50 protein-coding genes (2 of these 50 only partly in view) are annotated in these 57,671 nt (G+C 69.6%); 24 read left to right on the top strand and 26 right to left on the bottom strand.

What is annotated here, in order from left to right; genetic code table 11:
* From K340_RS32625 to map, 3 genes are all read right to left on the bottom strand, one after another.
* A protein-coding gene (locus tag K340_RS32625; protein ID WP_051267430.1) for an MMPL family transporter crosses the window boundary here: on the bottom strand, positions 1–906 show its start. The gene continues 1,218 nt to the left of window position 1, outside the view; the window shows 906 of its 2,124 coding nt (coding positions 1–906); its start codon is at positions 904–906; the stop codon falls past the left edge of the window.
* Positions 907–1,196: 290 nt separating this feature from the next.
* The gene (locus tag K340_RS0122890) at positions 1,197–1,817 is read right to left on the bottom strand and encodes an L-threonylcarbamoyladenylate synthase (RefSeq protein ID WP_029138405.1); all 621 of its coding nucleotides are present in this window, start codon (positions 1,815–1,817) and stop codon (positions 1,197–1,199) included.
* Positions 1,818–1,881: 64 nt separating this feature from the next.
* A complete protein-coding gene (gene map / locus K340_RS0122885) occupies positions 1,882–2,664 on the bottom strand; it encodes a type I methionyl aminopeptidase (RefSeq protein WP_029138404.1) in 783 nt (260 codons plus the stop codon).
* A gap of 63 nt (positions 2,665–2,727) precedes the next feature.
* Here map and K340_RS0122880 point away from each other — a divergent pair, with 63 nt between their 5' ends.
* A complete protein-coding gene (locus K340_RS0122880) occupies positions 2,728–2,988 on the top strand; it encodes a helix-turn-helix domain-containing protein (RefSeq protein WP_029138403.1) in 261 nt (86 codons plus the stop codon).
* A gap of 332 nt (positions 2,989–3,320) precedes the next feature.
* Here K340_RS0122880 and K340_RS32620 read toward each other — a convergent pair whose 3' ends face one another.
* Complete coding sequence (locus K340_RS32620) at positions 3,321–4,706, bottom strand: NAD(P)/FAD-dependent oxidoreductase (protein ID WP_051267288.1); 1,386 nt, start codon at positions 4,704–4,706, stop codon at positions 3,321–3,323.
* Between the two features lie 242 nt (positions 4,707–4,948).
* On the opposite strand from K340_RS32620, the gene K340_RS32615 reads away from it, so the two are divergent.
* Both K340_RS32615 and K340_RS0122865 read left to right on the top strand, forming a co-directional pair.
* The gene (locus K340_RS32615; RefSeq protein WP_051267286.1) at positions 4,949–6,289 is read left to right on the top strand and encodes a sensor histidine kinase; all 1,341 of its coding nucleotides are present in this window, start codon (positions 4,949–4,951) and stop codon (positions 6,287–6,289) included.
* The gene (locus tag K340_RS0122865) at positions 6,286–6,957 is read left to right on the top strand and encodes a response regulator transcription factor (protein ID WP_029138402.1); all 672 of its coding nucleotides are present in this window, start codon (positions 6,286–6,288) and stop codon (positions 6,955–6,957) included. Before K340_RS32615 ends, K340_RS0122865 begins: the two co-directional genes overlap by 4 nt.
* Positions 6,958–7,223: 266 nt before the next feature.
* On the opposite strand, the gene K340_RS34720 is transcribed toward K340_RS0122865, so the two are convergent.
* Both K340_RS34720 and K340_RS32605 read right to left on the bottom strand, forming a co-directional pair.
* The gene (locus K340_RS34720; RefSeq protein WP_029138401.1) at positions 7,224–8,411 is read right to left on the bottom strand and encodes a CU044_5270 family protein; all 1,188 of its coding nucleotides are present in this window, start codon (positions 8,409–8,411) and stop codon (positions 7,224–7,226) included.
* On the bottom strand, positions 8,404–9,066 hold the full coding sequence (locus K340_RS32605) for an RNA polymerase sigma factor (RefSeq protein ID WP_084614855.1): 663 nt from the start codon (positions 9,064–9,066) through the stop codon (positions 8,404–8,406). Before K340_RS32605 ends, K340_RS34720 begins: the two co-directional genes overlap by 8 nt.
* A 279-nt stretch (positions 9,067–9,345) precedes the next feature.
* Between K340_RS32605 and K340_RS0122850 the strand changes: the two genes are divergently transcribed.
* Positions 9,346–10,353 (top strand): acetylxylan esterase, encoded by a 1,008-nt coding sequence (locus tag K340_RS0122850; RefSeq protein WP_051267283.1) that lies wholly within the window; start codon positions 9,346–9,348, stop codon positions 10,351–10,353.
* Positions 10,354–10,357: 4 nt separating this feature from the next.
* Here K340_RS0122850 and K340_RS32600 read toward each other — a convergent pair whose 3' ends face one another.
* The 6 genes from K340_RS32600 to pdxR all read right to left on the bottom strand — a co-directional run bounded on the left by K340_RS32600 (position 10,358) and on the right by pdxR (position 20,193).
* Positions 10,358–11,830: a flavin-containing monooxygenase gene (locus K340_RS32600; protein ID WP_051267281.1), complete on the bottom strand. Its 1,473-nt coding sequence runs from the start codon at positions 11,828–11,830 to the stop codon at positions 10,358–10,360.
* Between the two features lie 24 nt (positions 11,831–11,854).
* Positions 11,855–12,562 carry an MgtC/SapB family protein gene (locus K340_RS0122840; RefSeq protein ID WP_029138399.1) on the bottom strand — a complete coding sequence of 236 codons (708 nt, stop codon included), beginning with the start codon at positions 12,560–12,562 and terminating at the stop codon, positions 11,855–11,857.
* A gap of 71 nt (positions 12,563–12,633) precedes the next feature.
* On the bottom strand, positions 12,634–16,209 hold the full coding sequence (locus K340_RS0122835; RefSeq protein WP_161632166.1) for an MBG domain-containing protein: 3,576 nt from the start codon (positions 16,207–16,209) through the stop codon (positions 12,634–12,636).
* Positions 16,210–16,262: 53 nt separating this feature from the next.
* Entirely contained in the window at positions 16,263–16,862 is a 600-nt protein-coding gene (locus K340_RS0122830) for a LuxR C-terminal-related transcriptional regulator (protein ID WP_245599686.1), read from the bottom strand.
* A gap of 38 nt (positions 16,863–16,900) precedes the next feature.
* Positions 16,901–18,670, bottom strand: coding sequence for a sensor histidine kinase (locus K340_RS32595; protein WP_084614791.1), 1,770 nt, complete (start codon positions 18,668–18,670; stop codon positions 16,901–16,903).
* A gap of 140 nt (positions 18,671–18,810) precedes the next feature.
* Positions 18,811–20,193, bottom strand: coding sequence for a MocR-like pyridoxine biosynthesis transcription factor PdxR (gene pdxR, locus K340_RS32590; RefSeq protein ID WP_037366459.1), 1,383 nt, complete (start codon positions 20,191–20,193; stop codon positions 18,811–18,813).
* 67 nt (positions 20,194–20,260) lie between these two features.
* Between pdxR and K340_RS0122815 the strand changes: the two genes are divergently transcribed.
* Positions 20,261–21,196: a DMT family transporter gene (locus K340_RS0122815; RefSeq protein WP_037366174.1), complete on the top strand. Its 936-nt coding sequence runs from the start codon at positions 20,261–20,263 to the stop codon at positions 21,194–21,196.
* Here K340_RS0122815 and K340_RS0122810 read toward each other — a convergent pair.
* Positions 21,186–22,628 (bottom strand): MDR family MFS transporter, encoded by a 1,443-nt coding sequence (locus K340_RS0122810; protein WP_029138395.1) that lies wholly within the window; start codon positions 22,626–22,628, stop codon positions 21,186–21,188. The genes K340_RS0122815 and K340_RS0122810 overlap by 11 nt on opposite strands.
* Before the next feature lie 91 nt (positions 22,629–22,719).
* On the opposite strand from K340_RS0122810, the gene K340_RS0122805 reads away from it, so the two are divergent.
* On the top strand, positions 22,720–23,373 hold the full coding sequence (locus K340_RS0122805) for a YdeI/OmpD-associated family protein (protein WP_037366458.1): 654 nt from the start codon (positions 22,720–22,722) through the stop codon (positions 23,371–23,373).
* 6 nt (positions 23,374–23,379) lie between these two features.
* Here the strand turns inward: K340_RS0122805 and K340_RS0122800 are convergent, their stop codons facing one another.
* The 5 genes from K340_RS0122800 to K340_RS0122780 all read right to left on the bottom strand — a co-directional run bounded on the left by K340_RS0122800 (position 23,380) and on the right by K340_RS0122780 (position 27,810).
* Complete coding sequence (locus tag K340_RS0122800; RefSeq protein ID WP_051267275.1) at positions 23,380–23,970, bottom strand: HEAT repeat domain-containing protein; 591 nt, start codon at positions 23,968–23,970, stop codon at positions 23,380–23,382.
* 49 nt (positions 23,971–24,019) lie between these two features.
* A complete protein-coding gene (locus K340_RS0122795; RefSeq protein WP_029138392.1) occupies positions 24,020–24,394 on the bottom strand; it encodes a VOC family protein in 375 nt (124 codons plus the stop codon).
* Positions 24,395–24,490: 96 nt separating this feature from the next.
* A complete protein-coding gene (locus tag K340_RS0122790; RefSeq protein WP_029138391.1) occupies positions 24,491–25,273 on the bottom strand; it encodes an alpha/beta fold hydrolase in 783 nt (260 codons plus the stop codon).
* 169 nt (positions 25,274–25,442) lie between these two features.
* Positions 25,443–27,032, bottom strand: a complete 1,590-nt coding sequence (locus K340_RS0122785; RefSeq protein WP_029138390.1) for a DEAD/DEAH box helicase — start codon at positions 27,030–27,032, stop codon at positions 25,443–25,445.
* Positions 27,033–27,231: 199 nt separating this feature from the next.
* A complete protein-coding gene (locus K340_RS0122780; RefSeq protein WP_029138389.1) occupies positions 27,232–27,810 on the bottom strand; it encodes a helix-turn-helix domain-containing protein in 579 nt (192 codons plus the stop codon).
* Between the two features lie 154 nt (positions 27,811–27,964).
* Here K340_RS0122780 and K340_RS32585 point away from each other — a divergent pair, with 154 nt between their 5' ends.
* The 6 genes from K340_RS32585 to K340_RS32580 are packed head-to-tail and all read left to right on the top strand — an operon-like array spanning position 27,965 to position 34,739.
* Positions 27,965–28,771 (top strand): GNAT family N-acetyltransferase, encoded by an 807-nt coding sequence (locus K340_RS32585; RefSeq protein WP_051267273.1) that lies wholly within the window; start codon positions 27,965–27,967, stop codon positions 28,769–28,771.
* A complete protein-coding gene (locus K340_RS36800) occupies positions 28,771–29,658 on the top strand; it encodes a MurR/RpiR family transcriptional regulator (RefSeq protein ID WP_084614788.1) in 888 nt (295 codons plus the stop codon). Before K340_RS32585 ends, K340_RS36800 begins: the two co-directional genes overlap by 1 nt.
* A 2-nt stretch (positions 29,659–29,660) precedes the next feature.
* On the top strand, positions 29,661–30,779 hold the full coding sequence (gene menC / locus K340_RS0122765; RefSeq protein ID WP_029138387.1) for an o-succinylbenzoate synthase: 1,119 nt from the start codon (positions 29,661–29,663) through the stop codon (positions 30,777–30,779).
* Positions 30,776–32,383 (top strand): N-acyl-D-amino-acid deacylase family protein, encoded by a 1,608-nt coding sequence (locus K340_RS0122760; RefSeq protein WP_029138386.1) that lies wholly within the window; start codon positions 30,776–30,778, stop codon positions 32,381–32,383. The genes menC and K340_RS0122760 overlap by 4 nt, the downstream gene beginning before the upstream one ends.
* A 59-nt stretch (positions 32,384–32,442) precedes the next feature.
* The gene (locus K340_RS0122755; protein ID WP_051267271.1) at positions 32,443–33,852 is read left to right on the top strand and encodes an SLC13 family permease; all 1,410 of its coding nucleotides are present in this window, start codon (positions 32,443–32,445) and stop codon (positions 33,850–33,852) included.
* Positions 33,849–34,739, top strand: coding sequence for a serine hydrolase (locus tag K340_RS32580; RefSeq protein WP_051267269.1), 891 nt, complete (start codon positions 33,849–33,851; stop codon positions 34,737–34,739). The genes K340_RS0122755 and K340_RS32580 overlap by 4 nt, the downstream gene beginning before the upstream one ends.
* Here the strand turns inward: K340_RS32580 and K340_RS0122745 are convergent.
* From K340_RS0122745 to K340_RS32565, 6 genes are all read right to left on the bottom strand, one after another.
* Positions 34,646–35,929 (bottom strand): CaiB/BaiF CoA transferase family protein, encoded by a 1,284-nt coding sequence (locus K340_RS0122745; RefSeq protein ID WP_051267266.1) that lies wholly within the window; start codon positions 35,927–35,929, stop codon positions 34,646–34,648. The genes K340_RS32580 and K340_RS0122745 overlap by 94 nt on opposite strands.
* Before the next feature lie 94 nt (positions 35,930–36,023).
* Complete coding sequence (locus tag K340_RS32575) at positions 36,024–36,731, bottom strand: hypothetical protein (RefSeq protein ID WP_037366452.1); 708 nt, start codon at positions 36,729–36,731, stop codon at positions 36,024–36,026.
* A 6-nt stretch (positions 36,732–36,737) separates the two neighbouring features.
* A complete protein-coding gene (locus K340_RS0122735; RefSeq protein ID WP_029138383.1) occupies positions 36,738–37,805 on the bottom strand; it encodes an ABC transporter substrate-binding protein in 1,068 nt (355 codons plus the stop codon).
* A 79-nt stretch (positions 37,806–37,884) separates the two neighbouring features.
* Positions 37,885–38,748, bottom strand: a complete 864-nt coding sequence (locus tag K340_RS0122730) for an ABC transporter permease (RefSeq protein WP_051267265.1) — start codon at positions 38,746–38,748, stop codon at positions 37,885–37,887.
* Positions 38,749–38,761: 13 nt separating this feature from the next.
* On the bottom strand, positions 38,762–39,643 hold the full coding sequence (locus K340_RS32570) for an ABC transporter ATP-binding protein (protein WP_084614787.1): 882 nt from the start codon (positions 39,641–39,643) through the stop codon (positions 38,762–38,764).
* Positions 39,643–41,829 (bottom strand): acetate--CoA ligase family protein, encoded by a 2,187-nt coding sequence (locus K340_RS32565; protein WP_154674430.1) that lies wholly within the window; start codon positions 41,827–41,829, stop codon positions 39,643–39,645. Before K340_RS32565 ends, K340_RS32570 begins: the two co-directional genes overlap by 1 nt.
* Positions 41,830–41,937: 108 nt before the next feature.
* Here K340_RS32565 and K340_RS34715 point away from each other — a divergent pair, with 108 nt between their 5' ends.
* From K340_RS34715 to K340_RS32555, 5 genes are all read left to right on the top strand, one after another.
* Entirely contained in the window at positions 41,938–42,552 is a 615-nt protein-coding gene (locus K340_RS34715) for a TetR/AcrR family transcriptional regulator (RefSeq protein ID WP_051267262.1), read from the top strand.
* Entirely contained in the window at positions 42,549–43,394 is an 846-nt protein-coding gene (locus K340_RS0122710) for an SDR family NAD(P)-dependent oxidoreductase (RefSeq protein WP_029138381.1), read from the top strand. Before K340_RS34715 ends, K340_RS0122710 begins: the two co-directional genes overlap by 4 nt.
* Positions 43,391–45,445, top strand: a complete 2,055-nt coding sequence (locus tag K340_RS0122705; RefSeq protein WP_029138380.1) for a hydantoinase/oxoprolinase family protein — start codon at positions 43,391–43,393, stop codon at positions 45,443–45,445. Before K340_RS0122710 ends, K340_RS0122705 begins: the two co-directional genes overlap by 4 nt.
* Positions 45,442–47,589 carry a hydantoinase B/oxoprolinase family protein gene (locus K340_RS0122700; RefSeq protein WP_029138379.1) on the top strand — a complete coding sequence of 716 codons (2,148 nt, stop codon included), beginning with the start codon at positions 45,442–45,444 and terminating at the stop codon, positions 47,587–47,589. Before K340_RS0122705 ends, K340_RS0122700 begins: the two co-directional genes overlap by 4 nt.
* 153 nt (positions 47,590–47,742) lie before the next feature.
* On the top strand, positions 47,743–48,291 hold the full coding sequence (locus K340_RS32555; protein WP_211229590.1) for a hypothetical protein: 549 nt from the start codon (positions 47,743–47,745) through the stop codon (positions 48,289–48,291).
* On the opposite strand, the gene K340_RS0122690 is transcribed toward K340_RS32555, so the two are convergent.
* Both K340_RS0122690 and K340_RS0122685 read right to left on the bottom strand, forming a co-directional pair.
* Positions 48,255–49,301, bottom strand: coding sequence for an ABC transporter ATP-binding protein (locus K340_RS0122690; RefSeq protein WP_051267260.1), 1,047 nt, complete (start codon positions 49,299–49,301; stop codon positions 48,255–48,257). The genes K340_RS32555 and K340_RS0122690 overlap by 37 nt on opposite strands.
* Positions 49,285–50,301 carry an ABC transporter ATP-binding protein gene (locus K340_RS0122685; protein WP_211229589.1) on the bottom strand — a complete coding sequence of 339 codons (1,017 nt, stop codon included), beginning with the start codon at positions 50,299–50,301 and terminating at the stop codon, positions 49,285–49,287. The genes K340_RS0122690 and K340_RS0122685 overlap by 17 nt, the downstream gene beginning before the upstream one ends.
* Before the next feature lie 191 nt (positions 50,302–50,492).
* Here K340_RS0122685 and K340_RS0122680 point away from each other — a divergent pair, with 191 nt between their 5' ends.
* The 7 genes in view from K340_RS0122680 to K340_RS0122650 are tightly spaced (at most 50 nt apart) and all read left to right on the top strand, a layout consistent with a single transcriptional unit that may run on beyond the window.
* The gene (locus K340_RS0122680; RefSeq protein WP_029138376.1) at positions 50,493–51,701 is read left to right on the top strand and encodes a dipeptidase; all 1,209 of its coding nucleotides are present in this window, start codon (positions 50,493–50,495) and stop codon (positions 51,699–51,701) included.
* Positions 51,701–53,377, top strand: a complete 1,677-nt coding sequence (locus K340_RS32550; RefSeq protein WP_084614854.1) for an ABC transporter substrate-binding protein — start codon at positions 51,701–51,703, stop codon at positions 53,375–53,377. The genes K340_RS0122680 and K340_RS32550 overlap by 1 nt, the downstream gene beginning before the upstream one ends.
* A gap of 16 nt (positions 53,378–53,393) precedes the next feature.
* On the top strand, positions 53,394–54,356 hold the full coding sequence (locus K340_RS0122670; RefSeq protein ID WP_037366171.1) for an ABC transporter permease: 963 nt from the start codon (positions 53,394–53,396) through the stop codon (positions 54,354–54,356).
* Positions 54,353–55,309 (top strand): ABC transporter permease, encoded by a 957-nt coding sequence (locus K340_RS32545; RefSeq protein ID WP_051267258.1) that lies wholly within the window; start codon positions 54,353–54,355, stop codon positions 55,307–55,309. Before K340_RS0122670 ends, K340_RS32545 begins: the two co-directional genes overlap by 4 nt.
* A complete protein-coding gene (locus K340_RS0122660; RefSeq protein ID WP_051267256.1) occupies positions 55,306–56,490 on the top strand; it encodes a M24 family metallopeptidase in 1,185 nt (394 codons plus the stop codon). The genes K340_RS32545 and K340_RS0122660 overlap by 4 nt, the downstream gene beginning before the upstream one ends.
* A 50-nt stretch (positions 56,491–56,540) precedes the next feature.
* A complete protein-coding gene (locus K340_RS0122655; RefSeq protein WP_029138373.1) occupies positions 56,541–57,401 on the top strand; it encodes an alpha/beta fold hydrolase in 861 nt (286 codons plus the stop codon).
* Positions 57,398–57,671: the 5' portion of an Lrp/AsnC family transcriptional regulator gene (locus tag K340_RS0122650; protein WP_211229588.1), read on the top strand. Its footprint extends 722 nt past the window's final position; 274 of the gene's 996 nt are visible here — the first part of the coding sequence; its start codon is at positions 57,398–57,400; its stop codon lies off the right edge, out of view. Before K340_RS0122655 ends, K340_RS0122650 begins: the two co-directional genes overlap by 4 nt.

Raw genomic sequence — 57,671 nt, 5'->3', positions numbered from 1 at the left:
GAGCCCGCGCGTACTGGGCATGGTGGCGAACACCAGGGACAACAGCGCCAGCACGACCGTCAGGTTGCTGGCGACGATGGCCGGGGCGGTCCGCCGGACCGCGACCAGCAGCGCCGCGCGGTGATTCTCGCTGCGCCGCAACTCTTCTCGATAACGCGAGATCAGCAGCAGCGCATAGTTGGTGCCGGCTCCGAACACCAGCACGCTGACGATGCCCGAGTCGAACTGCAGGTTCCAGAGCTGTCCGGCTCGCGCGGTCAGCAGGTTCGCCAGCTGATCGGCAATGCCCACCACCAGCAGCGGCACCAGCCACAGGATCGGCGAGCGGTAGGTCAGCAGCAACAGCAGCGCGACGATGGCGATCGTCACCAACAGCAGGGTGAGGTTGGCGCCGGAGAACGCGCCGGCGATGTCCGCACCGAACGCCGGACCGCCGGTGATCTGCACCGTCAGCCCCTGCGGAGCAAGCCTTTCCGCGGCCGCCCGCATGGCGTCGATCTGGTCGGACAGGGCGGAATTCCCGATGCTGGTGTCGACTCCGACGCTGATCACCGCGGCCTTGCCGTCCTCGCTCACCACCGGCGCACCGGCCGGGTGTCCGGCCAACTCGGCCAACTCGGCCCCGATCGTCGCCGCAGCGTGCCGGTCCGCCGGAGTCAGTACCTCGCCGGTGTCACCGTGGCTGACGACTGCCAGCACCGGCGAGATCGCACTGTCCGGGAACTGCTGCAGCGCTTGCTCGACGGCGGCGGACTCACTGCCGGTGGGTAGCGAGTTGACCGCCCCGGGTGGATCGCTCTTGGCCAGTCCGCCCAGCACGCCCAGCACCACCAGCAGTCCGATCGCCAGCGTCACCCAGGCGCCCTTGCGGCTCACCAACGCTGCCGAGAATCGTTGCCACACCATCGGAATCGCCATCCCTCGTCGTCATCCGAGCCCTCCGGCGGACCCTGACACCAACGCTATGGATGCAGACAGCGCGTTCCATCGCGCGCAGGATGGACCCTCGATCAACCTTTCGATGGATGCGCCGCCCGTGCCCGCCATCCCCGTTTGCGACGTCTCGGTGCCGCCCGGGCCTGTCAACGCCCCGTTTCCGCGCCCTTGGCGACGTCTCGGTGTCCTCCGGGCGTTCCGAAGGCCCACCAGGCGCGGTCGGACGACGCCCGCAGGACGGGGCGCCTGCCCCGCCCGAGCTACTCGAACGGCGTGGGATCCCCGGCACCGACCCGGACCACCACTGGTGTCCCGTCCGAGTAGTCGATCACCGTGGTCGGCTCGAGGCCACAGTCGCCGGCGTCGATCACCGCGTCCAACTCGTGGTCGAGCTCTTCCTTGATCTCCCAGCCGTTGCTGGGCGGATCCTGCTGGCCCGGCAGCAGCAACGTACTGGTCAGCATCGGCTCCCCCAGCTCGGCCAGCAACGCCTGCACCACCGGGTGGCTGGGGATCCGGGCGCCGACGGTGCGCTTCTTCGGGTGCAGCATCTTGCGCGGCACTTCGCCGGTGGCCGGCAGGATGAAGGTGTACCTGCCGGGGGTCGCCGCCCGCACGGCCCGGAACACCGCGTTGTCCAGGTGCACGAACTGCCCGAGTTGGGCGAAGTCCTTGCACATCAAGGTGAAGTGGTGCTTGTCGTCGAGGTGCCGGATTCGGACGATCCGCTCCTTGGCCTCGGCGTTGCCCAGCTGCGCGCCGAGCGCGTAGCAGGAGTCGGTCGGGTAGGCGATCAGGCCGCCGCCGCGGATGATGTCCGCCGCCTGCCGGATCGACCGCGACTGGGGGTTCACTGGATGCACATCGAAGTAGCGGGCCATGGATCCAGGTTAGTGCTCGTTGCCCGCAGGTCCGCCGCGCCGCCCCGCCCCGCGAGACCGCGGCTTACTCGACGGTCAGGATCCGCGGGCCGGTCGGGGTGATCGCCACGGTGTGCTCGACGTGAGTGGCCATCGAGCCGTCCGCCGTGCGCACGCCCCAACCGTCGTCCAGGTGGACGTACCCGTCCTTCCCGCCGGCCAGCAGCATCGGTTCCAGCGCCAGCACCAGACCGACGTCGAACTTCATCCCGCGATGCGGACGACCCTCGTTGGGCACATGCGGGTCGCCGTGCATCTCCCGACCGATGCCGTGCCCGCCGTGGTCGGCCAGCAGCCCGTAGCCGCCGGCCCTGGCGACGGCCCCGATCGCCGCCGACACGTCACCCAACTGATTGCCGCGATGCATCTGCTCGATCCCGGCGGCCAGCGCCCGCTCGGTAGTCTCGATCTGGGCCAGCAGCTTCGGGTCCGGATCGTCGCCCAGCACGAACGAGATGGCCGCGTCGGCCGCCCAGCCGTCGAGGCTGCAGGCGATGTCCACCGACACCAGATCTCCTGGCTGCAGCCTCCGGTCGCTGGGGATCACGTGCACCACCTCGTCGTTGACGCTGATGCAGGTCACCGCCGGATACGCCGTCGGCGCCCACACCGGGTGGTACCCGATGTAACAGGAGGTCGCGTGCTGGTCGGCGATCACCTGCTGTGCCACCGCATCGATGTCCAGCGGGGTGACTCCGCCGGCCAACCCGTCGACGGCGGCCGTCCGGGAGGCCGCGAGCACCCGCGCGACCACGGCGCCGGCCGCCGCCATCGCATCGATCTCGCCCGGGGTGCGTAGTTCTACCATTGTTGCTCCTACAAAGTCCTGGTCCACGTGCGGTATTTCAATAACGGTATTACTATACCCATCATGGTCCGATTGCCACTCACTGCCCAGCAGCGCGCGTACGGCCTCCGGCTGGGCCGGACGCTGCGCGCCGCCCGCGCCGACCGCTCGCTCACCGACGTCGCCGCCAGCGCCGGCATCTCCGCCGAGACCCTGCGCAAGATCGAGACCGGCCGGATTGCCACCCCGTCATTCCCGATGATCGCCGCCGTTGCCGACGTCCTGGACCTCTCGCTGGACGAACTGGCCGCCGGTACATCCGGCAAGGGCGCCCGCACCGCCTGAGATTGCGCCGCGGTTCGGCATGTATCCGGCGCCGACCGCGACGCCTCTCCCTGGCAGGAACCACAGATCCTCCCGGCTCGAGAACCGAGCAGCTGCAAGGGTTCGACCGGGTCCGTCGGCGCCGGGGTGCGGCCGCCGCGGACTCCGCGCCCGCGAATCCTGCCCAGCGAGGCGCCCCATCGCCCTCGCCGGCGGACCGGGGCGGGGGCCGACGCCCGGCCCTCGTCCCCGGCCCGGCACCGTGCCGGGTCCGCCCCAGGTTCGCCGGATTCGATCTCGCGGAGGCATCCCGGAGGCATCCCGGCGCCATGTCCGGCCGGCCGTTCGCGGCCTCAGGCAACCCGCTCCCCGCGCTGATCCCGTTCGCGTTCGGCGGCCAGATACGGTGGGACAACGGCAATCGGCAACGGCGTCAGGTCACGCCCGCCCAACAGCGCGGCCGCCCAACCGGCGGCCACCCGTACCCGCCGGCCCCACGTCGGCACCATCAGCAGGTGGTAGCACCTGTGCAGCAGCCAGGCAGCCGGCCCGCGCAGCGACACACCGTAGATCTTGGCCACCCCGCGATGCAGTCCCAGGCTGGCAACCGACCCCGCATCCCGATGCCGATAGTCCCCCAGCGACTTACCCCGCAGACCCGCGATCAGGTTGCGGGCCAGCATCTTCGCCTGCCGCACGGCGTGTTGTGCTGTCGGTCCACACAGCGGTACCGCGGCCATCGCCTTGTCCCGCCGGAGTCTGTCCCCGGCCACCAGGTCGGGCACCGCGGCACCGTCACCGGCCGACCAGAGTCGGTCGTCGCCCTGCACCCGCAACGTCGGATCACACTGCAGCCGGCCGCGAGCGTCGACCGGTAGGCCGAGCCCGGCCAGCAACGGATTGGCCCGGACGCCCGCCGTCCAGACAACGGTGTCGGCGTGGAACTGCTGACCGCCGGCCAGCGTCACCAGATCGCCGTCCAGCGCGGCGATCTGGCTGTTCAGCCGCACCGAGATGCCGGACTTCGTCAGCCGGCGCCGGGCATAGGCACCGAGGTTGCCGGGCAGCTCCGGCATGATCTCGTCACTCGCCTCGATCAGCTCCCACCGCAGGTACCGCGGCTTCAGGTTGGGATAGCGCCGGATGGCGGCCATCGCCATGCTCTGGAGCTCGCCGATTGCCTCCACCCCCGAATATCCACCGCCGATCACCACGAAGGTCAACGCCCGCCGGAATGTCGGCCAGTCGTCGGTGTTCGCGGCCAGCGCGATCCGCCGCAGCACCCGGTCGCGCAGGTAGGCGGCGTCAGCCACGGTGCCGAAACCGACCGCGCCGGCCGCGAGCCCGGGAATCGGCCGGGTTCGCGGCACGGCACCGGGAGCGAGCACCAGCTGGTCGTAGTCCTCGGCGTAGTCGGTGCCGTCCGGCAGCCGCACGTGCACCTTGCGGTAGGTCCGGTCGATCGAGGTCACCAGCCCGGTCACCACGGTGGCCTTCTTCAGCACCTGGCGCAGCGGGATCACCAGATGCCGCGGTTCCACCAGCCCGCCGGCCGCTTCCGGCAGGAACGGTTGATACGTCATCACGCCGGTGCCGTCGATCAGGACCACGTCGGCCTCACCGGCCCGCAGCCCGCGCGCCAACCTGCGGGCCACCGTGTAGCCGACGAAGCCACCGCCGACGATCACGATCCGGGGGCGTGGATGCACGGTCGCTACGCTCGTCGCGTGTTGGGTCATGTCCGTCCTCACTGTGTCGATCCGAGTTGTGTTGAACCGACATGTGTCGGTCCGGCGGTCGTTCCGCCGCCCCACACGGTCGTCCGCTTCCCGCGGCCGTACATCGGTCGCGGGCCGCGACCGCGTCAGCCCAGCGGATGACGTTCCCGGCCGGGGCCGGGCACCTTTCGACCCCCGCGGATGACGGCGGCAATATCCGGGGATGACGGCGCCCGCACCCGCGCCCCCTTAAGGTCGGTGGCGTGCAGACAACGGCCGGCCGGGCGCAGCGGGTGGACGCCTGGTCGCGCGAGCGGCCGCTGCTGGTCGACGCCGTCACCGCGCTGCTGCTGGCCGCAACCGCCGGAACCGCGTCGGTGCTCACCGTTCTCGCCGATCCCCCGGCGGTCGGCTACCTGGTCATCACCCTCGCCGCGTTCGCCGTGGTGCACGTCGCGGTGGCGTTCCGGCGGGTCCGGCCGGCCCTGGCATTCGTCCTGGCGGCCATCGGCGAGGCGGCCCTGGCCGTGGTGCCGCTGCTGTCGGTGGCCACCGGCGCGCCGTATCCGGTCACCCTGTTGCCCACCGGGATCGCCTATCTGGTCTGTGCCTACTCGGTCAGCGCCTGGGGACGGCCGCCGTGGCCGCGGATCTCGCTGGTCGTCGGGATGGTCGGCGCGCTCGCCGTCACCGCGAGATACGTCACGGCACCGCAGTTCGCACCGTCCGCGCCCGGCGGTCAGGTCGGCGGCACGTTGTTCGTCGGAGCCGCCCTGGGCGCGGTGGTGACTGCGGCCTGGGGTCTCGGGGTGGTCCGGCGCTGGCGATCGGAGCAGGTGGCCGAACTGGCTCGGCGGGCGCAACGGGCGGAGACCGACCGGCAGACGCAGCTGCGGCAGGCGGCCGCCGCCGAGCGGGCCAGGATCGCCAGGGAGATGCACGACGTGGTGGCGCATTCGCTCTCGGTGATGGTCCGGCAGGCCGAGGGTGGTCGGTACGTCGCGGCCGGCGACCCGGAGCAGACCCAGCAGGTAATGCGGACGATCGCCGACACCGGGCGGGAGGCGTTGCGCGACATGCGTTCTCTGCTCGGCGTGCTTCGGGACGACGCCGGTCCGGACGCCGGGTCCGGACCGATCGGCGCCGGGTCCGGTCGGCCAGGGGACGACCCGCCGCAGCCCACCCTGAACGACCTTCGGCAGCTGCTGGAACGGGTCAGCACATCCGGCCTGCCGGTCGAACTGGTGATCACCGGAACCCCGCGGCCACTGGACCGGGCCGGGCAGCTGGCCGGTTATCGACTGGTGCAGGAGGCGCTGACCAACGTGGTCAAACACGCCGGCGCCGGCGCCCGGGCGACGGTACAGATCGACTGGGGGAGAGCGGATCTGACGGTGACCGTGCTGGACACCGGCCAACCGCCGCCGCCCACCGTCGGGTCCGACGGGCGCGGTCGCGGCCAGATCGGGATGGCCGAACGGCTCGCGCTGTTGGGCGGCACCCTGCACACCGGGCCGATGACCGACGGCGGCTACCGGGTGGTCGGCCGCATCCCGGTGACCGGATCGGCTTCGGCGAGCGGAAGAGGAGCGGACCAACGGTGACCGATCAGACAGCGATCCGGGTGGTACTGGTCGACGACCAGGAGCTGGTCCGCACCGGGCTGGCGATGGTGGTCGACAGCCAGGCCGACATGCGGGTGGTCGGACAGGCAGGCAACGGGCGGGCTGCATTGGAGTTGTTGGCCGCCACCGGCTGTGACGTGGTGCTGATGGACGTCCGAATGCCGCTGATGGACGGCGTGGCAGCCACCGAGGAGTTGCTCACCCGTCGCCCGAATCCGCCGAAGGTAGTGGTACTGACCACCTTCGACCTGGACCAGCACGCCTTCGCCGCGCTGCGCGCCGGCGCCAGCGGGTTCCTGCTCAAGGACGCTCCGGCCGAGGACGTGCTGAACGCGATCCGGGCCGTGCATTCCGGCGACGCGGTGATCGCACCGTCCACCACCCGCAGGTTGCTCGAGCACGTGGTACCCGATCTGTCGGAGCCGGACGAGGACGACCTGGGCGAGCTCACCGACCGGGAGCGCGAGGTGATGCTGCTGATCGCCCGAGGCCTGAGCAACGCCGAGATCGGCGCGCAGTTGTTCCTGGCCGAGCCGACGGTCAAGACCCATGTCGGCCGGCTGCTGGCCAAACTCGGCCTGCGGGATCGGGTTCAGGTGGTGATTCGCGCCTACGAGACCGGCCTGGTCCGGCGCGGCCGGGGCTGACCTCGCCGGCGTGGTTGTCCCGTCACAGGCGTAGCGGGGTTGTCCCGGCCACGGCGTAGCGGGGTTGTCCCGGCAGGCGTAGCGGGGTTGTCCCGGCCACGGCGTAGCGGGGTTGTCCCGGCCACGGCGTAGCGGGGTTGTCCCGGCCACGGCGTAGCGGGGTTGTCCCGGCCCGCCCAGGAACGCGACGATGGGCCCGGCGGATACTCCACCGGGCCCATCGCCCTTTGCATCCGCCCGAGATTCCCCGGGACGGCTGGTTCTCACTACTTCTTCGGCGCCTCGCCCAGTTTGTCGACGACCGCGGTGTGTACTGCGGTGTAGCCGAGCGTGGTCCCGGCCGGCATGCCGTCGGTGTCGCCGGTCAGTACGTCACGCTCGCCGATGAACGCGCCGGACTTCGGGTCGATGATCGTCTCGCTGCGTCTGATTCCGTCCTCTATCGCGAACGCCACCCCGACCTGGCCGTCCAGATTCGCCGAGCCGTCGACGATCTCGATCCCGGGGATCTTCGCCATCGCCCGGTACAGGGCAGCCCGCAGGTCGGCCGGCAGCGGGCCGTTGCGTAGCGCATCGGTGGCGTAGACCAGCATCTCGGCGTCGTCGTTCACCCCGCGACCCTTCGCTGCTGCGGCCAATACGGTGTACAACGCACCCGGATCCCGCGGCAACGCCGCGATCCAGGGCTTGGTCGGCCCCTGCCAATTGCCTTCGCCGGTACACACATCCTGGAAATAGCTCTGACAGCTGCCCCGGTAGTCCGGTTCCGTCGATGGACCGTCCTGGTCGGCCAGGCCGGCCTTCTTCGCCTCCGCCTCGGTGCCGAGAATCCACTTCTTCTCGCCGGTGTTCGTCCGGCGCTCCAGCCAGGTGTCCGACCAATTCGCGGGGACCCATCGTTGGGTTCTGGAATGGGTCAAGGCGGCGAAGTTTGTCTGAACAGACTGGCCGTCGGCCATGGCGGTCATTGCCATGTACCAGGCGTCGGTCTCGAAGTATTGGTACTGACCGGGTTTCAACGCCTCGTCCTTGGCGTTGATGGTCGTCGCTTCCGCGGCCTGGTTCAACGCGGCAGCGGCCGCGGCCGACGGCGGGGTCGATCCGCCCCAGTGCACCGTTGGCAGGATGAGCGCGCCGGCCACCACCGCGGCCACCGCCGCGGCCAGGCCTGCCCGCCGACCCCAGCGCACCCGCCGCGGCCGGACCCCGGCCCCTTCGTCATCCCCTGCAGTCCTCGCCCCCGCGGGCGCCGATTCGGCCGCACCGGTCCGGCCATCGTCGGTCACCGGACGCGGAGACTCGGCGCCGATGTGCCCCATCATGATGGCCCTCGCCCCGGCCAGCGCGCGCTCGCTCGGCTCGTCCACCCGGTACAGGTCGGCGAGGGCCGCGTCCAGCTGTGCGTCCGTCCACCCATCGGGCGACCCGCCGGCCGGTGGGTTCTGCTCAGACATCGTCGGTCCTCTTTCGTGCGGTGGATGGAAACGGGATGACGGCATGGTCGGCGCCCGGGGATCCGACGTCGGCATCGGCCGCCGCGGCCCGCAAGGTGGACCTGATCCGGTGCAGCCGGGATCGCACGGTGCCGGCCGGAATCCCTAGCGCGTCGGCAATCTCGGTCGGTTCCAGCTGGGCCCACGCCTGCAGCAGCAGCACGTCACGGTCCGCATCGGACAGTGAACGCAACGCACCGGCCAACCGCTGAACCGCGTCGGCGGCCGTCACCTTCTCCACTGCACGGTCTTCGGGGCCGCTGATCGAGGCGAGCTGTCCGGCCAGCCGCACGGTGGCGGCATGGTGCCGGATCTCGGACCGCTGGTGGTGCCGCAGTTCGTTGGTGGCGATGCCGAACAGCCAGCTGCGGGCGGTGCCGCGCTGCGGATCGTAGGTCTCGCGCCGGCGCAGCGCGGTGACGAAGGCGTCCGCCACCAGGTCGTCGGCCAGGCTGGCACCGACCCTGGCGGCGAGATACCGATACAGCTCCCGGGCATGCCGCCCGAACAGATCGCCGAACACCTCGGCCGGGTCGTCACCGCTGAGATCGGGGCGGTCCCCGACCACCGCCCCGACCTCCGGCCCCGCCCCGACCTCCGGCCCCACGCCGGCCATCGCACGGGCCGCGCCAGACGCGCCGTCCAGCAGACCCCGAGCTTCGTCGGCCGGGAACCTCCCCACGGGCATCGTCACACCCCTTCTTGCCCGCAGCCACCGCCGGCGTTCGGGGACGGGCCGAACGGGATGGCCGTACCCGCGTCGAGCAGCTGACTGTGACAGGTTGGTCTGGCCGCGCATGGAGGTGCCGGGACCAGGGGCATGACACATGCTGGCACGGTTCGCTGCACCCACGCCCCCGCAGTCGTTCGCCGCCCAGCCCTAGACTCAACCATCGTGATCATCCGAAGGACCGGTGCGCGGATCGCACCGGCGCTCCCGACGGTTCCGTTCGACTCCACGTACGGCTACCGCCTCGACGATCTGCTGAACACCTGTGGCCCCCCGGACACCGAGCCGCCCGATCTCGACCTGTTCTGGGCCGGCATCCGGGCCGAGACGCTCGCGGTCGATCCGCGGCCGGAGATCGGCCGCTGGGAGCCGGTCGGCCCGGACGGCCACTCCATGGCGCCGATCCGGGTCAGCGGGCTGGACCAGGTGCGGCTGGCCGGCTGGCTGGTGCGCTCCCCCGGCAGCCTGCGGCGCGCTCTGGTGATCGGGCACGGCTACGGTGGGCGCGCCGAGCCGCAGCTGCGGCTGCCGGAGGGGTGTCTGTCGATCCAGCTGTCCGCCCGCGGCCTGATCGGCAGCGAACATCCGGGCATCGGCGACAGCTCGCAGACCCATGTGTTGTCCGGGATCGGGTCCGTCCGGAGCTACTCGCACACCGGTTCGACGGCGGATCAGTGGACCGCGACGACGGTGCTCGCCGATCTCGCCGGCGACGTGCCGATCGGTTACGAGGGCGGGAGTTTCGGCGGCGGCATCGGCGTGCTGGCGGCCGCCTACGAGGACCGGTTCGACGCCATCGCGGTGGAAGTGCCGAGCTTCGGCAACCACCGGTTGCGGCTGACGCTGCCCGGCACCGGCTCCGGCGAGCAGGTCAGGCTGTATGCGGCCGATCACCCCGAGGTGATCGAGGTGCTGCGGTACGTCGATGCGGCCACCGCTGCCACTCGGGTGCGGGTGCCGGTGCTCTGCATCGCGGCGCTGGCGGACCCGGCCGTGCCGCCGCCGGGGCAGTTCGCGGTCGCGAACTCGTTCGCAGGTGCCACCTGGTTACACGTCCTGCCGGCCGGTCACGCCGAGTGGGACGGCGAGCCGCGGGCCCAGGCCGATTCGGACCGCCGGATCAGCGAGTTCTGGGCAGATCCGTCGGCCGCGGTCCGGTCCCGGTCCGACTGAACCGCTATACCGCCTGCGCCGCAGCGCTTCCCGCCCGCTGGGCTCCGCGCCGGCGCTCCCTGGCCAGGTCCCACAGGTACGGATCGAAGTCCACCTCCATGGTGTGCCGGGGCGAGGGGTAAAAACGTCGCTTCTGACGTTCGTGGTCGGCAGCCAGTTGGCTCCGGACGTCGGCGATCGGTGGCAGCCGGTAGCGCCCGGTGATCAGCTCGGCGATCCAGGTCGACTGCGCCTCGGCCAGCGGCATCACCGCGCCCAGCGGCTGCAGCAGCCCGATGAAGTAGAGCCCGGGCAACTCCGGGTGCACCACCCGTTTCCACAGCGGCAGGTCGTTGTCCCGCGCCGACACCAGGGCCGGATCCAGGAACGGGAAGTCCACCCGGTAGCCGGTGCACCAGACGATCAGATCGACCGGCGCATCGGTGCCGTCGACGAACACCACTCGGTCGCCGGCCAGCTCCCGGATGCCGGGTCGCGGGCGGATCGCCCCGGCCCGCAGCCGCTCGACGAACCGGTCCGACTGCACCGGGTGGCTCTGTCCGGGCCGGTGGTCCGGTCGCGGAAGTCCGTAGTTCTCGGCCCTGGCGGACACCGCACTGCCGAACTCGATGCTGGCCCGGCGCAGCCACCACGGCGCCCAGCCGGGCAAGGCTAGTTGGTCGATCGCCTTGCCCAGCAAGGTCTTGCGGATCACCCACTGACCGCGACGCACCGAGATGCCGGCGCTGGCCGACACCGTGCTCGCCGCCACCGCGATGTCCATCGCCGAGTTCCCCATGCCCACCACCAGCACGTGTTTGTCGCGCAACTGCTCGCCGCTGCGGTAGTCGTGGGAGTGGATCTGCTCGCCGTCGAACTGCCCCGGATACGGCGGGTCCGGCCAGCGCGGACTCCAGTGGTGGCCGTTGGCCACCAGTACCGAGCCGTATTCGCGTTCCCGGGTGCCGTCCGGGCCGACCGTCCGCACCGTCCAGCCGCGACTGGTTCCGCCGGGCCGATCGGCGCCGTTGTCGTTGTCGTCCACCCCGTCGGCGCCGCGCGGACGGACCCACTCCACCCTGGTGCCGAAGGTGATCTGCTCGCGGAATCCGAAATGGTCGACATAGGACTCGAAGTAGTCGCGGACGTCGGCGTGCCCGGCGTAGTTCGGCAGACCCACGGACATCGGGAAGTCCGAGTACGCCATCCGCGGGCAGGACGTGTTGATCTCCAGCGTGTCGTAGCAAGCGGACAATCCGTTCGGATTCTCGAACACCCAGTTGCCGCCGATCACCGGCCCCAGCTCGAAACAGTCGAACGGGATCCCGGCCTGGTGCAGGGCTTTTGCCGCGGCGATCCCGCTGGCGCCGGCACCGATCACACAGGCCCGCGGCAGGCTCGGGTCAACGGCGCGCGGCGGCGTGGGAGCAGCGCGGTGACGCTCATCGACCCGGTAGGGGGTAACCGGGCCCGGGAAGAGAGCCGGAACGCGAGGCATCAACCATGCTGACACATCGGCGGCTCAGTCTGCTTCGTAACCCTCTGCCAGTCCGACCTCGACCACGCCCTCCAGCCCGGCCAGCGACTGCACCAGCTGTCCAGCGTCCCGTGGACCCTCCAGCTCGATCAGCACCCCGACCAGCCGGAGGTCTCCGTCAGCCCGGGTGCGGTTCTTGGCCGTGCGGGCCAGTTCCAGGTCGACAACGTGATGCCCCTGCGAGGTGCAGACCTGGACGATCGTCCGGAGCAGGCCGCGGCCGTCCTCGTAGGTCAGCCGCAACACCGAGGTGGCGAACCGGGGCCGCGGCAGCAGCCGCAGCAGCGGCGGGAAGGCCAGCGCGATCACCAGGTAGAAGCCCGTCACCACGGTGGCCACCAGCAGCAGCCCGGCGCCGGCCGCCATCCCGACTGCTGCCGCCAGCCAGATGGTCGCAGCGGTCGTCAGCCCGCGGACCAGGTCGCGACGGACGAAGATCAGCCCGCCGCCGATGAATCCGATCCCGGAGACGATCTGCGCCGCGACCCGGGACGGATCCAGAGTGATGTCCTTGCCGATGACGTCGAAGAAGCCGTACTTGGACACCACCATGATGAGTGCGGCGCCGACTCCGACCAGCGTGTGGGTGCGCAACCCGGCGGACTTCTGCCGCCATTGCCTTTCCAGACCGACCACCGCGCAGAGCGCCAGGGCCACCAGGATGTATAAGGTCGCGTCCAGATTGCGATCCATTGCGCCTCCGCCGGGTCCGTGCCAACGGTCCGACGCTACGTCAATTCAGGCCCTCCCATGCCGCGCCGTGATCACGAGCAGCCGTATCCAGCCGGCGTCGTCGGACCGTTTCCGTTCTTGCGCCACTGCGCGTAGAGGGTCACGTCGGCCTTGAACGAGTACGAAGCGTCTGGGGCATAGGCGGTACCACAGCCGTCGGCGGCGGTGTTCCATCCGGTGAAGGTGTACGACGGGCGTTTGAAGGTGTTCGCGGCAAGAGCGGTCGCGACGTTGGCCGACTGCGGCGTCATCGAACGTTGGGTGGCACCGTTGGCGTCGAACGTCACCGTGCGGATCAGCGCGGTGGCGGTCACTCCGTACGGGCCGAACACGCTCGTCGTGAAGGTCACCGTTCCGTCGGTCGCCGTTGCGGGCAACGTGTCGAGCGTGCCGTCGACGTTCTGGTGCACGACGGCGATGTCGGTCCGTCCGGCGACGCTCACCTGCGACAGGGCAACGGTCACGGACTCCCCCTCGCCCGGCTGCCACTGCTGACCGGTCAGCGTGTCGGTGAACGAAAGATCGTAGAGCGCCAGCAGATCCCGGCCGTCAGCGACGCCGCCTTCCACCACTGCATACCGGTCGTCCGCCGAGGCAACGGGACCGACGACCAGCCGCACATTCCACGGTAACGCCGCACCCGTAACGTTCACCGCGTTGACCGGGTCGGCATGGTTGACCAAGCCGGCGGCGGCCTGGGCCTGACGCACGGCATCCAGCACCGCGGCCGGAATCTGGCCCCGCTCGGCCGCGCCGAGCGCGTCCAGGGCCTTGGTCGCCGCGGCGACCAGGTCGGCGTCGGCCGCGCTGGTCACGGCCGGCGGCAGGCTGGTCACGCTGTCGATCGCGGCCTGGGCGGCGGCGGTCTGGGTGATCGTCATCGTGCCGGGCACGAAAGTGAACGCATAGTCGGCGTTGCCGAACGGCTGGTCCTGCACGATCGGGTAGCTCCCGACGTCGCTGCCGCTGTACTTCAGCGACCCCGTCAACACATCCGCACCCACCAAAGCCGGACTCACCGTGTACGTCAACGACGGGGCGTCCGCGCCGAATGCCTTCGTCCTGTTGTCCGCAGTCACGGTGATAGCCCTTGCTGCCACAGTGATCTGCGCCGCCGCTGCCGCCGCGTCGTAGTTCCCCGATGCGGCCTTGGTCACTGACACCGTCACCGTCCCGGCGCCCACCACGGACACGGCGCCCGTGGCGGCATTGACCGACAGCACGCCGTTGTCCGCCGGCACCGAGTACGACACCGCACCCGCGCCCGAGCCACCCGAAGTCCCCAGCGTGAACCCGGAATCGCCGTAGGTCACCGACGCCGGTACCCCGGTGAGGGACAACGGAGCCTGGTCCTGCTTCGTCTGGCCGACCGTGATCCATCGCACGGCACTCACCGGGCCATACGTGCTGTCGGCGAGCCGCACCGCGATGACGGGAACCCTGCCGGGCCCAAGGATCGTGACCACTCCCGTTGCCGAATCGACGGCCAGCACGCCGTTGTTGACCGGAACCTTGAACGAATCCGCGCCCGTGCTCGACCCGCCCGAGGTGCCCAGCGTGAACGGGGCATCCCCCACGCTCACCGATGCCGGAACCCCGGTGATCGACAGCGCGGCCTGTGGCTCGGCGATACAGGCGGTGCCCTGGTAGAAGGCGACGGTGTAGTTCGGGCTGGCGCTGAGAACCGATTCGTTTCCGCCGGACATCCCGATCCGCCGGCACTGCCCGGGCAGGAAGCTCCCGGTGCCGGCGCTGAAGTGCCACCCGACTCCCCACAGCAGGTCCATCGTGTCGGACCCGACCAGTGGTGGATACAGGACCGAGGGGTAGTCGTAGGTGGTTGCGTCGACGCCCGCGCGCAGGGTGACGTCCAAGCCGATGACGTTAACCAGACGTTTGGCGACGATGATCCCCACCGTCACGCTTTCTCGGAGCGCGCCCGGCGAGGCAGCCTTCGACACCGTTACCTGGACGGTTCCAGCACCGAGGACCGACACCGCGCCCGTGGACGAATTGGCCGACAGCACACCGTTGTTGGCCGGGACCGAGTACGACACCGCACCGGTGCCCGAACCGCCCGTGGCGCCCAGCGTGAACCCGTTGTCCCCGTACGTCAACGACGAAGGAATCCCCGTCAAGGTCAATTCTCCGCCGGCCAGCTCGGCCAGCGGCTTGACGGACAGGAAGCCCTGGGTGTTGAACTGATCTGAGGTGGAACCGGCGCCGTTGACGTTCGACGCGGCCACCGAGACCTGATAGCTCTGCCCATTGACCAGGCCGTCCACGACTATCGGACTGGCGGGACCGGTCTTCGTCACGGTGGGTGGCATGGACGTTTGCACCCCGTCCCAGAGTGGGTTTGTGGTCACGGTGTAGCTGGTGACCGGGGCGACGCCGGGCATGCTCGGCGGCGGAGAGAACGACACGGTCGCCCGTCCGTTGCCCGCGACCGCGCTCACAGCGGTTGGCGCGCAAGGCGTGTTGATGGTGAACCCATCGGTGATGGTGCCGCTGGCAGCGACGCCGCCGAAGGTGTAATCGACCCGAACGTCGAATGGGCCACAGTGGCCGTCGAAGCCCGGAGTCGTCACCGTCGCCGTTCCGGCCGTGGTCGTCACCTGTCCGGCAGCATGGTTGGTGCCCTCGAAGATGACGTTCTTCACGATGCCTGAGGGCACCGGGCCTGGTGCCGGCGGCGTGAACGCCGCCCCGGGACCGACCGGCAAGATTTCCCCGTAGATGGCCGGGCGCAGCGGGTCTCCTGCCCAGGAGACGTCCTGCCGCCAGTTGTAGAGGGCGCCGCCGGCGGTCCACCCGTACCAGTCGAGCCCGTCTGCGTACATGCGGGTGAACCGGGCGCCGTCCGGGATGTCGATCTTCACCGGCACCGTGCTGGTGCCGTGCTGCGAGTCGCCGCCGAGCAGGTAGCCCCAGGCGTAGACATTCCCGGCTGCGTCGAGCGCGTAACCGGTGTAGTCGCCCGCGGCGATGGCCACGTAGGTCTGGCCCGTCGCCTGTGGATCGGGCAGGGCAACGTCGACCCACGGGGACGAACTGGAGTACGTACCGTTGCCGAGCTGGCCACGGCCACCTTGACCCATCGCCAAGACGCGGCCGGTGAACCCCTGCAAGGCATAGACCGACCCGGTGGGGCTGACACTGAACTGGCTCGCCGGAATCGAGTCGGCGGACGCCATCTGGGTGATTCCCGGCCCTGGCAGGGACACCGCAGGCGCGGGCATGTCGATACGCCAGGCCTGGATCGCGCCGGCAACGAGCGCGTAGTACGTGCCGTCAATCGCGCCCGTGTAGTCCGGACCGGTGAACGGGAACCCCGGCAGATGGACCTGGAACTGGGTGCCCCCGCCGGTCGGGCCCTGCAGGGCCTGCCCCAGGGCGGGGTCGGCGCTGAGCGTGACGGTGCCCGTCGCGGCCGCCGAAGCCGCCGTCGGGGCGACCAGCAGGCCGGCCAGCGCCAACGCCGCCGCGCCGGTCAGGGTGATCCCCGGCCGCAACCGGGCACTCCAGCCGCTCCGGGCGCGGTGACCGCCGGCTCGGTCGGTGGTGGGCACAGCGCTGCCGCGTCTCCGGCTGTCAATGGGGGCCATGCTGGCAAGTCGACCAGACGGTCGGTGCCGGCACATCGGACCTACCTCCCAAACTACCGACTCGACAGGTAGGCCAGGACGGCCTGTACCCGGCGGTGCGAGTCGTCGTGGAGGGCGAGCCCGAGGCCGGCATAGATGCCGGTCAGGTGGTTGACGACGGTCTTTTCCGAGATGACGAAATGGGCGGCGATCGACGCGTTCGACCGGCCCTCCGCCACCAGGGCCAATACCTCGCGCTGACGGCGGGTGAGGGCGGCGGCGGGGGTCCCGGCCCGATCGGCCCGGTGGAACAATTGCTCGATGACGTCCCGATCGAGGACGACCTCCCCGCCGACGACCCGGTGCAGTCCGGCCAAGAATTCGTCGATGTGGGTGACCCGCTGCTTGAGCAGATAGCCGACCCCGCCGCCGGTACCGACCTCCAGCAGGGCGCGAGCGGGCCGGGTCAGCACGTGCTGGGACAGCACACAGACCGCGACTGCCGGCCAGGCGCGACGAATCTCCAACGCGGCGACCAGGCCCTCGTCGGTGAAGTCCGGCGGCATCCGGATGTCGGTGATGACCAGTTCCGGCGACTCGGCCCGGACAGCCGCGAGCAACTCGGCAGCGGTGCCGACACTGCGAATCACCTCGAAATCGCTGTCCTGCAACACGGCTTCGATTCCGCGGCGGATCAGTGGCTCGTCCTCGGCTATGACGACTGGTATGGAATTTGCGCCCACAGGGTCGTACCCCCTTCTTCACCGGTGGTGATCTCAGTGTTGCCGCCGCTGGCCGCGACCCGGTCGGTGATCCCCACCAGGCCAGTCCCCGCCTGCAGATCCACCTGGCCATTCCCGTTATCGGTGACGCTGACCTGCAGTCGGCTGTCCTCGGCCTGCAAGCTGACGGTGCAGGCGCTCGCCCCGGAATGCTTGACGACGTTCGCGAGTGCCTCCGCCACGACAAGATACGCGGTCATCTCAGCGGTGTGGTCAATGCGTTCCGGCACAGTCACTTCGAACCGGGTCGGGATCGGCATCGACTCGATCAGTTCTTCCACAGCACCCACCACCCCGAGCTCGATCAGCGCCGGCGGCATGAGGTTCTGTACGAATGCCCGCAGCTCGGCGGCGGCCTGGTCGGCGTCGTCACGGAGCGCGGTCGCCCGCGTCGGCACCTCGCCGGCCGGCGCGGTCGCGATCCGCCGCACATCGATGCCGATCAGCAGCAGCCGGGCCTGCAGGCCGTCGTGCAGGCCCCGGCTGATCCGCCGCCGTTCGGCGTCGGCCGCGCCGAACAGGCGCTCGCGGGACTCGATGACGGCCTGCCGCGACGCCCGCAGCTCCGCGGACAGCCGCTCGCGTTCGAGCGCGAGCGCGACCAGGCCGGCGGCTCGCTCGACCTCTCGGGGATCACGCGGAACGGTGCCGTCGTACTCGATCGCCGCCACCGGCACTCCGCCCAGCTCGATGACGCTGCGCGCGCGACCCGCCTGCCCGGCCGGTTGTGCTACTGGCATACCGTCTTCGCTCACCCAGCAGCTCAACTCCACCGACCAGTAGACGATCTCGAGGGTCGCATCATCGAGGGCGGTGGCCAGCACGTCACGGATCGGGCTGCGCGAGGTCTGGGACGAGCCGAGCCAGGCACCGAGCTCTTCCAGCTCCGCGGTCCGGCGGAACCCGCCGAGCAGGAACGCGACCAGCACCACCACCGGCAGCACCGCCAAGGTCGTGACCTGCACGGCAGCCAGCACCAGTTGCTGCCCCGGCCACCAGAGGGTCGCCGCCCAGGCGCTCACCGGCACGAACAACACGACCAGCACGCCGACGGCCGATACCGTGCCGAGGCTGCGGCGTTCCTGCGGCCGGGCCCGCACCAGTCTGACGATCACGATCACCGCGACGGCGGCCAGCAATGCATCCAACAGGGCCGTCTGCAGGTGTTGCGCAGTGACGCGCAGGGCCGGCAGATCGGCGACGCTCAGGAAGCCCGGTTCGGTCAGCGGATCGAACAGGTACCCCGGTACCTGCAGACCCACCGCGGCCACGTACAGCCCGACCACCACCGCACGTGCGGGCCTGGAACCCAGCCGTCCGGTGGGGAACGCCAACAGCAGATGGGCGGGTGCTGCCACGATCAGCAGCGAGAATATCGGCAGCAGTGCTTGAAATGCCGGCACCGTGGTGTTGCCGATCGCGATGAGCCACATGCTCAGACCGGTCCAGATCAGCAAGGCCCCGACCCGATTGTGCGGGCGCCGCCACCAGGCGATCAGCCCAGCGACGAGGTACATCCAGAACACCATCGGCAGGCCGACCACCACCGCCACCGCGAGCGGCGGCAGCCCGGCGAGCGAGAGCATCGGATACGGCACCAGGCCGAGCAGCAGCCCCACTCCGCCCAGCATCCACAACGGCCCGCTGCGACGCCCGGCAGCGACTTCGCGCCGAGAACTCCAGCGGCCCACCGGATCCATCGGAACCAACCTCCTGTCGAGCGGTAGGCGGTCCGATGGCCGTCCCGAGCACGGGGGCCACACGCAGTCTGAACCAGACGCCGGTCACGCTACTCGGTCCCGACCGATCCGCGGCCGGAGCCGACCCGAAGCCCAGTCGTTCAGCGCGCCGAAACCGCGGCCGCCACCATCGCCGCGGTGTCCACCGTCAACCGCGCGGTACCGACCACCAACCCGAACCGGTCAGCACCGAACGACCCGGCACTCAATGGCTGGACCGCCACCCGCTGCGGCGCACCCGCGGCCGCCAGGTCGGCCAGCGCCCGGCGTTCGCCGGCCGCCGAGTCCAGTTCGATCACCAGGTGCAGCCCGGCCGCGACCCCGAGCACCGGCCGTTCGCAGCCGAGGTCCGCCAGCGCCTGCAACAGCAGCGCCCGCCGTTCGCCGTACCGGATCCTGGCGCGCCGGGTGTGCCGGGAGTAGGCGCCAGAGCGCAGGAACGCGGCGAGCGTCGCCTGTTCGGGAACCGAGCAGCCGAGATCGGCGAAACGCTTGCCATCCACCAGCTTTCCCACTAGGGCTGGGGGTGCCACCAGCCAGCCGAGCCGCAGTGCCGGAGACAGCGTCTTGGACACCGACCCGGCCAGTAGCACCCGGTCGGGCGCCAGCCCCTGGATCGCCGGTACCGGCGACCGGTCGTACCGCAGCTCCGCGTCGTAGTCGTCCTCCACCACCAGCCGATCGCCCGCTGCCGCCCAGTCGACCAGTTCACGGCGCCGGTCGGGGGCCAGCGGCACGCCGAGCGGGTACTGGTGCGCGGGGGTGACGACCACCGCCCTGGCCAACGGGTCGATACGGTCCACCACGATGCCCCGCTGGTCAACGGGCACCGGCGCGAGCCGCAGCCCGAGGCGGCGGAACAGCTCGATGCTGCCGGCCGACCCGGGATCCTCCATGGCCAGCACCGCGCCGCGTCCGAGCATCGTGGCGATCAGCGAAAAGCCTTGTGCCACCCCGGATACCACGACGATCGAGTCGGGATCCGTGCGCACTCCACGACTGAGTCGCAGCTGCTCGGCGAGCGCGGTCCGCAGCCCGGGCAGACCCTGCGGATCGGGGTAGCCGAGATCGGCCGCGCCGAGATCGGCCACCGCCTCCCGGAAGGCCCTCGACCATCCGGCCCGCGGGAACAGGGCCGGATCCGGGGTGCCAGGGCTGGACGGCGCGCGCCGTGACGTCACCGGGTCCGGACCAGGACGCGAAGTCAGCGGCGGCGTCACCAGCAGCCCGGCCCGCGGGGCGCTGCGCAGCATTCCCTCGTCCACCAACCGGTCCTCGGCGGCGGTCACCGTCCCCCTCGCGACGCCGAGGCCGCCGGCCAGTGTCCGGCTGGACGGCAACCGCGCTCCGGCCGGGAACTCGCCACCGGCGATCGCCGCGCGCAGTCCGGCGTACAGCCATTCGCCGACCGCACGTTCGGGGACAGCACCCAGCCGCAGCCGGACGTCATCGGCAGTCAATCGAGGTTCGGTGGGGTCCGTCATCTGGCCCATCAAAACAGTCAGCATCTGGCTCTGTCCAGTGGTCCAGCACCTTCGTACCGTCAGCACCATGACGAACGACAGAACCGGCATCCTGAGCTGCATCGCCGCGATGATCATCGTCGGCTCCTCGCTCGCCACCTCGGCGGCGCTGGTCGACTTCCCGATCTACGGCGGCCAGGCGGCGAGGTATGCCGTCGCGGCCGCGGCGCTCCTCGCGGTGTTGCGGTTCCGCCGGATACCGCTGATCCGGCCGACGCTGCGGCAGTGGGCGCAACTGGCAGCGGTGGCGGCGACCGGGCTGGCGCTGTTCAACGTGTGCGTCATCCAGGGCGATGCACGACTCTCGCCGTCGCTGGTCGGGGCGGTGATCGGCACCGCGCCGATCGTCCTCGCACTGGCCGGTGGCGCCGGCCGGCGCGGCAACCGGCGGATCATGGCGGCGGCCGCGGTGGTCGTGACCGGGGTGCTCATCGTCCAGGGCCTCGGCCCGGTCAACGGCCCCGGCCTGCTGTTCGCCGTCGGCGCGCTGGCCGGCGAGGTCGGCTTCTCGCTGCTCGCCGTCCCGCTGTTGCCCACCCTAGGTCCCCTGCGGGTGTCCGCCTATGTCTGTGCCATCGCCGTACCGATGATGCTGATCGTCGGCCTGCTGCTGCCCGGCCCACTGTTCGCCGTGCCGACCGGCACCGAACTGGCCACCCTCGGGTACCTCGCCGTGATGGTGACGGCGGTGGCATTCCTGTTGTGGTACAACGGCTTGTCCCGCATCGGCCCGGCGCGTGCCGGCCTGTTCTGCGCGGTCATGCCGATCGCGGCGGCCGTCACCTCGGTGGCCCTCGGCTTCGAACCGTTGCGGCTGCACGTGGTGATCGGGGCGCTGACGGTCGGTCTCGGTCTGCTGGTCGGCACGCTGCGGACCGGCGGCCGCCCGGCCGAGACCGACACATCTGGTGACGGGCTTTCAGGCTCAGCCCGCGGTGCCCGGTCGACCGCGCTCAGTCGATGATGTCCACCCGGGCAGGCATCACCAGCACCGCGGCCACCATCAGCACCGCGACCACGGCCGCCGCGATGAACACGTGGTGGATGGCCCCGGCCAGCACCGGGACCGGCACATCCGCCGCGGTTCCCCCGCCCGGCGCGCCGACCCGGACCGACATCGACGCGTTGGCGATCGCGCCGAACACCGCGACGCCGACCGCACTGCCCATCGACCGGGCGAACACGTTGGCCCCGGTCACCACCCCGCGGCGCTGCCAGGCGACCGACGACTGTGCGGCGATCAGCGTCGGGGCGGCCACCAGCCCGAGCCCCAGGCCGACCACGAAACAGGCGAACGCGACGAAGAAGACCGAGCTGCCCTGCGTCAACAGCAGCATCAGCAGCGATCCGAGCAGCGCGATGCACGCACCGATCAACGCGGTGTACCGGAACCCGATGCGCAGGTACAGCCGGCCGGAGTTGGACGAGGAGAGCGGCCAGCCGATGGTCATGGCGGCCAACGCGAAGCCGGCGACCAGGGCGGTGGTCTTCAGCACTCCCTCGGCGAACAGCGGGACGAACGACGTCAGCCCGATCAGCAAGGCGCCGACGGTCAGACTGCTCAGGTTGCTGCCGTTGAACACCCGCCTGCCGAAGATCCACCCGGGCAGGATCGGCTCGCTCGCCCGCCGCTCGACGAAGACGAACGCGACCAACACCACCAGGCCGCCGATCAGCACCGTGGCGCTCTGCCACGAGATCCACTCCCACAGCACCCCGCCCTCCAACAGACCGAGCAGGATCATGGTGCTGCCGAGAGCCAGCAGAATCGCGCCGGCGAAATCGATCCGGTGCTGCGATCTGGTCACCTTCTCGTGGAACCGGCGGGTCAGCATCACGGCGGCGGCCGCGCCCAACGGCACGTTGACGAAGAAGATCCACCGCCAGTTCAGGTAGTCCGAGAAGACGCCACCCAGCGTCGGGCCGACCACGGCGGCGATCGCCCACACGCTGGCGACATAGCCCTGCACCTTGGCCCGCTCGGCCACCGTGTACAGATCGCCGACGATGGTCATCGCCATCGGCTGGACGGCACCGGCGCCGAGTCCCTGGACGGCCCGGAAGGCGATCAGCATCGGCATGCTCCAGGCGATGCCGCACAGGATCGAACCGACCACGAAGGTCGCGATGCCGAACAGCATGATCGTCTTGCGTCCGACGATGTCGGCCAGCTTGCCGTAGATCGGGACGGCAACGGCCTGCCCCAGCAGGTACACCGAGAACAGCCAGGGAAACTGGTGGAACCCGCCCAGATCGTCGACGATCGAGGTGACCGCGGTGGCCAGGATCGTCGAGTCGATGGCGACCAGGCCGGTGCTGAGCATCACCGACAGCAGCACCGGCCCGCGCTCGGAGCGCAGCCCGATCGACGCCCTGCTGATCTGTTCCTGGGTCATGGTCCTGCGTCATCCTCGATTTCGGCGGCTCCGTTCAGCATGCCCGGGGCAACGATCCGGCCGGACGGCGGGTCCGGGCAGAATGTGCGTCATGGTCGGCACCCAAGGCGGCACGCCCGAGCGGCCCGCGACGTTCTTCGCCGACGCCGGCGAGTTCCGCCAGTGGCTGCTCGACAACCACGACTCCGCCACCGAATTGTGGATGGGGCTGAACAAGAAGCATGTCCGGCCGCAGGGGTTGACATGGGAGCTCGCGGTCGAAGAGGCGCTCTGCTTCGGCTGGATCGACTCGGTGGCGCAGCGGATCGACGACGACACCCGACGGCAGCGCTGGACACCGCGCAAACCCGCCAGCAACTGGAGCCTGGTCAACGTCGCCCTGGTCGAGAAGTTGGTCGCCGAGAAGCGGATGACGCCGGCCGGGCTGGCCGCCTTCGAGCGGCGCCGGCCGGACCGTCAGGGCGTGTACTCCCACGAACAGGAGAATGCCGCGGTACTGCCGCCGGAGTTCCAGACCCGGTTGCGCCGGAATGCCTCCGCCGCAGCGTGGTTCGACGCCGCGCCATCGGGCTACCGACGGGCGGTGGTGCACTGGGTGCTGACGGCGAAGCGCGAGGCGACCCGGCAGAGCCGGCTGGCCGAACTGATCGAGGACAGCGCGAACGGTCGGCTGGTCAAGTTCCAGCGCTACGGCGACGAGCCGGCCTGGGTGGCTCGCAACCGTCAGCGGCTCGGGCTGGGCTGACGAACGTCACCGCAGCGGCCGGTCGATCCGCTCGGCCAGCCGCTCCAGCGCGGCATCGGCGGCATCGCGGACCTTCCGGTCGGGGTCGATCATGGCCCGCTGCAAGGCATCTCCGTGTTCGAACTCGCCAACCTGGGCGAGCGCCTTGACCGCGGCCGTGCGAACCCGCGGCGCGTCCTCCTGGTCGGGATCGGTGAGCTCGGCCAGCCGGTCGGCGGCATCGGCCAGTTCTCGCAGACCGACGACGGCGCAACAATGCTCCCGTACCCGCCAGGCGTCGTCGTCCAGACCGGCGATCACCGGGCCGGCGGCCCGGTCGTCCCAGGCGTATCGCAGCGCCCTTGCCGCCCAGACCCGCGGCCAATAGTTCAGGTCCGAGCGGGCCCAGTGGTGCCGGTCGCAGTCGGTACCCGCCGCCGGGCCGCCGATCCACCGCAACGACGGGGTCTTCCGATCGGCGCCGCCCGCCGCCCCGGTCAGCAGCGCGAGGCACCAGTCGACCAGCACGTCGTGGCCCAACGAATCCTCGGCCGCCAGAACTCCGGAGGACGGCATCCAACCGTCACCGATGTTCGGCGTCGGGAACGGTCCGGCCACCCGACGATGGTGGCACAGTTCGGATCCCGTGGCGCCGGTCCCGACGTTGCTATTCCTGGATCACCGACAGCACATTGCCGGCCGGGTCGGTGAACCAGGCGATCAGCGGACCGCCGCCGCGATGGATGCCCTTGGCGTCGGTCTCGATCGGCGTGCCTTCGTAATGTTCGAACTCGACGCCTCTGGCGATCAGTTCGTCCACCGCACGCTCGACGTCGGTGACCGGGAAGTTCAGCACGGTGTAGCCGGCCGGGACATGATTCGGCTTGGGATAGATGAGGATGTCGCGGCCGCCGGCGACGTTCAGGAACAACATGCCGTTCTCCTGGATCACCCGCACACCGAGTGTCTCGGCGTAGAACGTCCTGGCCGCCTCGATGTCGTCAACCGAGAATCCGCTGAATGCCCTGACGCCTTCGAACAATCCGCTGCCGTTGCCCACGATGCTGTCCTCTCGTCGATGTGCAGGTTGGACCGATTCGGCACCGAGAATTCATCGGGTGGTCAAAGCCGGTCCAGATCAAGGCCGGTCCAGGTCGACCCGGTCCCCGATCAACGCCGCAGCGAGTTCGACCGGCCGACTCAACGCCGACAGGTGTCCGGAGTCGATCACGTCGATCCGTGTCGCCCCAAGGCGTTCGCCGGCGATCTGCCGCTGGAACTCCAACGGGAAGAACCGGTCACCGGAGCCCAGGATGATCCGGGTCGGCAGGTCCGGCCAGCCGGCCGGCGGCCACGGGTCGGTGAAGATGCCGTCCAGTTCTGCGGGGTGTGCGTCGGCCGAAAAGGCCCGCTCGGTCACCTCGGCCGGCACGTCATGGAAGAAGCCGGTCAACAGATCGAATTCGGCGGGCCAGCCGTGGGCGGCGGCCGCCGCCGCTCTCGCCGGTCCGTGACCGGTGTTCTCCCACCAGTCGCCGCCGGTCTCGCCGGCGGCCGGGATCATCGGGTTGACCAGCACCAGCTCGCGCACCGGCAGCCGGGAACAGGCCAGCGGTGCGCTGAAGGCGCCGAGCGACTGGGCGACCAGCACCATCTCCCCCGCCGAGGTAGCGGAAAGTTGCTCGGACGCGCCGACGGCGCCGGCGTGTCGCGGCAAACTTCCGCTACCTGGGGGGTGGGCGGCACCTACCGGTTGGGCCGCCTGCACGATCGCCGCTGCATAGTCGGCCAGGGTGCTGCTGGCGGCCTTCGGCAGCTCGACGGCCACGGCGGTATGGCCCCGCTTCTCCAGTTCGGGGATCAGCCGGTGCCAGTACCAGGCCTGGCCGTCCGCTCCCGGGACCAGCACGTATCTCGTCATCCCCCGCCACCTGTCGCCGCCGTCACCCCAACAACGACCCGGCGCGGGCAGGAAAATCATCGGGCAAGACGCGAGATTCAGCTTGGCTGCGGCCAGTGGCCCCGATCGGGCATCAAACGCCTGGAACGGGGCGACTGGCCGTAGCTGAACTGAAGTCGGAGCTGACCCGTCAGCGGGAGCCGACGCGGGTGCGCGCCGAGAAGGCGGCCGCGCCGCCGCCGGAAGTACTGCTGTAGACGGTCTTCGAGCCGCCGGCACTGCGACCCGACCCGCCGGAACGGCCCGAGCCTGACCCGTCACGTGCCGAACCCGAGCCACCGGAGCGACCCGAACCGCCGCGAGCCGCAGCGCCGTCGCCGCGACCGGCACCCTGGCCGGAACCGCCCCGGTTGCGGCGCGGACGTCCATCGCCGCGCGCACCCTCGGCCGGACGATCGCTGCGCGGAGCACCACCCGAACGACCACCCGTAGCGGGGTTGGCCCGGCCGCCGTCCTGCCCGGCCGGCTTGCGCGGGCCACGCGACCGACCGCCACCGCGACCGGCCGGCGCCGCGGCCGGAACCTCGCGCACCAGCCCGCCGTTGACGAACGAACGCTCACCGGGAGCCAGCTTCTGCAGCAGCGGATGCTTCGCATCGATCTTGGTGGTGGTCGGGTTGATCCCGGCCTTGCGGGTCAGGTCACGCACATCGCGGACCTGCTCGTCCGTCATCAGGGTGATCACCGTGCCGGCGGCACCGGCCCGAGCGGTCCGACCCGAGCGATGCAGGTAGGCCTTGTGCTCGACCGGCGGATCGGCGTGGATCACCAGCGCGACGTCGTCCACGTGGATACCGCGGGCCGCGATGTCGGTGGCGACCATCGTCTTCGCCGCCCCGGAGTGGAAGTCGTCGAGATTGCGGGTGCGGGCACCCTGGCTCAGGTTGCCGTGCAATTCGACCGCGGGCACGCCGGACGCGTTGAGCTGCCGGGTGAACTTCTTCGCCCGGTGCTTGGTGCGGGCGAAGATGATGGTCCGGCCGGGCGCGGCGGCCAGGTCGACCAGCACCGGCAGGTGCGCATCGAGGCTGACGTGCAGCACGTGGTGGCTCATCGGGATGACGGGCGACTGCTCCGAGTCGGCGTGGTGGGTCACCGGGTTGTGCAGGAATCGCTTGACCAGCACGTCGACACCGGCATCAAGGGTGGCGGAGAACAGCATCCGCTGGCCCTGCTGCGGGGTCTTGTCCATGATCCGCCGGACGCCGGGCAGGAAACCGAGGTCGGCCATGTGGTCGGCCTCGTCCAGGATGGTGATCTCGACGGCGTCCAGGCTGATGTGGCCCTGCTTCATCAGGTCCTCGAGCCGGCCGGGGCAGGCGACGACCACGTCGACGCCGCGGCGCAGTGCCTCGACCTGCGGATTCTGTCCGACGCCGCCGAAGACGGTCATCGAGGTGATGCCCAGCGGCTTGGCCAGCGGCGTCATCGCGCCGACGATCTGGGTGACGAGTTCGCGGGTGGGCGCCAGGATCAGCGCACGCGGCCGCTTCGGCTGACGTCGGGTCCCGGACTGCGACAGCCGGGTCAGCAGCGGCAGCAGGAAGGCGTAGGTCTTGCCGGAGCCGGTGCGGCCGCGGCCGAGCACGTCGCGGCCGGCCATCGAATCCGGCAGGGTGGCCGCCTGGATCGGGGTCGGCACGGTGATGCCCGCGTCGGAAAGGATGGTGGTCAGCGCGGTGGGCACGCCGAGGGTGGAAAAGGTCGTGTCAGCAGACACAGAGGGGTACTCCCAATCATGGTGTGTGGTCGTTCCGCCCGGCGCGAGCCAGCATGGGTCGCGGCGCAAGAGCATCGACTCAAAGAAGCGGGCCCGAGGCGAAACTGGGCGGGCCTGCTGAGAACAGTCTACGGGATCAGCCGTTCCATGATCACCACGGCGGTTGTGACGTTGCCGATGCCCGCGGGGGGCTGTCGGTTCACTGCCCGACCATCATGATCATCGCCCTGGCGGTACCGTCGACCGGCTCGAGGTAGTGCCCGGCCGACGCCGAATAGTGTGCGCTGTCCCCGGCCGCCAGCACCGCGGTGTCGCCCTCGACGTGCAACCGGTACTGCCCGGCCAGCACGATGCAGATCTCTTCCCCGGGATGACGGATCGGCGCGGCATGGTCACCCGGGTCACCTTGGACCATCGACAGCCGGGCGAGCCGGGCGCCCGGCGCAGTCAACTCCCATACCCGGCCGGCGGCACCGGCCGGCGCCGGCAACGGGGCAGGGCGCACCTTCAGCGGGAATTCACCGGACAGCGCGGCGCCTGCGCCGCCGACGGTCAGCAACTCGGTCACCGGCAGTTCGAGGGCACCGGCCAACTGGCTCAGCGCGGACAGCGTCGGGTTGGCCGCTCCGGTCTCGATCTGGGAGATGAAGCCGGTGGACAGCGCCGATCTGCCGGCCAGCGCGGTCAGCGTGAGCCCCAGCTCGAGCCGCCGCTTGCGCAGCGCCGCCCCGACCAGAGCCGCCGCGCGGGCCGCTGGTTCCCCATCGGTGTCCGGCATATCTGGTCTCCTTCGGGGATGACGGCCCAGCGCCCGAGAGTTCAGCGAGCCCCCTTGACGAACGGCTCCACGACGCACAATACTCACGCACTTGTCCAGATGGGCTACCTATACGGTCGGCACATTTTACCGTCAGCAAACGGAGGCGATAGCGATGCCCACTCCCCTGCCTCCGGCCGATGACCGGGTGCTGATCCGCGATCTCGAGACGCCCGATCAGCTGCGGGCGCCCGCCGCTCTGTACCGACAGGTCTTCGGCCGTGACGACGCCGTCAACCCCCGGCTGCTGACGGCGATCCGCGGCAACGGCGGCGTGGTGCTGGGCGCCTTCGACGGCGCCGACCTGGTCGGCTTCGTCTACGGCTTTCTCGGCCGGGACGACCCGGCGGGAGATGCAGGTGCCACGACGGCGCCCGAGCTCTACCACTACTCGCAGACCGCGGCGGTCCGCGCCGATCAGCGCGGTCGCGGCATCGGCCGGCTGCTCAAACTGGCGCAGCGGGACCGGGTGCTGGCCCAGGGCATCGACCGCATGCGCTGGGCCTTCGATCCGAACCGGACCGGCAACGCCCGGTTCAACCTGGACGTGTTGGGCGCCACCGCCCGCTGGTTCGCCGGCAACCTGTACGGCACCGATTCCGTTGCCGGGCAACCGGAACGGGACTCCGACCGGCTGATTCTCGACTGGGATCTGCCCGGCAGTCGGGACGGGCTGGTCCCGGTGCGCTACCCGCCGGTCACCACCCCACCGGCATGGGGAACGACCGCCGAGGACGGCGACGACCTGCTGCTGGCCCTGCCGCGCACGCACGCCGATCCGCTCGCCGCCACCCCATCACCGGAGGTCACCGCCGCCGTCTCCACCGTGCTGCGCGAAGCCATTGCGGCCGGCTACCAAGCGGTCTCGTGCCTGCCGTCGGATGATCTGACGGCGGTCTACCGGCTCCGCAGGACACCGTGATGAGCGCGAGCGGCGCGGCCGTGCTGACCCCGACACCGGCACTGCAGCTGCTGGCCGACGCGGCCGACCGGCTGGGCGACCCGCAGCGACGGCTGTACCGGGCGATCGCCGCCGACTATCCGGCATCGCTCGCCCAGCGGCCGTCGCAGCTGCTGCGGCAGGCACAGGCCGCCCCGCACGAGCTGCAGGACCTGCTGACCGCCGCCGGCCTCGGCGACTACGCGGAGCTGCGGGTCAGGGCCGAGCGGGAGGAGGATCGGAGCCTGCCCAGCCCCGATATTCGTTACACCGCACGCCTTGCCGGGCGCGGCGCCGGTCGCGAGCTGCTCGGCCGGATGATCGCCAGGGAACAGCAGAACCTTCGCCTGAGCCTGGAATCGGGCCAGGCGACCGGTGCCTTCGACCTGGCCGCCGGCCGGATCGTGGCCGCCCGGCGCCGGTTCGTCACCGGCGACCTCAAGTCCGCTGCCTATGCCCTGATGCTCTCGGCCGAGCTCGGCCAGAGCATGTCCAACGTGGTGTTCGTCGACGGCTCGTCGGTGCGTCCGCTGGACGTCCTGTGCGACGTGCGCTCCGGTGATGTGTTGGTGGCGTTCTGTTTCCGCCGCTACAGCCGGCGCACCGTGACCATCGCCCGGGAGTTCCGGGCCGCCGGTGGCGCGGTGATCGGGCTGACGGATTCCGCCGACAGCCCGCTCGGGCTGGTCAGCGACCTGCCGGTGGTGGTCAGCACCGGCAGCGTCTCCCACGCCGATTCGCCGACCGCGGTCGCGGCCGCTGTGCACGTCATCGCCACCCTGGCGACCGCCTCGGCCAAGGGCGCCGGGCGTCGGTTGGAACGTCGCAATCAATTGGCCGCCACCCTGCAGTCCTACGAGGAGAGCTGAGCATGCGCATCGACCGGATCGAAGCATTTCGGGTTGGCCTGCCGCTGGTGCACGAGTTCCAGACCAGCTCACACCGCAAGTCCCGCCTCGAGCACATCCTGGTAAGGGTGACCGATTCCGACGGCGGCACCGGATGGGGCGAGATCGCCTCACCGAGCGATCCGTACTACTGCCCGGAAACCGTGGACACCAGCTGGCTGATGCTCAACGGCTACCTGGCGCCGGCCGTGCTGGGCCGCGACTGGCAACACCCGGACGAGCTCGGCGCGCTGTTCGGCAAGGTTCGCGGCAACCATTTCGCCAAGGCCGGAGTGGACATCGCCGGCTGGGACCTGTGGTGCCGACGCGAGGGTGTCTCGGTGGCCAGTGCGTTGGGCGCGGTCCGCGAGCAGATCGATGCCGGCGTCAGTCTCGGCATCGAGCCGACCCTGGACGATCTGCTCGGGCAGGTCGAACTGCATGTGGCGCAAGGCTACCGACGGGTCAAGCTGAAGGTCGCCCCGGGCTGGGACGTCGAGCCGGTCCGGGCCGTCCGGGCCGCGCATCCGGCGCTGGCGCTGCAGGTGGACGCCAACGGCGTCTACCGCGAGATCGCCGAGCACCTGGACACTCTGTTGGCCCTGGACGAGTTCGACCTGACGATGATCGAGCAGCCGTTCGCGCCGGGAGCGCTGGCCGCGCACGGCAGGCTGCAGGAGCGGTTGTCCACGCCGATCTGCCTCGACGAGTCGATCGAGGACCTCGACCAGCTGGACAGCGCGATCGCCGCCGGCGCCGGCCGGATCCTGAACATCAAGGTCTCCCGGATGGGTGGGCTGAGTCCGGCCAGGGCTGCCCACCAGGTCGCCGCCGACAACGGGATCGCCGTCTGGTGCGGCGGAATGCACGAGTTCGGGGTCGGCCGCGCCGCCAACGTGGCAATCGCCGGACTGCCGGGATTCGCGCTGCCGTCGGACGTCTCCGGCTCGGACAAGTACTACGCCAAGGACATCACCACCGAGCCGATCGTCGCCGTCGACGGCCGGGTCGCGGTGCGCTACCAGCGCCCGGGCCTCGGCTACGACGTCGACGCCGAGCGGGTGCAATCGCTGGCGACGGATCGGTTGGACCTGCGCTCGTGACCACCCTGCTGCACGGCGGGACGGTGCTCGACGGCACCGGCGCCGCCGGCTACCCCGCGGATGTCGTCATCGCCGACAACGGCACGATCGCCGAGATCGTCGAGACCGGCAATGCGGCCGCCACCGGCACCGACCTGGTACTGGACGCGACCGGTGCCGTTGTCGCTCCCGGCTTCATCGACCTCCATTCACACGCCGACTACTCGGTTTTCGGCGCGCCCGAGGCGCTCACCCAGACCCACCAGGGGGTCACCACGCTGGTCACCGGGAACTGCGGCTTCTCACCGTTCCCGCTGTCCGACGAACACGCGGCCGCCGGCCGCGGGCATACCGTCTTCGACACCGACCTGAGCTGGAACTGGCGCGGCGCCGACCAGTTCCTCGATGCGGTCGACGCCCTTCCGCTCGCCGTCAACATCGCGGCGCAGGTCGGCCACGGCGCCCTACGGATCGCGGCGATGGGCGCCGACCGGCGGGCGCCGACCGAGTCGGAACAGGGTCGGATGCGTGGCTTGCTGCGCGACTGCATCGAGGCCGGAGTGGTCGGACTGTCCAGTGGGCTGATCTACCCGCCCGGGTCGTTCGGCACCGCCGCGGAGCTGGCCGACCTCTGCTCGGTGGTGGCCGAGCACGGATTGCTCTACTCCTCACACATCCGCAACGAAAGTGACCAGCTGCTAACGGCCGTCACCGAGGCGATCGACACCGCGCGGGAATCCGGCGCCCGGCTGGAGATCTCGCACCTGAAGGCGATCGGACCGACCAACTGGGGCGGCACGGCGGCCGCCCTGGCGATGATCGCCCGGGCCCGCGCGGACGGCGTAGACGTCGGTACCGACGTCTACCCGTACACCGCCTCCAGCACCACATTGACCTCACGGATGCCGGACTGGGCGATGGACGGCGGCCGGGAGTCGTTGCTGCTCAGGCTTTCCGATCCGGTGACAGCTGCCGCCATCGCCGACGGGCTCCGTGCCCAGGTCGGCCCCTCGTTGCTGCCCGACCGGATCGTGGTGGCCCACACCATTGACGGGCCGTACCGCGAACACGTCGGCCGCAGCATCGCCGACATCGCCGCCCGGCTGGGCCTGGATCCGGCACAGACCGTCGTCGAGCTGCTCCGCGGACAACACGCTGTGGTGTCGATCATCAACCACGGCATGTCCGACGACGACCTCGACCGAGTCATCGCCCACCCGCTGGCGGCCATCGCCAGCGACGGCGCCGAGCTGGCGACATCCGGTACACAGCAACCACATCCGCGCAGCTTCGGCACCTTCGTCAGGGTGCTCGGGCACTATGCGAGGGACCGCGGCCTGATCGACCTGCCGGCCGCGGTGCACAAGATGACCGCCCTGCCGGCATCCCGGCTCGGCTGGACCGACCGCGGGGTGATCCGCCGCGGCGCCGTCGCCGACCTGTGCGTTTTCGACCCACAGACCGTGATCGACCGATCGACCTACGACGCACCGTGGCAACTTGCCGACGGCGTCCGGCACACCCTCATCGCCGGTCGCCCCGTGCTACAGGACGGCCTGCCCACCGATGCCCGCCCCGGCCGGGTGATCCGCGGCCGGGCCGGCGTGGTGTCCGACCGCCGCTGACCCGGACACCGGGACCACCTGCGCGTTCTGACCGGCAACAACGACTGGAGTTTCTGCACGTGACCGTTCTGAAGGATCCACTGCCCGACGCCATCAGTACCCGGAAGAAGAGCGTGATCGCCGCGCTCATCGGCCTGTCGCTGGTGATCGCGATCGTCTTCGCCGTCCTCGGGAAACAGGCCGGGCTCTGGGGTCTGGTTCCGATCGTCCTGTACGCGGCCCTCGCCCTGATGTCCGTCGACGTGGTACTGGCCACCGCCGCCGCCCTGCTCGTCGCCGCCGTGATGTCGCGGACCGGACCGCTGGCGCTCGGTGAGCAGCTCGCGACCTCACTCGGGTCGTTCGTCGCGGTGATCGGGCTGATCATCATGCTGGGCGCCGGTCTCGGCCGGGTCGCCCAGGAGACCGGAGCCGCGCAGCTGCTGGTGAAGGTGGTCATGCAACGGGTCGGGCTGTCCACCCCGACCAGAGTGCAGATCGGCATCATGCTGTCCTCGCTGATCCTGGTCGGCGCGCTGGGCACGCTCGCCGGCGCCAATGCGATCCTGGCGCCGATCGTCATACCCGTTGCGGCGCGGATGAAGTGGCGACCGCCGGCCGTTGCGGCGATGTTCCATGCCGCCGGCGCGGCCGGTCTGATGACCGGTCCGTTCACCCCACCGGTCGTCACCATCACCGGCGCGGCCGGGATCAGCTACTTCGACTACCTGCTGAAGGCAGGGCTGCCGGTTGCCATGGTCACCATCGTCACCGGGTTCTTCATGGCACGCTGGATCCAGCGGCGGGTGGACACCGAATACTCGGCGGCCGACGCCGGCGGCGACGATGGCGACGTCACCGACAACCGCGCCGCGCGGCGCGCCGCCGCCGTCTTCGTCGGGGTGCTGCTGGCGATGACCGTCTTCGGCATCGTCGCCAAAGCCGGCTATTCCTACGCCCTGGTGGTGATGGTGGTGACCGCGGCGCTCACCGGCATCGCCGGCGGCAAGAGCCCGAAGCAGACGCTGGAGGCGATCTACGCCGGTGCGGGCCGGTTCATCTGGCTGTTCATCCTGTTCTGGCTGCTGGATCCGCTGCTCACGCTGATCGGCAAGACCGGCACCTACGACGCGGTATTCAGTGCGCTGCAACCGATCCTGCCCACCCTGAGTCCGTTCCTGTTCCTGGCGATGATCGTCGGCATCGGTTACCTGCACGCGGTGCCGGGCGCGGCCGTCGCCCAGGTGGTGCTCATCAACAAGCTGTTCGCCCCGGTGGTCGCCTCACTCGGCATCCCGCCGGCGGTCTGGGCGGTAGCCCTGCTCGGCACCTCGCAGATCGACCAGCTCGGACCGTTCCCGGGTGCCGACATGATCGGGCAGATGGGGCTGGCCCGATCGAACAACCTGAAGATGATGCTGGTGAACGGCTGGGCGATCATGGGCACCAACACCGTGCTGTTCCTCGTCATCTTCTGGGCCTTCGGATGACCGGCTGGGACGAGGCCGAGCAGCGGGTCCGGGACCTGGTACGGCCGGCACCGGGAAGGGTTGCCGTTGTCGCCCGGGCCGTGCCCGGCGGGCAGGGGTTCTCGGTCGCGGGTGACGAGTCGTTCACCTCGGCCTCGCTGATCAAGGTGCCGGTGCTGGTATCCGCACTGCAGCAGGTCGAGGCCGGCGCGCTGTCGCTGACCCAGCGGGTCAGGGTCGACACCTCGCCAAGGGTCGGCGGCAGCGGGATCCTGGCCGGACTGTCGGACGTCACCGACGTCAGCATTCGCGACCTACTCGAGTTGATGATCACCATCAGCGACAACCTGGCCACCAATCTGCTCATCGAGACATTGTCGGTGCCGACCATCGCCGCCAGCATCGAGGCGGCCGGGCTGACGAACACTGCACTGCAGCGGCGGTTGATGGACCTGCAGGCCCGCAGCCGCGGACTGGACAATCACACCTGCGCGACCGATATGGCGCTGTTGCTGGAGCAGATCGCCGTCGGTGAAGGCCTTTTCGGCTCTGCCGATAGCTACCGGCTGGCCCGCGAGGTACTCGCCCGGCAGCAGGTGAACGACCGGCTGCCGCGACAGCTGCCGCACGGTTGGGTACTGGCGCACAAGACCGGCGAGCTGGACGGCGTCCGACACGATGCCGGCTTCGTCACCGTCGACAGCAGCCCGGTGCTGGTGATCGCGGTGCTCACCGAGGGTTTCGGCACCGGCGAAGAGCCAGATGCCTACGGCGCCGCGGCGGCCGATCTGGTCGCCGACGTCGGCCGGATCGTCTACTCGGCGGTCGGGTCGGCCGGACCTAGCGCGCCCGCCCGACGGAGGTCGGCGATCCGCTCGGCCGAGTACCCCAGAGACGTCAGCAGCTGATCCGTGTCGGCGCCGGGCTCCGGGGCCCGACGGGGTGGCTGGCGACTGGCGCCCACCACATTCACCGGCGTGGGCAACAGATCTGCCCCGTGCTCAGCGGCCGGCCACCAGGGCATCCGGTGCGCGAACTGCGGATCCGAGTCGATCGTGTCGGCGGCGTTGACCGGGGCGATCGGGCAGTTGATCTCCAGTCCGAACTGCACCCAATCACCGGTGGAGCGGGTCTGGAAGATCTCCTGCAGGGCCGCCCGCAAGGTGCGATCGCCGGTGGCGTGGTCGCCGTAGCGGCGGCCCGGCCGGGCCTGGTACAGGTCCATCCGATCGCACGCCGAGCAGAAGTTCCGCCAGAACTCCTGCTCGGAGGCCTGGAACAACAGGTGGCCGTCCGAGCTGCGGTAGTACTGGTAGCGCACCGCCTCTTCCATCCCGCCCGGACCCGGTGTCCGGCGCAGTCCACCGTCGGCCGGATTGCCGGTGACCTCGGGCTCGGGTCGCCGATAGGCCCGGTGGCCCTCGATCGGCAGCCAGTTGGTGAAGGCCGCCGCGTCGCTCTGCGCGATGTCGAGCTGGCAGCCCGTTCCGGTCTCCCTGGCCCTGAGCACGGCCGCCAGCGACGCCATCGCGCCCCAGAGCGGGCCGACCTTGGTGCCGACGCCGGTGTGATCGGCCAGGTAGCTGAAGCCCTGCTCGTCGACACCAGGCGGCGCCACTGCTGCCCAGGCGTCGAAGCCGACACCGTGCGACGGCAGATCCCGGTAGGGGCCGTCGATCCCGTAGCCGGACAGCGAGCACAGCACGATCTTCGGGTTCACCGCGGCCAGAGCGCGATATCCCAGCCCGCGCCGTTCCAGCGCTCCCGGCCGCATGCCCTCCACCACCAGGTCGGCGCCGCGGACCAGGTCGAGGAACACCTCGGCGCCCTCCGGGGTACGCAGGTCCAGCTCGATGCTGCGCTTGCCCCGGTTGACGTGCCAGTGCAGGATCGATTCGCCCTCGACGTAGGGCCAGCCGAGCCGGCGGATGTAGTCCCCACCAGGGGGTTCCACCTTCACCACGTCGGCGCCCAGGTCGGCCAGCGACATCGCCAGCGAGCCCGGTTCGAGCAGCGTGCACTCGATCACCCTGAGTCCGACCAGCAGTCCGGCCGGTCCCGGGTTCGGCGTCGGTGCCGGCTCCACTGTCTGGGTCATGACGGTCTCCCTTCTCACTGTGTCGGGGTGGTCGGCAGTGCCGGGGTGGTCGGCAGTGTCAGGATTGTCGGCAGCGTCAGGGCGGTCGGCAGCGTCAGGGTTGCTGTCCGGTGCGCAGCGGCGCTTGCGGCGCCGAACACAGCAGCTTCCGGCGCCAGTCCAGCACCAGATCGCTGCTCCGTCGCCGCCAGCTGCGGACCTGCGCGCTGCCGTCCAGGAACTCCTCGATCACCGCCCACTGCGGCCAGCTCGGGACCGACCAGATCAACAGCGCCTCCGAGTCGTTCACCATCGCCGTCCGGAAGGCGCCGACCAGGCCGAGTTCCTGCTCTCCGGCCTGCCCGACCCAGTGCTGCCCGACGCGACCCAGGTACTCCGTCGCCGCACCGGGGCGCAGCGACACCAGTTCGTGGAGGTAGCACACCGATTCCGTTGGGGCGCTGCAGAGTTCGTCGATCGTTGGGGAGTACTCGGCCGGCAGCATGATTCGATCCAGACCGCCGGAACGGTAGGACTTCGCCGTTGCCCACCAGGACGCCAACTCCGGGTCCTGCATCGAGTCATGGCTCAATTCATGGGCGAAGTTCCCGGCCAGCCCGGCCCAGCCGTCCAACTCCCACATGTTGACCACCTGCGGCCAACGCTCGGTGCTGCCCACCGTGCCCCAGACGCCGAAGCACTTCATCCCGCGGGCGGCCCGCGCTTCGCGATCCCAACCGGCGGTCATGTGTTCCAGGTACGCGGCGCGGTGTTGGCCGATGATGTCGATCGTCTCGTGGATGTAGATCTTTCCGTCAGCCATCCCCGGTCAGCCGATCGCATCGACGAACGAGCGGTCGATCAGGGTGTCCTCGGGAATCGGATCGGTGTAGACCAGCACGCCCTCCTGGCCCTTGAAAGTGGTCTGCAGCCGATCCGTCAGCTTGCTGGGGTACTTCAGATCCCCCGGGAAGCTCAACTCCGGCAACAGGTCCACCTGGGCATCGTCGATCTCCAGCTGCTTGACCAGCGCCGCCCGCACCTGCTTGTCCTGGTGATACTTGCCCTGCAGGTGATCACGGGTGGTCGAGGCCATGGCGTCGATCAGGCGTTGGCCCTTCTCCTTGTCCTTCTGCAGCAGGTTCGGCCCGAACAGCACCGCACCGACGGTCATGTCCGACGGCTGTCCGAAGGCGTAGACAAGGGAATCGGACTTGGTGGCCTCCAGCCACACCGGGTCGGAAAGCCAGCCCGCCTTGACGGCGCCGCTCTCCAGCGCCACCAGGATGTCGGTGGCGCCCATGGTCTGGAGGGTGACGTCGTTCATCGAGACCCCGGCGGTCTTCAGTTGGTCCTCGATCACCATCGACACCGGCGCGCCCGGTCCGACGGCCGAGGCGATCACCTGGCCCTTGAGTTTGGTCGGATCGAACTTTCCACCGGGCGCCAGCTCCTTGTTGACCCACACACCCTGCTGGGATTCCTTCGGCGGGAACATGCCGGGGGCGACGATCTTGATCTCCGACCCGCCGGAGACGGCGTTGAAGAAGGCCGCGCTCGGCGCGCCGAAGATCGCATCGACCTCGCCGGTGGCCAGCAGCACAAGGGCATCGCTGTTCTTCGCCGAGACGATCTCGACGTCGAGGCCCTGCTTGTCGTAGTCACCGAGTTCCATCCCGACCAGCAGAGGGGCGAACGCCTCCAGCTTCGCCGCGATGGCCACCTTGACGGTCTTACGCTCCTGCCCGCCGGCCGACCCTGCGGTTCCGGATCCGCCGGGGGCACCGGCAGACTGCCCGGCCGGTGTCGGATCGGCATTGTCGGTGTTGCCGGACGAGCCGCAACCGGCCAGCGCCAACCCGGCCGCCAGGGTGAGAGCGAGTGTTCTCTTGCGCATGTCGATCTCCTCGTGAGGGGTGAGCGACGCCCCGAAGGGACGCCGGTGCTGCGGTTGGGAGGGTGGGAACCGTTGCCGGTCAGCGTCTCTGCGACTGTTGTGGTGCCCACGGCAGCAGCTTGCGACCGACGGCGGAGACGATCATCGAGCAGATCAGGCCCATCAGGGCGATGACGCAGATCCCGACGTACATTGGCCTGGCCTGGAACAGCGACCAGGAATGCCAGATCCGGTAGCCGATACCGCTGTTGCCCTGGACGAACTCGGCACCGACGATCACCAGGATCGCCACCCCGATCGACAGCCGCAGCGCGACGAACAGGTTCGGCAGGAAGGCCGGCCAGATGACGTGCCGGAACATGGCCCAACGGCCGGACCCGAAGGCCTTAGCGGCCTCCTGATAGCCATCGGGTATCGCCGTCACGGCCGCCATACAGGTGATCCAGGTCGGGAAGAACACCGAAAGTGCCACCAACAGGATCATCGGCGTCTCACCGAGCCCGAAGATCAACAGCAGCAACGGCAGCAGCGACAGCTTCGGCACCGTGTAGAGCGCCGACAGGAACGGATCGAGCGCGGCCCTGGCCAGCCGGGACAGCCCGAGCAGCAATCCGGCACCGGCCCCGATCACCGCTCCGGCCGCGAAGCCGATCAGCACCCGGGTCATGGTGGCCAGCAGGTCCTTCTGCAGCGTCCCGGCCTGCACCATGTCGACCCCGGTGCTGAAGATCATCGAGGGCGCCGGAAAGAACCTCACCGGAATGACGCCGGTCTGCGCGGCGATCTCCCAGGCGCCGAGCACCACGATCGGGGTCAGCCAGGCCAGTAATCGCTCCTGCAGTCGACGCCGTCGCGCCGTCCGCAGCGGGTCCACCTCCGCCTTGGTCGGTCGGATCACGGTGGTGACGGTCGCGGCCGCCGACGTCCGTTCCTGGACACTCATCGGTGTTCCTCACTCATGGCTGACTCCGTCCGGCGAACGAGCGGGATACCTCGGAGCGCAGCACCGACCAGAGCTGCTGCTCCAACTCGGCGAACCGCGGGTTCGTCCTGGTCTCGGCCGACCGCGGCCGTTCGATGTCGACCCGGAAGTCGGCGATGATCCGGCCCGGCCGGGCGGACATCACCACCACCCGGTCGCCGAGCAGGATGGCCTCCTCGAGGCTGTGGGTGACGAACACGACGGTCCGTCGGTCCTCCTGCCAGAGGGTCAACAGTTCCTCCTGCAGGATGGTGCGCAACTGGGCGTCAAGGGCGGCGAACGGCTCGTCCATCAGCAGCACCTCCGGTTCCACCGCGAGCGCCCTGGCGATCGATACCCGTTGCCGCATACCGCCGGACAGCGTCGCCGGGTAGGAGCCGGCGAAATCGGCGAGCCCGAGCTTGTCGAGCCAGCGACGGGTCGCCGCCGTCGCCTCGGCCCGCCCGACCCTGGCGACGTCCAGGCCGAACCGAACGTTGGCCTCGACGGTCTTCCACGGGAAGATCCCGTAGTCCTGGAACACCATCGCGGTGGGGTTTCGGACGCCGGCCCGGGAATGGATCAGCACCTCGCCCTCGCTGGGCCGGTGCAGCCCGGCCATCATTCGCAACAGGGTCGACTTTCCGCAGCCGGACGGCCCGACCAGACAGACGAACTCGCCCTCACCCACCGTCAGGTCGACATCGTCCAGGGCCTGGACGGTATCTTTGACCCCGTAACGCTTTCCAACGGACCGCGCCTCGATCTTGACCGCGCCAGCGGCCCTTCCGGCAGGGCCGGTCGCGGCGGCCGCCGGCGGGGCGCTCGGCTTGCGCCCAGGTGGCGCCTTGCTGTCCACGTTGATCCGGTCCGTCATCACTGCGTCGCCTCCCCGGCGCCGACGGTGTCGGTGACCAACGCGTCCAGGGCCACCGCGCGGTCCGGGAGGGCCAACAGCGGATTGATGTCCAGCTCGGTGACCGCGCCGTCGACAGCCATCTGCTGGACCGCCATGATGACGTCAACCAGGGCTTCCAGATCCGCTGCCGGCGCACCGCGATACCCTTGCAGCAATGGATATCCGCGCAACTCGGTCAACATCTGGTGGGCCTGATCGCGGGCGAACGGCGGCACCCGGAAGCTGACGTCGCGGTACACCTCGACACCGACGCCGCCGATGCCGGCCATCACCACCGCGCCGAACACCGGGTCCGGCGCGATGCCGACCACCGTCTCGACACCACCGTCGAGCTGTTCGCAGACCAGCACGCCCTGCCAGTGCGCCTCCGGCAGCCCTTCGACGATGCGCCGGAAGTCGGCCACGATCCGGCGGATCTCGTCATCCCCGCGGACGCCGACCCGCACCAACCCGAGGTCGGACTTATGGGCGATGCCGGCCGCGACGGCCTTGAGAACCACCGGCCCGCCGAGTCGCTCGGCAGCGGCAACCACCTGGTCCACGTCGGCACACAGTTCGTCGCTGGTGACGGCGATACCATACTGCCGCAGCAGGTTCTTGGACTCGACCTCCGTGCGCACCGACTCCGTTCCGGTACTTCCCAGCACCGGACGCGGTGTGACGACCGGCATCTCGGCGACCCGCCGCTGGAACCGCTGGAAGTCGAGCAGAGCACGGATCGCGGTCACGCAGTTGCCGAAGGTGCGGAACACCGGCAGCTGGGAACCGAGCAGCCCCGCCCGGTACGCATCCTCGGTGCCGACCGGCGAACCCCAGACAACACAGATCGGCTTTTCGGTGGTTTCCGAGACCGCGACCAGGTCCGCGACGAAGGCATCGCTCATCGGCGGGAAGGCACCGGTGATCGGAACGACGAGAATTCCGACCGCCGGGTCGGCAAGGATCGCGTCCAGGATCTTCCGACCGCGCCAGTCGCCGACCGGATGACCGCCGTTGTCCACCGGGTTGTTGATCCGCAGGTACCCGGGAATCCATTCCCGCAGTTGGCCGATCGTGTCGGCGCCGAGTTCCGGCAGGTCGATGCCCGCAGCCATCAGCATGTCGGCCATGTGCGCGCTGGTGCCGCCCGAGATCGAGTAGACGCAAACCCCTTCGCCGGTCGGCCGGACGGCACGGGCGAACAGCGCCGCCGTGTCCAGCAGCTCGTCCAACCCGTTCACCCTGGCGACCCCGTACTGCCGGAACAGCGCGGAGACCACGTCGTCCGCACCGGCCAGGTGCCCGGTGTGCGATTGCGCCCACGAACGACCGATCTCGGTGCGCCCCACCTTGATCGCCACGATCGGAACTCCACGGCGGGCGGCGACCTCCAACGCCCGCTGGAATCCGGGACCGTCCGGGAACCCTTCGAGGTAGGCCGCTATCACCCCGGTGTCCGGCAACCCGGCGAAGTACGAGATGAAATGCGCCGAGTTCAGGTCGGCCTCGTTCCCGGTCGGCGCCCAGTGACTGAACTTGATCCCGAGCTCCTGGCCCTGGAACACCGGGCGGCCCTGATGCCCGCTCTGGGTGACCAGGGCGATGGACCGACCTGGCAGATCGTCGCGGAACTGTTCGAACAGGTTCATGTTGGTGTTCGGGCCCAACGCCCGGACGCCACCGGCCCGCAGGGTGCTGACCAGCGCCCGCTGCCGTTCGACCCCGTCGCCACCGACCTCGGCGTACCCGGCCGCGAAGATCACCGCGAACCGGACGCCCTTGGCCGCAATGTCCGGCAGCACCGCATCCACGTCGCTGACCAGCAGGATGGCCACATCGATCTCGCCGGGAACCTCGACGACGCTCGGGTAGCAGGTCAGCCCGTCGACGGTGTCGCGTCGCGGGTTCACCGGGACGGCCTCGCCGCCGGTGTGGGCCGCCCAGGCCTGCACCCGGCGCCAGTTCAGCGTGGTCGGCCGGTCCGGCGCGTCGGAGGCACCGATCACCGCGACCCGTCGGGGACGGAACAACCGATCGAGCTCGGGTTCGATTGACATGTCCTGCCGGCCAGGATCTTTCGCTGCATCCGGCAGGTCGTCACCGGCGCGCCCGATCGGCCGGACGGCGCCGGTCGGGCCGTGCGTCAGTTCACTGGTCCGACTCACCGGGTGAGCCCCCTTTGGCTAGTAGCAAGCGATTGCTTGGTCTATGTTTACTAACGAACGTTAGGCAAGTCAAGACCTGGATCACCATTCGTCCGCCAGGAGCAGCTCATGAGAGAGAAAGCCGCGGTCACCAGCAAGGAGCGCATCCTGCTGGTCGCCGCCGAACAATTTGCCGAGCACGGCTATCGCGGCTCCTCGATGCGTGACATCGCGGCCGGCTCCGGCATGCGAGCCGCTTCGCTCTACAACCACTACGCCAACAAGGAGGCGCTGCTGCTGGCGATCGGCCGCCGGTACTTCGCCGCCATGCTGCCCGCGCTACGCGACGCCGCCGCCTCCACGGACCAACCGATCGATCGGCTCAGGGCGATGATCGCGGCGGCCAGCACGGTCGGCAGTACCCATCGATTCGAGCACCTGACGATGGTCGGCGAGGTCCGAACCTTCGGCCGTAGCCCGGATCTCGCCGAGCTGATCGCCGCCGGGCAACAGTGCCGCGACGTCTGGCACCGGGTCCTCAAACAGGGGCGCCGCAGCGGTGAGCTGCGCAGCGACGTCAGCCCGGCGGCCGCCACCTGGCTCATCTTCACCTCGATCACCGGACTGGTCGATCCCGGGTACCGGGCAGACGCGCTCGGCGACCGTTCGGCCCGTTCCGTCGCCGCGATGACCAAGGTGCTCATCGACGGACTTCGCCGCCAACCCGATTGCGAGCAGGCATGACCTCATCGAGAAACCCCGGCCTGGCCGGACGCACGGCCGTGGTAATCGGCGCCGCCCGGCCACCGGGAATCGGCCGGGCGGTCGCCCTCCGGTTCGCCGCCGCCGGCGCGGACGTGGTGTGCGTCGACGAGGTGATCGACCAACGAACACCTTCGGACACCTCGGGTATCACCCGGGCGGTGTTCGACCAGGTCGTGGCCGAGATCGCTGCGGTCGGCACCGGATCCGTCATCGGCCGTGCCTGCCGCACCACCTCGGAGTGGGCCGACGTCGTCGCCGAGGTGGCCGCCGAGCGCGGTCGGCTGGACATCTGTTGCGCGCTCGGTGGCGTGACCGGCCCGGCCGCCGGCGACGGGCCGCTGCTCGCGGTTCCGGACGCCGCCATGGCCCGCTGCCTGCAGGTCAACCTGATCGACAGCTGGCGGGTGGTGCAGGCGGCCGCGACCGCGATGGTCGATGGCGGCAGACCGGGGACCATCGTGGCGCTCTCGACCCATGCCGCGACCGTCCGCACTCCCGGCGCCGGTGCCGTCGGGGCCGCGAGATCTGCACTGGAACACCTGGTGGCCGGCCTTGCTGCCGAGGTCGCGCCGCACGGGGTGCGGTGCGCAACGGTCGGTCCGTTGGGCGTCGCACCGACCGAGCTGTTCCCGAATCCCGGCCTGGCGAAGCTGGCCGAGCGCGACGGACTGCCGCTGGAGACCTGGCTGGCCAGGTCCATTCCGCTCGGCCGCCCGCAGCAGGCCGACGAGACCGCCGCCGTCATCGAGTTCCTCTGCTCGGAGCAGGCCTCTTTCGTCACCGGAGTCACCATCGGCGTGCACGGCGGTGCCGGCCGATGAGGTTGATCGGAGTCGACACCGGCGGCACCTTCACCGACGCCGTCGCGGTCGACGGCCACGGAACGGTCACCGTCGGCAAGGCACTGTCCACCCCCGGCCGGGTGGAGGACGGGGTGTTCGCCGCCATCGCCGGCATCGCCGAGCGGACCGGCGTCACCATGGCGCAACTGTTGTCGGACACCGACGTGCTGGCCCACGGCACCACGGTCGGACTGAACGCGGTGCTCACCAGGACCGGAGCGCGATTGGGGCTGCTCACCACCGCCGGATTCGAGTCCACCCTGGCCATTGCCAAGGCGAACAAGCTGTACGAGCTGGCGGACACCGATCTGCACTCGCCGACCAGGTGGCGTAAACCCGAGGCGCCGGTGCGACGATCGGACATCGCCGGGGTACCGGAGCGGATCGACGTCACCGGCTCGGTCGTCACCCCGCTGGACGAGGCGGCCGCCAGATCGGCGATCCGCGGGCTGCTGGAATCCGGCGTCGAGGCGTTGGCCGTCTGTCTGCTGTGGTCGCCGGTCAACCCGTTGCACGAGCAGCGGATCAGGGAACTGGTCGCCGAGGTCTCCCCCGACACCCACGTCTCGCTGTCCAGCGAGGTGGCGCCGCGGATCGGAGAGTACGAGCGGACCTGCACGACGGTGCTCGATGCCTACACCGCTCCGCTGGTCACCTCCTACCTGCGCCGCCTGGAGGACCGGTTGCGGGAGCACGGGTTCCGCGGCGATTTCGTGGTGATGCGGATGGCCGGCGGCGTGCAGCCGGTCGCTGCCGCGTTGCGGGTACCGGTGCAGACCCTGCGGTCCGGACCGGCCGGCGGCGTCTCGGCCTGCCAGCGGCTCGGCCGGCTCTCCGGACGGAGCGACCTGATCGCCACCGACGTCGGCGGCACCAGCTTCGACGTCGGCCTGGTGATCGGCGGCGAGCCGTATTCGGCTGGCACCCCGAGCATCGACCGGCTGCCGCTGGCCGTTCCAGCCGTCGACATCCCGTCCATCGGCACCGGTGGCGGCAGCATCGCCTGGTACGACCCGGCGCTGCGCACCCTGCGGGTCGGACCACACAGCGCCGGCGCCGCCCCGGGTCCGGCCTGCTACGGGCTCGGCGGCGATCGCCCGACGTTGACCGACGCTGCGGTGGTCCTCGGCTACCTGCAACACCTCGGCGGTTCCCTCGAGCTGGATCGGGACGCCGCCGGCCGGGCGATCACCGAGCACCTCGCCGGGCCGCTGGGGCTGGACGTGATCGCCGCCGCCGAGGGGATCCTCACCGTGGCGTCGGCGCAGATGCGGGATCTGGTGCGGCGCACCACGATCCAGCGCGGTCATGATCCCTCCGACTTCGCCCTGGTGGCCTACGGAGGAGCCGGACCGCAGTATGTCGGACGCTATGCCCAGGACCTCGGGGTCCGCGAGGTGCTGATTCCTGGGCTGGCCGCGGAGTTCTCCGCCTTCGGCGCGATGTCCTCGGACCTGCGGGTGTCCGTCGAGCGCGACCTGCGCCCCTGCTGGCTCCGGGATGCCGCCGGGCTGATCGGCAGCAATCTGGACGAGATCACCCCGGCCGCCCGACAGCAGCTGGGCGGTGACGACGTATTGGTCCAGCGGTCCGCCGGTCTGCGGTTCTACCGACAGCTCAACCGGATCGATCTGCCGATACCGGCCGGCGACGTCGACGACGCGGCGTTGGCCGACCTCGCCGAACGATTCCTGCAACGCTACGAGGAACTGGTCGGCCCGGGTAGTGCGCCGGCCGACACCCCCATCGAAGTGGTTGCCGTTGGGGTGGAGGCGGTCCGGCCGGTGGTCGTCCCGCGTCGCCCGCCGCTGCCGACCGCCGCCGCCGTCCCGGTGCGCCGGCAGCACGCCTGGTTCGCCGGCTCCGAGATCGACTGCCCGGTGTATCGCTGGGACGACATCGGCACCGACCACCGCATCGCCGGCCCGAGTTTCGTCGAGTCCGAACAGACGACCGTCGTGGTCTATCCCGGGCAGTCGCTGCGCATGCTGCCCGGCGGCGACGCCGGCCTGACCCTGGAGCACACGTGATCACCGACCTGCCCGATCCGATCACCCTGGAGATCATCCGCCATCGTCTCGACGGCATCAACGACGAGGCGGCCATCATGCTGCGCCGGGTGTCCGGGTCACAGATCGCCGTCGAGGCCAACGACCTGAACACCGCGATCACCACGGCCGACGGCACGGTCGTCGCCTGTGGCAAATACGTGCTGTGCCAGGTGGCCTCACTCAACCTGGTGACCAGGGACGTGCTCGACAACTACCGCGAGAACCCGGGGATCGCCGCCGGCGACCAGTTCCTCACCAACGATCCGTACGTCGGCACCCTGCACCAGCCGGACGTGGTACTGATCGCCCCGGTCTTCCACCAAGGCACGCTGATCGGCTGGTGCGGGTCGACCGTGCATCAATCCGACGTCGGCGGGGGCACCGCCGGCGGCCTCTCACTCGACTCCCAATCGATCTTCGACGAACCGCTGCCGATGCCACCGATCCGGATCGTCGAGGGAGACCGGATCCGTCGCGACATCGAGCGGGACTACTTGGCCCGGTCGCGCACGCCGCAGCTCAACGCACTCGACCTGGCCGGCCAGATCGCCGCCAATCGCGCCGCCGTACAGGCCGTTCAGGCATTGTGTGTGCGCTATGGCGCGGCCGCCGTCGTGGCCGCGATGGACCATCTGGTGGACGTGGCGGAGGTCCAGCTCAGGGAGCGCCTCCGGGCGCTGCCCGACGGCAGCTGGCGGCAGGTCAGCTATCTGCAGCGCGGCCGGCCGACCGCCGACGACGCCGATGTGTACGCGGTCCGGCTGACCGTGAGCAAGACCGGCGACGAGCTGGAACTGGACTTCAGTGCCAGTTCCCCGCAGGCTCCGGGCGGCATCAACGCCGCCTTGCCGGCTCTGGTCAACTTCTCGATCGCCTCGGTCCTGATCTACCTGTGCGCCGACCTGCTCTGGGTACCGGGTGCGGTGCCCAGGGTGGTCCGGATCGTCAGCCGAGAGGGAACTGTCGCCCATGCCCGCTGGCCGGCCGGCGTGGCGATGAGCACCGCGACGTCGTGCCAGGCAATCCGTTCGGTGGTCAACGGCTGTCTGTCCAGGATGTTGGAATCGTCGGCCGAGCACGCCGATCGGACGATGGCCGGCTGCCAGTCGTCCGGGGCCGGTGGCGGCGTCTTCGCCGGCACCTCCCGGACCGGCGAGCCGTTCAGTTCGATGACCCTGGACGAGCTGACCGGGGGCGGCGGTGCGACCGCGGTCGTCGACGGTGCCGACTCCTCCGGATCCACCACCTCCCCCGGCGCCGCCTGTGCGAACGTCGAGGTGAACGAGAGTTACCTGCCGGTGCTGTATCTCGAGCGTCGCGAGCTCGCCGACTCGGCCGGGCCTGGCCGGCGCCGCGGCGGCTCCGGCTGCTCCATCGTGCTGCGCCCGCACGGTACCGCCGACCCGATCCAGGTAGTTTCGTTCGCCCAGGGCCTGCAGCATCCGTCGGCGATCGGGCTGGCCGGCGGCGACCCCGGGCGGCAGAGCGTGTTCGCGGTGCTGCCGGCCGGCAGCGAGCAGGCGTGGCAGAGCGGCCCGGTTCGCGAGCTGCCCCTTCCGGACGCCAAGGTCCGGCTGGCTGCCGGCGAGGTGCACCTGGCCGTCACCCAGGGCGGTGGTGGCTACGGGGATCCGTTGGACCGCAACCCCGATGACGTGGTCGCCGACGTCGTCGCCGGCCACGTCAGCCGGGCCGGGGCAGCCCGCGACTACGGCGTACTGCTGCTCGACGGTCCGCACCCGGCCCTTGACGAGGCCGCGACCACGACCACCCGGGCACAGTTGCGCCAGGACCGGATCGGCGGGCGGGCACCGGCGCCGGCGCTGAGCCAACGTCCCGGCCGGCGATGGACAACCACCCTGGATCTCACATCGGGCGTGGCCGGCGACCGCATCGTCTGCGCCCGCTGCGGCGGCGATCTCGGTGCGGCAGACGGGGACCCGTACTCCCGGATGGCACTGCAGGAGGTCCCGACGTCCGGCGTCGCACCCTGGCCGGTGCGGTTCCCCGGGTCCGAGCGATTCGTGGTCCGGCGGCTGCACTGTCCGCACTGCGGCGTCCGGATGGACGTGCAGGTCGCGCTGCGGACCGATCCGGTAGTGCGGGCCGCCGAGCCCCGGTGACATCGCCGGGCTCCGGTGGCTGTGGGCGGCCGGGCCGGCCGGCGGGTACGTCGATCTACCCAATTCGACCGGGACTTGCGGTCCCGGAGTATCCGGCGGCCCGGCCTGTCTGTCATACCCCCAGACGGTTCATCCACCCGAAGGGATTCACGCATGACTACAGCAGTTGCCGGCACCTTCAGCCGCACACCCGCCACCACCCGACACCAGGCCGGGCCGATCGATCGAGCGGCGGCCCTGTTGGCCCGCCACAGCATCGACGTCCTGCGCGTCTGTGTCGGCCTGGTGTTGCTCGGATTCGGTGTGCTCAAGTTCTTCCCGGGCGTCAGTCCGGTCGAGGCCCTGGTGACCAGAACGGTCGACGCGATCACCTTCGGAACGGTGACGGGCACCACGGCGATGGTCGCCACCGCCGGGATCGAGTGTTGTGTCGGGCTGATGCTGGTCACCAAGGTGCTGCTGCGGACCGGGCTGGTGCTGCTCGCCGGCTGCGTCATCGGCTTCATGTGTCCACTGGTGCTGTTCTTCTCCGACATGTTCCCCGGCGGTCACCCGACGTTGGAGGCGCAGTACATGATCAAGGACGTCGTGCTGGCCGCCGCCGGCCTGGTCGTGATGGCCAAGGCATTGGGCGCCCGGCTCACCACCGCAGCCGATTCCGACGTTCAGCGGGCGTCGGTGAGGACGGCCTCGGCGAAGTGACAGGCGGACCGTCTGGTTCCGGTGTCGTCGGCGGGAACTCGCAGCAGCGGAGTCTCTGTCCGGCAACGGTCCTGGGCGAGTTCGCAGCGCGGGTGGAATCTGCAACCGACCGGCGGATCGATCGGTGACGGCGGCTCGCCGATCAGCTTCACCCGTTGTGCCAGTTGTCCACGCCGCGCTGGATCGACCGACGGAGACGCGGACAGCAGTGCCCTGGTGTACGGATGTGCCGGTCCCTCGAAGATGCTGTCGGAGTCACCGATCTCCGCTATCCGGCCCAGGTACATCACCGCCACCCGATCGGTCAGATGCCGCACGACCGACAGATCGTGCGCGATGAACACGATCGCCACACCGAGCCGCCGCTGCAGGTCACGGAGCAGGTTGATCACCTGGGCCTGGACGGACACGTCAAGGGCCGACACCGGTTCGTCGCAGACCAGCACGTCCGGATCGAGGGCAAGGGCCCTGGCGACGCCGATCCGTTGACGTTGGCCGCCGGAGAACTGGTGCGGGAAGCGGTCCAGCATGTCGACGGACAGCCCGACCAGCTCGAGCAGTTCACCGGCCCGCCCGCGCCGGGCCCTGGCGCCCATGGTGCGGTTGGCGGCCAACGGTTCGGTGACCAGTTTGCCGACCGTCATCCGTGGGTCCAGGCTGGTGTACGGGTCCTGGAAGATCATCTGCACGCCCTTGCGGAGTAGCCGACGGTCGGCCCGGCGGCCCGCGGTGACGTCCCGTTGCCGGAAACGCAAGGTCCCGCCGTCCGGCCGTTCCAACCCGACCAGCATCCGGGCCAGAGTGGTTTTCCCGCAGCCTGATTCGCCGACGATCCCCAGTGATTCGCCGCGGCGCAGGTCCAACGACACACCGTCGACCGCCGAGACGTAGTTCGAGCGGATCGCCGGACCGACCCGGAACCGTTTCACCAGCGCATCCGCCCGCAGCACCACACCGGGCGATTCCGCAGCACCACCGGCCGCCTCGTGCTGATCAACCGACAGCGACATCGAGAACCTCCGCGCTCCGATGGCAGGCCGCCAGCCGGCCCTCGGCGACGCCCGCCAGCTCCGGTCTGCGGTCGGCGCACAACTCGACGGCCCACCTGCAGCGGGTCCGGAACGAACACCCGCTCGGCACCTGGCGTGGACTCGGCGGCGATCCGGCAATGGTCAGCAGGTCCTCCCGGCGCCCGGATGCCTGCGGCACGGACCGCAGCAGCGCCTGCGTGTACGGATGCGCCGGATGGGTGAACACCGCTGCGGTGACGCCGCTCTCGACAACTCGCCCGGCGTACATCACGACCACCCGGTCGGCCACCTCATTGACCACCCCGAGATCGTGGGTGATCAGCAGGACGCCCATGTCGGTCTTCATCCGAAGGTCATCGAGCAGGTCAAGGATCTGCGCCTGCACGGTCACGTCGAGCGCCGTCGTCGGCTCGTCGGCGATCAACAACGTCGGCTCCAGCGCGATGGCCATGGCGATCAGGATGCGCTGCCGCATGCCTCCGGAGAACTGGTGCGGATAGTCGTCGACCCGCCGCGCCGGGTCCGGAATGCCTACCAGGCCCAGCATTTCGACGGCCCGACTGCGGGCCTTGCGTCGGGACAGTCCGAGGTGCACCTCGAACAGTTCACCGAGCTGGCGGCCGATCGACAACACCGGGTTGAGCGCGGAGAGTGCGTCCTGCATCACCAACCCGACCTCCGAGCCCCTGGCCCGCCGACGCTGTTCGTCCGAGGCGCGCAGCAGGTCGGTGGAACCGATCCGGATCTCGTCGGCAGCGATCCGGCTGCCGTCCTGATCAAGGCCGAGCACGGCGCGGGCCGTTGCCGACTTCCCCGATCCGGATTCACCCAGCAGGGCGACGATCGCACCGGCCGGAACGTCGAGATCGATGCCCCGCACGGCAGGTATGGCCGCGCCGGGGTCGCCGTAGTCGACCCGGAGACCGCGAACCGTCAAGGCGTCGACGCCGGCGGGCCGGGCAAGGGGTGAGATCGTCACAAGACCATCCTGACACCTCGAAGCCGCAAGATTGTTACAACTTTGTATCGCTCTTGCCTGAATTCGTCAAGTGGTGCACTCTAGGTGCCTGATTACTACACACCGCTGCGTGAGTCAGCGAAGTGTTCGACGGTCGGTCGTCAACCCGGTCGGCCCCGCAACGGCTGCCACCACCATCACGAAGGAGCGTCATGCTGGACCCGTCACCCCAGTACACCGGCTACACCGCCTACGAGTTCCTCGAGCCGGGGACCGACATCAAGGAGTTCCGGTACGCCCGGCAGATCGGCCGGGTACCGCCCTACGCCGGCCTCGAGCTGTCCACCGAGCAACAGCAGCGCACTACCCGCCTGCTCACCGAGGAGACGGTGATCTCCCTGCACGAACACGTACAGGTCTTCCCGGAGGACATGGGGCAGCTCCGCGACCACATCCGCCAGGGTCGGGAACCCACGGCCTACGAAGGACTTTCCCGCTCCGGCCTCACCGCCGTGTTCGACAACGGGATGGACGGCACCTGCTGCATCTCCTCGGACGCCGGCTGGAAGTACCAGGACGTGCTGTTCGACCTCGGGGTTCGGATGGCCGACCTGGCGCACCAGCAGTACGTCATCAAGGGCGAGACGCTGGCCGACATCGAACACGCCAAGCAGTCCGGGAAGATCGCCCACATCTTCGCACTCGAGGCGGCCACCCCGATCGAGAACGAGGTCGACCGACTCGATGTGCTCTACGGCTTCGGCGTCCGGCAGATGGGCATCGCCTATTCCGAGGCCAACACCCTCGGCAGCGGCCTGAAGGAGCGCGGTGACGGCGGTCTGACGTACTTCGGCGACCGCGCCGTGCAGCGGATGAACAAACTGGGCATCGCCATCGACGTGTCGCACAGTGGCGATCGCACTGCGCTGGAGACGATCGAGCGCTCTACCAAACCCGTCTTCATCACCCATGCCGGCGCCAGGTCGGTCTGGCCGACCAACCGGATGAAGCCGGACGAGGTGATCAAGGCCTGCGCCGATCGGGGCGGCGTGATCGGGCTGGAAGCGGCGCCGCACACCACGCTGAGCCCGGATCATCCACGGCACACCATCGAATCGGTGATGGACCACTTCGTCTACTGCGTCGATCTGGTCGGCATCGAGCACGTCTCGTTCGGACCGGACACCCTGTTCGGAGACCATGTCGGCCTGCACACCGCGTTCGCCGGCAACCTGTCGATCAGCCAGGCCCATGGCCATGTCGACCACGAGACCGTCGAGTACGTCGACGGTCTGGAGAACCCGGCCGAGTGCTTCTACAACATCATCGGATGGCTCGTCGCCCACGACTACTCCGATGACGAAATCCGTGCCGTCGTCGGCGGCAACACCCTGAGAGTGCTTGAGGAGGTGTGGGTGTGATGCGTCGCAGAACCGTCATCCCACTGATCGGAAGTGCGCTGATCGCTGTTCTCACGCTGGCCGGTTGCGCACCGAGCAAGCCGGCCGCGGCCGCGGACAGCTCCACCGCCGCGCAGGGCTCCGGCCCGACCGCCGGATCCGGCCCTGCGGCGGGCAGTAGTTCCCCGGTGGCCGGTGGCAGCGCGGACACCTTGACCATCGCGACCACCTCGGACGTGGTCAACTACAACCCGCTGGTCGGGAACAGCCGGACCGACTACTGGATCACCAATCTGATGTACCCGCATCTGCTGAGCATCGACGCCGCCGGCAACAAGGAACCGTCGTTGGCCACCAAATGGGGATACACCGACCCGAAAACCGGCTTCTACGACATCCGCAGCGACTTCACCTGGAGCGACGGCACGCCGCTGACCGCCGACGACGTCGCCTACACCCTGAACGCGGTCAAGAAGGACAAGCCGGCCGGCACGCTGTACGGCCAGCTCACCAACTTCGTGAAGGCGACAGCGGTGTCACCCACCCGGGTCGAGGTCGCCCTGTCCGAACCCGATTCGACGGTGATCGCCGAGATCGGCTTCTGGGGAAACATCGTGCCGGAACACATCTTCTCCAAGGCCGGCAGCGTGGCTACCTTCGCCAACGACAAGGACTGGGTCGGCGCCGGTCCGTACACCCTCACCTCGGTCGCCAAGGGCCAGAGCTACACCATGAAGCGGGTCGACAGCTACCCACTGGTCGACGGCGGGACCCCGCGGCCGGCCGCCATCGTCTACCGGGTGTATCCGGATGTGAACACCGAGATCCTCGCCCTGCGCAACGGTGATGTCGACATGATCGCCAATGCGCTCCCGCCGACCCAGGTCAAGACCCTGCAGGGCACCGAGGGGATCAAGGTGGAGGAGGTTCCCGGACTCGGTTACGCCCACATGACCTACAACATGAAGCAGAAGGATCTGGCGAAACTGCCTGTCCGACAGGCACTCGCCGCGACGGTCGACTACGACGCCATCCGCAACGTGGTGTTGCAGGGTCAGGCAGTGTCCACCGGCAGCAGCCCGATCATGCCGGTGCTCAAGGACTGGTACGACCCGTCACTCAAGGAGTACGCGTACGACCCCGACCAGGCGCGCAAGCTGCTCACCGACGCGGGCTACACCTCCGACAGCAACGGTCAGTTCCCGCTGAAGTTCCGGCTGATCTACTCACTGCAGGACGCGGTCACCTCCCAGTGGGTGAATCTGGTCAAGGACGGTGCGGCGAAGGCCGGCATCACCATCGACCTGCAGGGCTTGGAACGCAACACCTACCTGGCCAAGACCAACGAAGGCGACTTCGACATCTATGCCGGGAACTTCGCCATCATGGACGACCCGGCCACCAATATGGCACTCACCTACCTGCCGGGTGGTGCCATCAACTACAGCTACGTCGACGACCCGAAACTCAACGAGCTGATCTCCAAGTCGCGCACCACGACGGATCGGGCGGAGCAGAAGACGCTGTTGCGGCAGGCGGCGAAGCTGGTGCACGACAACGTCTACGACAACATCATGTACACCCAGAATCTCTACGTCGCGTTCAGTGACAAGTGGAGCGGGTTCATCGTCAAACCGAGCGAGCTGTTGTCGATCGTCGATCCCGTGTCCCTCGCCGCCGCCACCACGACCGGCTGAGCCAGGGGTCGCCCGGATGTCGCTGTTCACCTTCGTGCTGCGCAAGATCGGCCGTGCACTGCTGACGATCTTCTTCGCGGTGACGGTCACCTTCCTGCTGCTGCGCCTGCTTCCCGGCGATCCGGCGCAGGCGGTGGCCAATCCGAACATGACGGCGGAGATGCGGGCGACCCTGCTCACCCAGTACGGCCTGGACCAGTCCCTGCTCACCCAGTACGGCAAGTACCTGTGGCAGCTGCTGCACGGCAACCTCGGGGTCTCGTTCGCGCAAGGTGTCCCGGTCACCACCGTGCTGATGGAACGACTCCCGTGGACCCTGCTGTTGACCGGCTCAGCGCTGATCCTGACCGCCCTGATCGGCATCCCGCTCGGCGTGCTGGCGGCGAGCCGGCGCGGCGGCTGGCTGGATCGCGCCGTGCAGATCCTCGGCGTGATCGGGCAATCGCTGTTCGTCCCGAGTGTCGGCATCCTGCTGCTGTACGTCTTCGGGCTCAAGCTCGGCTGGTTCTCCATCGGCGGCGCCTATGCCGATGGCACCTACGGCGCGCAGTGGTATCTGTCGGTGTTGTCGCATCTGGTGCTGCCCTGCCTGTCGCTGGTGTTGATCCAGCTCGGGCCGTACCTGCTGATGATGCGCTCGTCGATGATCGACGCCCTCGGCGAGGACTACTGCACCCTTGCCAGGGCCAACGGGCTGCCCTATCGGCGGGTGCTCTGGCGGCATGCCCTGCGCAATGCCCTGCTGCCGACCATCACGCTGATCGGGCTGCAACTCGGCTTCCTGGTGGGCGGCGCGGTGCTCACCGAGACCGTGTATGCCTATCCGGGCATCGGGCGGGGCATCTACGAGGCCGTCACCCAGCTCGACTTCCCCGTTCTGCAAGGCGCTTTCGTACTGCTCGCCGCGACAGTGGTGGTGGCGAACATGATCACCGACCTGGCCTACGGGCTGCTGGATCCGAGGGTGAAGAACCGATGACGACGCCCGGAACCGAGCGATCGGAAGCCGCACCGGCGGTAGCTGTCCTGCCGTCCGCCGAGACCGTCGACACCGACCTGCCGCGGGCCGCGGCCGCCACCTGGCGCTCGCTGCGCCGGAATCCGCTCGCGGTGCTGTCGATGGCGGTGACCCTGTTGTTGATCCTGGTCGCGGTCTTCGCCCCGCTGATCGCCGATTTCCCGGCCGCGTACGGGACCCAGGTGTTGTCACCGCCATCCGGAAGCCACTGGTTCGGCACCGACTCGCTGGGCCGCGACGTGTTCGCCGAGGTGGTGTGGGGCTCGCGGCAGAGCATTGTGGTAGCCATTGCCGCGAGCGCGATCGCGATCACCGTCGGCACGATGCTGGCGGTGATCGGCAGCTACTTCCGGCGCCTGGACACGGTTCTCGGGGTGATCGTCGACCTCACCCTGGCGCTGCCGGTGTTGCCCCTGATGATCCTGATCGCTGCACTCGCCGGACCGAGCACGCTGACCATCATCACCGTGATCGCCGCGTTCTCCTGGCCCGAAGTGACCAGAGTTGTTCGATCACAGGCGATCTCGGTGGTGCGGCTGTCGTTCGTCGACGCCGCCCGGCTGATGACCAGCTCGCCGGCCTGGATCATCAGCCGGCACGTGGTGCCGGCCGTACTCCCGGTCGTCGTGGTCTCCGTGGTGCTCACCGCCTCGCGGGCGGTGCTGTCGGCCGCCGGCCTGGCCTTCCTCGGGCTCGGCGATCCGAACGTCTGGTCCTGGGGCCGCATCCTCTACGAGGCACAACAGGCCGGCGCGATGTCCAGCGCCTGGTGGTTGACCCTGTTCCCGTCGCTGGCCATCCTGCTGTTGGTGCTGGCCGCGACGCTGCTGTCGATCAGCTACAACGATGCCCGCAACCCCCGACTGCGCGGCCCGCGGGCCGGCCGTCGCCGACCGCGAAAGGCTTCCCGGTGACCACACCTCGGTTCAGTCAGCGACTGCCCGCCACCTTCTTCGATCGGGTACAGGCCCAGCTGCGCGAAGGACTCGCGGCGATCGACTGCGACGCCCTGATCACCGACGACCCGGAGGACGTCGCGTACCTGACCGGCTTCTTCCATCATCCGTGCGAGCGGCCGGTTGCCGTCTGGATCGGCGCCGACGGGACCACCTTGCTGTTGCTGCCGGAACTGGAACGAGATCACGCGCTCTGGCAACACGCTCGCGCCGAGATCGTTGCCTATCCCGAGTTTCCCGGTGTGGTGCCGCCGTTCCGGCACCTCCGGGCCGCGATCCCCGGCGCCGCGGCCGTCGCCTTCACCGACACCATCACCCAGCGTCGACTGACTGCCCTGCAATCCGCGGTGCCCGGCGTCCGCTGGCTGGCCACCGACCTGGTGCAACGCCAACGGTATGTCAAACATCCGGAGGAGATCGGGCTGCACGCCGAGGCGGCCAGGATCACCGACCTGATGCTGGCCGCCGGCATCGAGCTGATCCGGGACGCCGCCGCCGGCGGCGGCCCGCTGCCCAGCGAGGCCGAGTTGGCCGCGCACGTCGGCGCAGTCGGCACCGGCACAATGTACGACGAGCACACCGAAGTCGTGGTGGTCGCGCCGATGGCCGGTGGGCTGGTCTACGCCGCCGAGAACTCCGTCCGCCCGCACGGGCTGCCTTCCGGCTATCGGCTCCGCCGCGGCGACACCTTCATGTTGTCCCTGGGGTGCGCGGTGGGCGGCCGGTTCGTCGAGGGCGAGCGCACGTTCATCCTTGGCGAACCGACCGCCGACCAGCGGCGCTATTACGAGGCCGTGCTGAGCGCACAACAGATCGGCGGTGCGGCGATCCGGCCCGGTGCGCTGTGCCGGGAGGCGAACGCGGCCTGCCTGGCCGTCATCCGGGAGGCCGGCCTCGGCCAGCACCTACGTCACCGACAGGGGCACGGCATCGGCCTCGGGATGCACGAACCGCCCTGGTTGGAGGGCGGCGACCGGACGCCGCTGGCCGCCGGAATGATCGTCTCGAACGAGCCGGGAATCTACGTCGCCGGCCACGCCGGTTATCGAATCTCGGATTCGATGCTGGTCACCGAGGACGGTGCGCGGCCGCTCACCGGATACCCGCGAGATCTGCCGAGCGCCGTCATCCAGGTCTGAAGACTCCGTCAGCCACGCCAACAGCAATCGCGCCAACAGGAAGGCAACAGATGAACGTCGAGATCAATGGAAACCGGCTCGAGGTCGAGGTGCTCGGGCCGGAAGGGGCGCCGGTGCTCATCGCTCACCACGGGGCACCGGGTCTCGGGTCGCGGGCCGAGCCACGCAGCAGCTTCGGTCGACTGGCGGATCGCTATCGAGTGCTGGTGTTCGACGCCCGCGGGTCGGGAGACAGCGAAGGGAAAGAGCCGTTCACCCATGAGCAATGGGCCGCCGACGTCGATGGTCTACGGCAGTGGATCGGCGCCGACCGGATCATCATGGCCGGCGGCTCGTACGGCGGATTCATCTCGCTGGAGTACGCCGTGCGGTACCCGGACCGGGTGACCGCCCTGGTGCTGCGGGACACCGCCGGCGACCACAGTCACGAGGCGGCCTCCCGAGCGACCGCCCTGGCCACCACCCGGGTGCAGCTGGACGTCGAGAAGTTCGACCGGATCAACAACGGGCAGGTCACCAGTGACGACGACCTACGGGACTGCTGGCGAGAGATCCTGCCGCTCTACGACTTCCACTACGATCCCGAGGTGGTAGAACAGAAGGTCGCCAGCACCCCGTACCGGTACCGGACGCACAATTACGCCTTCACCCACAACATCCCGAACTACGACCTCAAGGACCGCCTCGGCGACATCACCGCGCCGACGCTGATCACCGTCGGTCGCACCGACTGGATCACCCCGGTCCAGGCGAGTGAGACCCTGCATCGGTTGATCCCCGGCTCCGAGCTCACCGTTTTCGAGGAATCCGGACACTCGCCGCAGATCGAACAGGCCGACGAGTGGACCGCGAGGGTCCGTGCCTTCCTCGCCGAGCACGTCCCTGCCGGTGAGGGCACCATCAGTCGATGACGGGGATGAAGCTGGACGACTTGGACCGGCGCCTGATCGCCGCCCTGCAGGTTGACGGGCGGGCCAGCTGGACGGCGATCGCGGAGCTGTGCGAGACATCGGTGCCGACGGCCGCACGGCGGACCCAGCAATTGATCGACCAGGGCGTGGTGAAGATCTCCGTGATGCCCGAACTCGGTGGCGAAGGACCGGTCGAGTCGTTCATGGTGCGGGTGCGCTGTCGGCCCGGCCGACAACTTGCGGTGGCCGCCGAACTCGCCGGTCGGCCGG

Origin of the sequence: Nakamurella lactea DSM 19367, from assembly GCF_000426645.1 — a bacterium.
In the GTDB taxonomy this organism is placed as follows: domain Bacteria; phylum Actinomycetota; class Actinomycetes; order Mycobacteriales; family Nakamurellaceae; genus Nakamurella; species Nakamurella lactea.
Note: the sequence above shows the minus strand (reverse complement) of the source record. Positions and strands in the feature narration are given on the sequence as shown.

Bases quoted from the DNA above. Each gene is read 5' to 3' on its own strand.
- K340_RS0122890 (WP_029138405.1), bottom strand. From the start codon at position 1,817: ATGGCCCGCTACTTCGATGTGCATCCAGTGAACCCCCAGTCGCGGTCG.
- map (WP_029138404.1), bottom strand. From the start codon at position 2,664: ATGGTAGAACTACGCACCCCGGGCGAGATCGATGCGATGGCGGCGGCC.
- K340_RS0122880 (WP_029138403.1), top strand. From the start codon at position 2,728: ATGGTCCGATTGCCACTCACTGCCCAGCAGCGCGCGTACGGCCTCCGG.
- K340_RS32620 (WP_051267288.1), bottom strand. From the start codon at position 4,706: ATGACCCAACACGCGACGAGCGTAGCGACCGTGCATCCACGCCCCCGG.
- K340_RS34720 (WP_029138401.1), bottom strand. From the start codon at position 8,411: ATGTCTGAGCAGAACCCACCGGCCGGCGGGTCGCCCGATGGGTGGACG.
- K340_RS32605 (WP_084614855.1), bottom strand. From the start codon at position 9,066: ATGGCCGGCGTGGGGCCGGAGGTCGGGGCGGGGCCGGAGGTCGGGGCG.
- K340_RS32600 (WP_051267281.1), bottom strand. From the start codon at position 11,830: ATGCCTCGCGTTCCGGCTCTCTTCCCGGGCCCGGTTACCCCCTACCGG.
- K340_RS0122840 (WP_029138399.1), bottom strand. From the start codon at position 12,562: ATGGATCGCAATCTGGACGCGACCTTATACATCCTGGTGGCCCTGGCG.
- K340_RS0122835 (WP_161632166.1), bottom strand. From the start codon at position 16,209: ATGGCCCCCATTGACAGCCGGAGACGCGGCAGCGCTGTGCCCACCACC.
- K340_RS32595 (WP_084614791.1), bottom strand. From the start codon at position 18,670: ATGGATCCGGTGGGCCGCTGGAGTTCTCGGCGCGAAGTCGCTGCCGGG.
- pdxR (WP_037366459.1), bottom strand. From the start codon at position 20,193: ATGACGGACCCCACCGAACCTCGATTGACTGCCGATGACGTCCGGCTG.
- K340_RS0122815 (WP_037366174.1), top strand. From the start codon at position 20,261: ATGACGAACGACAGAACCGGCATCCTGAGCTGCATCGCCGCGATGATC.
- K340_RS0122810 (WP_029138395.1), bottom strand. From the start codon at position 22,628: ATGACCCAGGAACAGATCAGCAGGGCGTCGATCGGGCTGCGCTCCGAG.
- K340_RS0122805 (WP_037366458.1), top strand. From the start codon at position 22,720: ATGGTCGGCACCCAAGGCGGCACGCCCGAGCGGCCCGCGACGTTCTTC.
- K340_RS0122790 (WP_029138391.1), bottom strand. From the start codon at position 25,273: ATGACGAGATACGTGCTGGTCCCGGGAGCGGACGGCCAGGCCTGGTAC.
- K340_RS0122780 (WP_029138389.1), bottom strand. From the start codon at position 27,810: ATGCCGGACACCGATGGGGAACCAGCGGCCCGCGCGGCGGCTCTGGTC.
- K340_RS32585 (WP_051267273.1), top strand. From the start codon at position 27,965: ATGCCCACTCCCCTGCCTCCGGCCGATGACCGGGTGCTGATCCGCGAT.
- K340_RS36800 (WP_084614788.1), top strand. From the start codon at position 28,771: ATGAGCGCGAGCGGCGCGGCCGTGCTGACCCCGACACCGGCACTGCAG.
- menC (WP_029138387.1), top strand. From the start codon at position 29,661: ATGCGCATCGACCGGATCGAAGCATTTCGGGTTGGCCTGCCGCTGGTG.
- K340_RS32580 (WP_051267269.1), top strand. From the start codon at position 33,849: ATGACCGGCTGGGACGAGGCCGAGCAGCGGGTCCGGGACCTGGTACGG.
- K340_RS0122745 (WP_051267266.1), bottom strand. From the start codon at position 35,929: ATGACCCAGACAGTGGAGCCGGCACCGACGCCGAACCCGGGACCGGCC.
- K340_RS32575 (WP_037366452.1), bottom strand. From the start codon at position 36,731: ATGGCTGACGGAAAGATCTACATCCACGAGACGATCGACATCATCGGC.
- K340_RS0122735 (WP_029138383.1), bottom strand. From the start codon at position 37,805: ATGCGCAAGAGAACACTCGCTCTCACCCTGGCGGCCGGGTTGGCGCTG.
- K340_RS0122730 (WP_051267265.1), bottom strand. From the start codon at position 38,748: ATGAGTGTCCAGGAACGGACGTCGGCGGCCGCGACCGTCACCACCGTG.
- K340_RS32570 (WP_084614787.1), bottom strand. From the start codon at position 39,643: ATGACGGACCGGATCAACGTGGACAGCAAGGCGCCACCTGGGCGCAAG.
- K340_RS34715 (WP_051267262.1), top strand. From the start codon at position 41,938: ATGAGAGAGAAAGCCGCGGTCACCAGCAAGGAGCGCATCCTGCTGGTC.
- K340_RS0122710 (WP_029138381.1), top strand. From the start codon at position 42,549: ATGACCTCATCGAGAAACCCCGGCCTGGCCGGACGCACGGCCGTGGTA.
- K340_RS0122705 (WP_029138380.1), top strand. From the start codon at position 43,391: ATGAGGTTGATCGGAGTCGACACCGGCGGCACCTTCACCGACGCCGTC.
- K340_RS32555 (WP_211229590.1), top strand. From the start codon at position 47,743: ATGACTACAGCAGTTGCCGGCACCTTCAGCCGCACACCCGCCACCACC.
- K340_RS0122690 (WP_051267260.1), bottom strand. From the start codon at position 49,301: ATGTCGCTGTCGGTTGATCAGCACGAGGCGGCCGGTGGTGCTGCGGAA.
- K340_RS0122680 (WP_029138376.1), top strand. From the start codon at position 50,493: ATGCTGGACCCGTCACCCCAGTACACCGGCTACACCGCCTACGAGTTC.
- K340_RS32550 (WP_084614854.1), top strand. From the start codon at position 51,701: ATGCGTCGCAGAACCGTCATCCCACTGATCGGAAGTGCGCTGATCGCT.
- K340_RS0122670 (WP_037366171.1), top strand. From the start codon at position 53,394: ATGTCGCTGTTCACCTTCGTGCTGCGCAAGATCGGCCGTGCACTGCTG.
- K340_RS32545 (WP_051267258.1), top strand. From the start codon at position 54,353: ATGACGACGCCCGGAACCGAGCGATCGGAAGCCGCACCGGCGGTAGCT.
- K340_RS0122655 (WP_029138373.1), top strand. From the start codon at position 56,541: ATGAACGTCGAGATCAATGGAAACCGGCTCGAGGTCGAGGTGCTCGGG.